Origin of the sequence: Sphingomonas sp. PL-96 (genome assembly GCF_020707215.1) — a bacterium.
Lineage (GTDB): Bacteria > Pseudomonadota > Alphaproteobacteria > Sphingomonadales > Sphingomonadaceae > Sphingomonas.
Genome location: NZ_JAJFET010000012.1, coordinates 1 through 57671, shown reverse-complemented (window position 1 = coordinate 57671; position 57671 = coordinate 1). Strand labels below are relative to the sequence as shown.

At 63.8% G+C, this 57671-nt stretch carries 38 protein-coding genes, 10 pseudogenes and 1 other annotated feature (1 of these 49 running past the window's edge); of the genes and pseudogenes, 25 read left to right on the top strand and 23 right to left on the bottom strand.

Going from position 1 to position 57671, the window contains the following annotated elements:
* The 5 genes from rbbA to phbB all read right to left on the bottom strand — a co-directional run.
* On the bottom strand, positions 1-969 hold the 5' portion of the coding sequence (gene rbbA / locus LK533_RS16575) for a ribosome-associated ATPase/putative transporter RbbA (protein ID WP_229364180.1). It extends 1800 nt beyond the left edge of the window; 969 of the gene's 2769 nt are visible here — the first part of the coding sequence; its start codon is at positions 967-969; its stop codon lies off the left edge, out of view.
* Positions 966-2039: an HlyD family secretion protein gene (locus tag LK533_RS16570; RefSeq protein ID WP_229364179.1), complete on the bottom strand. Its 1074-nt coding sequence runs from the start codon at positions 2037-2039 to the stop codon at positions 966-968. Before LK533_RS16570 ends, rbbA begins: the two co-directional genes overlap by 4 nt.
* Positions 2036-3595, bottom strand: coding sequence for an efflux transporter outer membrane subunit (locus LK533_RS16565; RefSeq protein ID WP_229364178.1), 1560 nt, complete (start codon positions 3593-3595; stop codon positions 2036-2038). The genes LK533_RS16570 and LK533_RS16565 overlap by 4 nt, the downstream gene beginning before the upstream one ends.
* 7 nt (positions 3596-3602) lie before the next feature.
* Complete coding sequence (locus LK533_RS16560; protein WP_229364177.1) at positions 3603-4052, bottom strand: hypothetical protein; 450 nt, start codon at positions 4050-4052, stop codon at positions 3603-3605.
* A gap of 103 nt (positions 4053-4155) precedes the next feature.
* Positions 4156-4884 (bottom strand): acetoacetyl-CoA reductase, encoded by a 729-nt coding sequence (phbB, locus tag LK533_RS16555; RefSeq protein ID WP_229364176.1) that lies wholly within the window; start codon positions 4882-4884, stop codon positions 4156-4158.
* A 131-nt stretch (positions 4885-5015) separates the two neighbouring features.
* Between phbB and LK533_RS16550 the strand changes: the two genes are divergently transcribed.
* The 6 genes from LK533_RS16550 to fabI all read left to right on the top strand — a co-directional run bounded on the left by LK533_RS16550 (position 5016) and on the right by fabI (position 11567).
* A complete protein-coding gene (locus LK533_RS16550) occupies positions 5016-5723 on the top strand; it encodes a TetR/AcrR family transcriptional regulator (protein ID WP_229364175.1) in 708 nt (235 codons plus the stop codon).
* 209 nt (positions 5724-5932) lie between these two features.
* A complete protein-coding gene (locus LK533_RS16545; RefSeq protein WP_229364174.1) occupies positions 5933-6412 on the top strand; it encodes a hypothetical protein in 480 nt (159 codons plus the stop codon).
* 9 nt (positions 6413-6421) lie between these two features.
* The gene (locus tag LK533_RS16540; RefSeq protein WP_229364173.1) at positions 6422-8179 is read left to right on the top strand and encodes a PHA/PHB synthase family protein; all 1758 of its coding nucleotides are present in this window, start codon (positions 6422-6424) and stop codon (positions 8177-8179) included.
* A 3-nt stretch (positions 8180-8182) separates the two neighbouring features.
* Entirely contained in the window at positions 8183-9607 is a 1425-nt protein-coding gene (locus tag LK533_RS16535) for a bifunctional enoyl-CoA hydratase/phosphate acetyltransferase (RefSeq protein ID WP_229364172.1), read from the top strand.
* On the top strand, positions 9604-10797 hold the full coding sequence (locus LK533_RS16530) for an acetate/propionate family kinase (RefSeq protein WP_229364171.1): 1194 nt from the start codon (positions 9604-9606) through the stop codon (positions 10795-10797). Before LK533_RS16535 ends, LK533_RS16530 begins: the two co-directional genes overlap by 4 nt.
* Positions 10794-11567: an enoyl-ACP reductase FabI gene (gene fabI, locus LK533_RS16525; protein WP_229364170.1), complete on the top strand. Its 774-nt coding sequence runs from the start codon at positions 10794-10796 to the stop codon at positions 11565-11567. The genes LK533_RS16530 and fabI overlap by 4 nt, the downstream gene beginning before the upstream one ends.
* 590 nt (positions 11568-12157) lie before the next feature.
* On the opposite strand, the gene LK533_RS16520 is transcribed toward fabI, so the two are convergent.
* Together LK533_RS16520 and LK533_RS16515 are read right to left on the bottom strand one after the other, a co-directional pair.
* Positions 12158-12739, bottom strand: coding sequence for a Bax inhibitor-1/YccA family protein (locus LK533_RS16520; RefSeq protein ID WP_229364198.1), 582 nt, complete (start codon positions 12737-12739; stop codon positions 12158-12160).
* A gap of 96 nt (positions 12740-12835) precedes the next feature.
* Positions 12836-14437 carry an META domain-containing protein gene (locus LK533_RS16515; RefSeq protein ID WP_229364169.1) on the bottom strand — a complete coding sequence of 534 codons (1602 nt, stop codon included), beginning with the start codon at positions 14435-14437 and terminating at the stop codon, positions 12836-12838.
* Between the two features lie 928 nt (positions 14438-15365).
* Here LK533_RS16515 and LK533_RS16510 point away from each other — a divergent pair.
* Positions 15366-16103 (top strand): annotated as a pseudogene (locus tag LK533_RS16510) (IS5 family transposase).
* 103 nt (positions 16104-16206) lie between these two features.
* On the opposite strand, the gene LK533_RS16505 reads toward LK533_RS16510, so the two are convergent.
* From LK533_RS16505 to LK533_RS16495, 3 genes are all read right to left on the bottom strand, one after another.
* The gene (locus LK533_RS16505) at positions 16207-16464 is read right to left on the bottom strand and encodes a transposase (RefSeq protein ID WP_267495487.1); all 258 of its coding nucleotides are present in this window, start codon (positions 16462-16464) and stop codon (positions 16207-16209) included.
* Positions 16465-16503: 39 nt separating this feature from the next.
* Positions 16504-17949: a flavin-containing monooxygenase gene (locus LK533_RS16500; RefSeq protein ID WP_229364167.1), complete on the bottom strand. Its 1446-nt coding sequence runs from the start codon at positions 17947-17949 to the stop codon at positions 16504-16506.
* 248 nt (positions 17950-18197) lie between these two features.
* Positions 18198-19058, bottom strand: a complete 861-nt coding sequence (locus tag LK533_RS16495; RefSeq protein WP_229364166.1) for an SDR family NAD(P)-dependent oxidoreductase — start codon at positions 19056-19058, stop codon at positions 18198-18200.
* 425 nt (positions 19059-19483) lie between these two features.
* Here LK533_RS16495 and LK533_RS16490 point away from each other — a divergent pair, with 425 nt between their 5' ends.
* Positions 19484-19660 carry a hypothetical protein gene (locus LK533_RS16490; protein ID WP_229364165.1) on the top strand — a complete coding sequence of 59 codons (177 nt, stop codon included), beginning with the start codon at positions 19484-19486 and terminating at the stop codon, positions 19658-19660.
* Between the two features lie 1185 nt (positions 19661-20845).
* Here LK533_RS16490 and LK533_RS16485 read toward each other — a convergent pair.
* Complete coding sequence (locus LK533_RS16485) at positions 20846-21178, bottom strand: hypothetical protein (protein WP_229364164.1); 333 nt, start codon at positions 21176-21178, stop codon at positions 20846-20848.
* Positions 21179-21821: 643 nt separating this feature from the next.
* Between LK533_RS16485 and LK533_RS16480 the strand changes: the two genes are divergently transcribed.
* The 4 genes and pseudogenes from LK533_RS16480 to LK533_RS16465 all read left to right on the top strand — a co-directional run bounded on the left by LK533_RS16480 (position 21822) and on the right by LK533_RS16465 (position 27129).
* Positions 21822-22454 carry a TetR/AcrR family transcriptional regulator gene (locus LK533_RS16480; RefSeq protein ID WP_229364163.1) on the top strand — a complete coding sequence of 211 codons (633 nt, stop codon included), beginning with the start codon at positions 21822-21824 and terminating at the stop codon, positions 22452-22454.
* A gap of 129 nt (positions 22455-22583) precedes the next feature.
* Positions 22584-22951 (top strand): annotated as a pseudogene (locus LK533_RS16475) (transposase); the annotation flags it as partial.
* A gap of 187 nt (positions 22952-23138) precedes the next feature.
* Complete coding sequence (locus LK533_RS16470; protein ID WP_229364162.1) at positions 23139-25469, top strand: TonB-dependent receptor; 2331 nt, start codon at positions 23139-23141, stop codon at positions 25467-25469.
* 58 nt (positions 25470-25527) lie between these two features.
* Complete coding sequence (locus tag LK533_RS16465; RefSeq protein ID WP_229364161.1) at positions 25528-27129, top strand: alpha-N-arabinofuranosidase; 1602 nt, start codon at positions 25528-25530, stop codon at positions 27127-27129.
* 8 nt (positions 27130-27137) lie between these two features.
* Here the strand turns inward: LK533_RS16465 and LK533_RS16460 are convergent, their stop codons facing one another.
* Positions 27138-27581, bottom strand: coding sequence for a hypothetical protein (locus LK533_RS16460; protein WP_229364160.1), 444 nt, complete (start codon positions 27579-27581; stop codon positions 27138-27140).
* 556 nt (positions 27582-28137) lie between these two features.
* Positions 28138-31233: a glycosyl hydrolase gene (locus tag LK533_RS16455; protein ID WP_229364159.1), complete on the bottom strand. Its 3096-nt coding sequence runs from the start codon at positions 31231-31233 to the stop codon at positions 28138-28140.
* A gap of 319 nt (positions 31234-31552) precedes the next feature.
* On the opposite strand from LK533_RS16455, the gene LK533_RS16450 reads away from it, so the two are divergent.
* Positions 31553-32137: a TolC family protein gene (locus LK533_RS16450; protein ID WP_229364158.1), complete on the top strand. Its 585-nt coding sequence runs from the start codon at positions 31553-31555 to the stop codon at positions 32135-32137.
* Here the strand turns inward: LK533_RS16450 and LK533_RS16445 are convergent.
* A complete protein-coding gene (locus LK533_RS16445) occupies positions 32116-32739 on the bottom strand; it encodes a TetR/AcrR family transcriptional regulator (RefSeq protein ID WP_229364157.1) in 624 nt (207 codons plus the stop codon). The genes LK533_RS16450 and LK533_RS16445 overlap by 22 nt on opposite strands.
* Positions 32740-33482: 743 nt before the next feature.
* Between LK533_RS16445 and LK533_RS16440 the strand changes: the two genes are divergently transcribed.
* The 6 genes and pseudogenes from LK533_RS16440 to LK533_RS16415 form a co-directional block, all read left to right on the top strand.
* Positions 33483-34514 carry an AraC family transcriptional regulator gene (locus LK533_RS16440; RefSeq protein WP_229364156.1) on the top strand — a complete coding sequence of 344 codons (1032 nt, stop codon included), beginning with the start codon at positions 33483-33485 and terminating at the stop codon, positions 34512-34514.
* 985 nt (positions 34515-35499) lie between these two features.
* A complete protein-coding gene (locus LK533_RS16435) occupies positions 35500-36534 on the top strand; it encodes an alpha/beta hydrolase (RefSeq protein WP_229364155.1) in 1035 nt (344 codons plus the stop codon).
* 143 nt (positions 36535-36677) lie between these two features.
* Positions 36678-39377, top strand: coding sequence for a glycoside hydrolase family 3 C-terminal domain-containing protein (locus LK533_RS16430; RefSeq protein ID WP_229364154.1), 2700 nt, complete (start codon positions 36678-36680; stop codon positions 39375-39377).
* Positions 39378-39502: 125 nt separating this feature from the next.
* Positions 39503-40594, top strand: coding sequence for an alpha/beta hydrolase (locus tag LK533_RS16425; RefSeq protein ID WP_229364153.1), 1092 nt, complete (start codon positions 39503-39505; stop codon positions 40592-40594).
* 166 nt (positions 40595-40760) lie between these two features.
* Positions 40761-44153, top strand: a complete 3393-nt coding sequence (locus tag LK533_RS16420) for a glycosyl hydrolase (RefSeq protein ID WP_229364152.1) — start codon at positions 40761-40763, stop codon at positions 44151-44153.
* Between the two features lie 220 nt (positions 44154-44373).
* Positions 44374-45306, top strand: a pseudogene (locus LK533_RS16415) (IS3 family transposase); the annotation flags it as partial.
* Positions 44658-44774 (top strand) — a sequence feature (AL1L pseudoknot). (Overlaps the previous pseudogene by 117 nt.)
* A gap of 7 nt (positions 45307-45313) precedes the next feature.
* On the opposite strand, the pseudogene LK533_RS16410 reads toward LK533_RS16415, so the two are convergent.
* Positions 45314-46709, bottom strand: a pseudogene (locus LK533_RS16410) (IS30 family transposase).
* A gap of 43 nt (positions 46710-46752) precedes the next feature.
* On the opposite strand from LK533_RS16410, the pseudogene LK533_RS16405 reads away from it, so the two are divergent.
* Positions 46753-47025: pseudogene (locus tag LK533_RS16405) on the top strand (integrase core domain-containing protein); the annotation flags it as partial.
* 373 nt (positions 47026-47398) lie between these two features.
* Here the strand turns inward: LK533_RS16405 and LK533_RS16400 are convergent.
* Complete coding sequence (locus LK533_RS16400) at positions 47399-48415, bottom strand: spore coat protein U domain-containing protein (protein WP_229364151.1); 1017 nt, start codon at positions 48413-48415, stop codon at positions 47399-47401.
* Here LK533_RS16400 and LK533_RS16395 point away from each other — a divergent pair.
* Both LK533_RS16395 and LK533_RS16390 read left to right on the top strand, forming a co-directional pair.
* Positions 48392-48598 (top strand): hypothetical protein, encoded by a 207-nt coding sequence (locus LK533_RS16395; RefSeq protein ID WP_229364200.1) that lies wholly within the window; start codon positions 48392-48394, stop codon positions 48596-48598. The two genes, LK533_RS16400 and LK533_RS16395, sit on opposite strands and share 24 nt — an antisense overlap.
* A 281-nt stretch (positions 48599-48879) precedes the next feature.
* A pseudogene (locus LK533_RS16390) lies at positions 48880-49131 on the top strand (transposase); the annotation flags it as partial.
* Positions 49132-49376: 245 nt separating this feature from the next.
* On the opposite strand, the pseudogene LK533_RS16385 reads toward LK533_RS16390, so the two are convergent.
* Positions 49377-50419: pseudogene (locus tag LK533_RS16385) on the bottom strand (IS110 family transposase).
* A gap of 57 nt (positions 50420-50476) precedes the next feature.
* Between LK533_RS16385 and LK533_RS16380 the strand changes: the two are divergent.
* A pseudogene (locus LK533_RS16380) lies at positions 50477-51136 on the top strand (DDE-type integrase/transposase/recombinase); the annotation flags it as partial.
* An 8-nt stretch (positions 51137-51144) separates the two neighbouring features.
* Here LK533_RS16380 and LK533_RS16375 read toward each other — a convergent pair.
* Positions 51145-52375, bottom strand: a pseudogene (locus LK533_RS16375) (IS110 family transposase).
* 229 nt (positions 52376-52604) lie between these two features.
* Here LK533_RS16375 and LK533_RS16370 point away from each other — a divergent pair.
* A pseudogene (locus LK533_RS16370) lies at positions 52605-52937 on the top strand (integrase core domain-containing protein); the annotation flags it as partial.
* Between the two features lie 467 nt (positions 52938-53404).
* Positions 53405-54022, top strand: a complete 618-nt coding sequence (locus LK533_RS16365; protein ID WP_229364150.1) for a TetR/AcrR family transcriptional regulator — start codon at positions 53405-53407, stop codon at positions 54020-54022.
* 55 nt (positions 54023-54077) lie between these two features.
* On the opposite strand, the gene LK533_RS16360 is transcribed toward LK533_RS16365, so the two are convergent.
* The 5 genes from LK533_RS16360 to LK533_RS16340 all read right to left on the bottom strand — a co-directional run.
* Entirely contained in the window at positions 54078-54539 is a 462-nt protein-coding gene (locus LK533_RS16360) for a hypothetical protein (protein WP_229364149.1), read from the bottom strand.
* A 151-nt stretch (positions 54540-54690) separates the two neighbouring features.
* Entirely contained in the window at positions 54691-55815 is a 1125-nt protein-coding gene (locus LK533_RS16355) for a patatin-like phospholipase family protein (protein WP_229364148.1), read from the bottom strand.
* A 28-nt stretch (positions 55816-55843) separates the two neighbouring features.
* Entirely contained in the window at positions 55844-56500 is a 657-nt protein-coding gene (locus tag LK533_RS16350; RefSeq protein WP_229364147.1) for a DUF3313 family protein, read from the bottom strand.
* A gap of 28 nt (positions 56501-56528) precedes the next feature.
* On the bottom strand, positions 56529-57278 hold the full coding sequence (locus LK533_RS16345; protein ID WP_229364146.1) for a sigma-70 family RNA polymerase sigma factor: 750 nt from the start codon (positions 57276-57278) through the stop codon (positions 56529-56531).
* Positions 57278-57671: efflux RND transporter permease subunit (locus LK533_RS16340; protein ID WP_229364145.1), on the bottom strand; the 394-nt coding region annotated here is incomplete at its 5' end. The genes LK533_RS16345 and LK533_RS16340, both read right to left, overlap by 1 nt.

The following is a 57671-nucleotide window of genomic DNA, read 5'->3' as shown; positions in this document are numbered from 1 at the left end:
AAGGCCGGTCAGCATCTTCATGGTTGTCGACTTGCCGCAGCCGTTCGAGCCAAGGAAGCCGAAGATCTCGCCCCGCTCGATCCGGAAGTCGACGTGATCGACTGCGGTGAAGTCGCCGAAACGCATCGTGAGGCCCTTCGCCTCAATTGCGATCTCTTCCCCGCCGGTATCACGCTCGGGAATCTCGACCCGCTTATGACCCTGCCGCGCCTCTGCCGGCAGAAGTGCGATGAACGCCTGCTCCAAGGAGTTCGTGCCGGTTCGTTCGTAGAAGTCGTCGGTAGTACCGGTGGCGAGAACCCGCCCTGCATCCATCGCGACTAGCCAGTCGAACCGTTCGGCCTCCTCCATATAGGCGGTGGCGACCAGCACGCTCATCTGCGGCCGGTCCTCGCGGATGCGGTCGATCAGATCCCAGAACTGCGCGCGCGACAAGGGATCGACCCCGGTGGTCGGCTCGTCCAGCAACAGGAGGTCGGGATCGTGGATAAGCGCGCAGCACAGCCCGAGCTTCTGCTTCATGCCGCCCGACAGCTTCCCGGCCGGGCGGTTGCGGAACGGGGCGAGGCCGGTGCTCTCCGTCAGCTCGGAGATCCGCCGTTCCCGTTCCGCCGCATCCTGGCCGAAGAGACGGCCGAAGAACTCCAGGTTCTCGTCGATGGAGAGCGTGGGATAGAGGTTCTTGCCGAGGCCCTGCGGCATATAGGCAATCCGCGGGCACACCGATTCACGGTGCTCACGATCCGCGATGTCTCCGTCCAGGACCTCGACGCGGCCCTCCTGAACCGCTCGCGCGCCCGCGATGAGCGAGAACAGGCTGGATTTCCCGACACCATCCGGTCCGATCAGAGCGACCATTCGGCCCGCCGGGATTTCGAGCTCGACACCGTCGAGCGCCAGCGTCTTGCCGTAACGTACGCTGACCCCCGACAAGCGCGCCGCGAGCGGCGGCGGCGAAATCCCGGTCATCGCGTCACAATGACCGCCAGCTTCGCAGGCCACTCCGTCTTGGGATCGACACGCACATAGGCCATGCCGGGAAGGCCCGTCTTCACCTGGGTGATGTTGCGTTCGAGGAGCCTGCGATCGATCCGCGCTTTCACCCGGAACATCAGCTTCTGCCGCTCGCTCTCGGTTTCGACCGTCTTGGGCGTGAACTGAGCGACATCGGCGACGAAGCTGACCTTTGCCGGAATCACATAGTCCGGCGCCGCATCGAGCACGATCCGGACGTCCGATCCCAGCGCCACCTTGCCTGCCACAGTCTCGGGCAGGAAGAAGGTCATGGTGACGTCGCCCAGATTTACGAGGTTGAGGACGCGTCCGCCGCCGGCGACCACCTCGCCCGGCTGTGCGACCCTGTACTGGACACGCCCATCGGTCGGGGCGCGCAGATCACTGTCACGGATGTCCGCTTCGATCCGCTGGATGGTCGCGCTTGCTGCATCGACATTGGAGCGGGCGCCGATCACCTGGCTTCGTGCCGTGCCGATGGCCGCATCGACCGCGGCGAGCTGCGCCTTTGCCGCTTCGACGGCCGCGCTCGCCCCCTCCACCTGAGCCTGGTCGTCGTCGCGCTCCTGGACCGCGGTAGCGCCCTCCCGCGCCAGCGTCTCAGAACGCGTGAGCCGCTTTCGCGCGGCGTTGAGCTCCGCCTGGCGCTGCCGAACGGCGGCGAGAGCCGCCGCACGCTCGCTTTGTCGCTGTGCGACCTGGCTCTCCGCGGTCTGGATGGCGGTCTGCGCTTGTGCGAGCTGCGCTTGTGCTTCCGCCTTCTGCGCATTCAGGACATCGGTGTCCATGCGCGCGAGCACCTGGCCCGCTTTCACGAATGCACCCTCGTCGACGAGGATATCACGAATGCGGCCGGGGGACTTGGCGGAAACATCCAGCTCCACCGCTTCGAGCCGGCCGTTGCCGCTGGCAATTCCTACGGGAAGCTCCGAGGGCTTGAGCACTTGCCACAGCACGAAGGCCACGGCGATAACCACCGCCACGATGCCGCCCCGAACCAGCCATGTCTTCCGGGCTGCCTTCATCGCGCCTGTTCTCCTGAGCTTTGAATAATGGTGGCAGAGCCATCGGAAGCCGCCCGCCCGACAAATCCGCCGCCCAGTGCGGCGTAGAGGGCAACGGCGCTGGCAAGATGGCCGCGACGAAGCTGCACGAGCGCCTGCTCGGTCTCGAACAGGTCGCGCTGGGCGTCGAGGACTTCCAGATAGGCCGAGCGGCCGTTGTTAAAGCGAAGTTGGGCAAGTCTGGCGCGCTCCTGCAGGGCATCGAGCACGGTGCGCGTCGTCTGGATCTGAAGCGCCAGTTGGCGGCGCCGGACCAGAGCGTCCGACACGTCGCGAAATGCAACCTGAACGGTTTTTTCATAATCCGCCACCGCCGCGACCTGCCGGGCCTTCACGACATCGAGGTTGGCCGCGAGGCGGCCGGCGTTGAAAAGGGGTTGCGTGATCGTCGGCGTGAAGCTCCATGAGCGGTTGCCGTCGCCGAAAAGCCCATCGAGGTCCGAACTCGCCGCGCCGAATGCAGCGGTCAAATTGATATTGGGAAAGAAGGCGGCACGGGCTGCGCCGATGTTCGCGTCGGCGGCGCGCAGGCGATATTCGGCCGCTAGGATGTCGGGCCGGTTTGCGAGCAGTTCGGACGGCAGGCCCGCGGGCAGGTTGATCTCGGGCGCAGCCTCGACAAGGCCGAGCGGCCCCGGCGGGATCTCCATCTGCCGCCCCACCAACAGGGCAAGCGCATTGCGATTGACCGCGCGGTCCTGATCCAGGCTCTGCAGCGTCGTCTGCGCCTGCGCGAGCAGCATCTGCGCCTGCGTCATCTCCAGCTTCGAGCCTGAGCCCACCTCGTAGCGGCGCCGCATGATCCGCAGCGCTTCCTCGCGCGTCGTGATCGTCCGCTGCGCGATCGCCACGCGCTCCTCATATTCACGTTCGAGCAGATAGCCGTTCGCAACCTGGGAGACGAGGTCCGTCGCGACCGCCCTCCGTGCTTCCTCCGTTGCGAGATACTGGTCCCGCGCTGCTTCCCTCAGGTTCCGCAACCGTCCCCAGAAGTCGATCTCCCAGCCTGCGCTGAGTTGCGCGCTCACCTGCTTGACGTCGTAGCTCTGGGTGCCAAGTCCTGGGAGGTTGATGATCGAGCGTCCGCGCGTGCCCGTTCCGACTGCGTTGAGCTCGGGGTACAATGCGGCCCCTTCGATCCGCCAGGAAGCGCGAGCCTCGGCGATGCGCGCCGTCGCAATCCGTATGTCGCGATTGTTCTCGAGGGCGGCAGCAATCAGGGCGCGCAGGTGCTCCTCGCGGAAGAAGTCGTACCAGCCGATATGGGCAATCGATGTCCCCGGGATGGCTGCGCCGGGATACTCCTGCGGGACAGGCTGTGCAGGACGTACATGGGCGGGCGCGAATGAGCATCCGGCTAGAAGGATTGGTCCCCCGACAGACAATGCCAAGCTCGCATGCCGCCGCTTTCCTGCTCTGATCGGTCTCGATTCAGCCATGTGCTGGTGCGCTGTCCTCATTCTTTGTGGGGCATTATCGGCCCCGCCTCCGAGACGAGGCAGCCGATACCGAACCAAAGGTGCCTCAGGACGCGGTGGGCGATTTCGCCCGTGCCCCCTGATCGGGCGCCGCCTGCTCCACGGTCGCCGTTTTCCTCGATGGGTCCGTCGACATCTCGGTCAGTGGCTGGAACCACGCCAGCATGCTTTCGCCGAATGCCTGCTGGCTCTCCGTCACTTGCGCGAGCACGTCCTTGCAGCAGGTCTGCCATTCTTCAACGGCAGACCTGACCCTTGCAACCGACGCCTCTCGCGACCCCTTCACTTCACCGAAGAGAGCCGCCAATCGCCCACTGTCGAAGGCAGGTACGCTTCCAGGCTTCCCATCTCCTAACGGGTTAAGAACGACTTCAAACGCCTTGGCGCCGATTCGAGCATGTTCCTCAACCGCTTCGCGGGCGCTCTGGAACAGCGATGTTATCAACTGTCCGTTGGCTTTACCGAGCACTCTGATCTGGTCGTACGGATAGGTCATAGCTTCGAGTCCTTTAACGGAACCGCAGAGAGCAGTTCTCCCCTTAACGCTGCGTTGCAGAAAATGAAATGCCTCCCCGGAACCGGCGCCGGCGCAAGGCCGTTCACCCGTTGGCGACATATTGGCCACCGTTGATCGTGAGGACGGACCCGGTGCAGAACGCCGCCTTGGGCGAGACGAGATAGGAGACGGCTTCGGCGATCTCGTCGGGCTCGCCAAGCCGGCCGACGGGGATGCCGGCGACGATTTCATCCCGAACCTCTCCCCTCAGGGCCGCAACCATGTCGGTGTCGATGTATCCGGGGCAGACCGCGTTAACCGTGATCCCGCGCGAAGCGGTTTCATGGGCAAGCGCCTTGGTAAATCCAATTACCCCGGCCTTGGCCGCGGAATAGTTGACCTGCCCCGCCTGGCCCTTCTGCCCATTGATCGACGAGATATTGACAATCCGTCCGAACCGACGCTCGCGCATTCCCCCGATCACTGCCTGGGTCATGGCGAACATGGAGTCGAGGTTGGTCGCGAGCACCTCGCGCCACTGCACCCAGCTCATGCGGTGAAACATCCCGTCTCGCGTGATCCCGGCATTGTTGACGAGCGCAGCCACAGGGCCAAGTGCGGCCTCCACTAGGGCAACGCCCTCGCGGCAGGCAGCCTCATCCGCGACATCCCACCGGAATACCGATATGCCTGTTTCGCGGCTAAATTGCTCGGCGACCTGATCGTTGCCATGATAGACGCTCGCGACGGGCCAGCCCGCGGACTTCAGCGATCGGGCGATGGCGCCGCCGATCCCGCGCGTGCCTCCGGTAACGAGAGCGATGCTTGTCATGCCCTCCGATCCCCTATTGTTCAGGAGGTGCCTGTCTTCTCGCTCTGAGAAGCTCTCCGGGCGGGCATATGTACACCTGGCAGTGTCGATATGGCCCAGAAAGATGCCCATGATCAAGGGCGCCCTTCAATATGGTCGTCAGCAAGGCTAGTGACGTAGATGTGCCGTCACGGAAATCATCCTCGCCCAAGCAGATGCTTGCTCCCCGCGACCCCAGGGGCGGCAGACCCTCACGGGAAATCGCTGCCCGCCTCGGAGGGCATATTCTTGAGGTCGCGCTCGACCAGCTCGTCGTGCATGGTCCTGACAAGACGAGCATGGATGCCATCGCGTTAGCGGCAAAGGTCTCCAAGCGGACCCTTTATGCCCGGTATGGCTCGAAGGTCGGCCTGCTTATCGCTGCACTGGAACATGCGATCGATGATCGACACGAGCCGATCGTCGCCGCGGCACGCCGGGGGACCCCGCGCCAGCGTTTGATGCGTGCTGCACGGAAAATGCTGGATGTGTCTCTCACCCCTGAAATCCTCGCCGTGGAGAAGCTGGCGCTCTGGGCGCGAGACCAGCTTATCGAAAGTGGCGACGCCGAAGCGAAGATTAACATCCAGCACGGACCGATGCTGATCCAGAAAGTGCTGGAGGAGGCACTGGAGGCGGATGAAGTCAAGTCCCTCGACCTGCCATTCCTCGCGACGATGATCTTCGACAACCTTGTTATGGTGCCGCGGATGCGGATCCTGATCAGGCTAGACTTGCCGAACTCGGCAAGGGCGAAGAAGGCGTATCTGGAACAGACGCTCGATGTTTTCGCCCGGGCCTTTCCACTCCTTCGCGCTTGATACCTCACCCTCGGATAGCATCCCCCGAGATCACGCTCGCGATACTGCAGCGCATCGACAAAGCTGCGGTTCCGCCTGGGCGCCGCGGCGGGATTATCCGCGCGGAACCCGGAATCACCGCGAGCCTCTCCATCACAGTCAGAGCCGACGCACGTTGTTTCGGTTGGTGCCGGTGAGGCCAGTACGTCTCCTTCGTTGATGGATCGTGTTTGCAATTGATCGATCTCGCGAACGCCATGCACTGGAGCAACGCTGCCAGCATCTTACTGTCGAACGTGATCATGCCGCTGGATCATCCGGGGCCTCGTGCCTTGAGCTCCAACGACCAAGGCGAAAGACGGTATTTGCACGATGAAGCGGGGCAGTCGCCCTGGAAGCGGTTTGACAATCGAAATACGAAACTATTAGGTTTAGTTCGTGACAATGCCGTAGCCGGTGTCGAGAGAAGCGCACGGATGATCGGCAAGCAGGATCTGGCGGCGGAAGAGGTTGCAAGAATGGCGCCGGTATCGCCCTCGCCCGGCTTTGCCGTGCGGCTTGGACGGTCTCGCCGCCTCGACCCGGCGACAGCTCAGAGCCGGGAGACGAGCATGTCTAATTTCGGAGGCAAGACTGTGATCGTGACTGACGCTGCGGTGCGACGGGGCGAGGAAGTGGTCCGCGCGGCCCCACATCATCTTCCTGAGTGAGGATCGGTCATGAGCGCTGAAAACTCAACCCCCGCCCCCGACCCGGTTGACGGCATCGCCGAAACGCTGGACAATACCGCGGGCGCGGTGATCGCACAGATGACCGGAGGTCTCTCTCCTGCCACCGTTCTCCAGGCCTTTTCGGACTGGGCCTTGCATCTCGCCGTCTCACCGGGCAAGCAGCTGCAACTGGCAGCAAAAGGCGCACGGAAGCCCTTCCGGCTCCTAGACTATGCACTGCGAAGTGCCAAAGACCATGATGCGGCACCCGCGATCGAGCCCTTACCGCAGGATCGTCGCTTCTCGGATCCGGTCTGGAAGACGCCGCCGTTCAATCTTCTTTCCCAGGCCTTCCTGCTCAACCAACAATGGTGGCATGCCGCAACTACGGGGGTGAGCGGGCTTTCGAAGCACCATGAGGAAATGGTCGCCTTCACCGCCCGGCAGATGCTCGACACGCTCGCCCCTACCAACTTCCTCGCGACGAACCCCATGCTCCAGCAAAGAATCCTGGAGACCGGCGGGCAATGCCTCGTAGACGGCTTTCAGCATCTGCTCGAGGACATGCAGCGTCTGGTGCGCGGCGCCCCCCCCGTGGGCGCCGAAGCATTCCGCGTCGGCGGCAATGTCGCCACCTCCAGAGGCAAGGTCGTTTATCGTAACCGGGTGATGGAGCTGATCCAGTACGAGCCTACCGTCGAGAAGGTTCGCCCCGAACCGATCCTGATCGTGCCGGCCTGGATTATGAAGTACTACATCCTCGACCTGTCGCCCGAGAACTCGCTGGTTCGGTGGCTGACGGTCCAGGGCTTCACGGTCTTCATGATTTCCTGGCACAATCCCGGTCCGCAGGACCGGGATCTCGACATGGAGTCCTATCGCCTGATGGGGCCTATGGCCGCGCTCGACGCAGTAACGGCCATTACGGGCGGCGCTTCCGTCCATGCGGTCGGCTACTGTCTCGGCGGCACCTTGCTCGCGATCGCGGCTGCCACGATGGCGCGGGACGACGACGATCGACTCGCCAGCATCACGCTGCTCGCGGCGCAGACCGAGTTCAGCGAGCCCGGCGAGCTCGGCCTGTTCATCGACGAGGGGCAACTGAACCTGCTCGAGAAGATGATGTGGACCTGGGGCTATCTCGACAGCGGCCAGATGGGCGGCGCCTTTCAGATCCTGAAGTCGAATGACCTCGTCTGGTCACGGATCCTCACCGAATATCTGATGGGCGAACGCGAGCCGATGAACGACCTCATGGCCTGGAACGCCGACGGCACGCGCATGCCGTACGCGATGCACAGCCAATATCTGCGGCGTCTGTTCCTTGAGGACAGTCTGGCCGAAGGCAAATATAAAATCGAAGGCAGGACCATCAGTCTGTCGGCCGTCCGGAAGCCGGTGTTCGCGGTCGGCACCGAGCGCGACCATGTCGCGCCCTGGCGCTCGGTGCACAAGATCCATCTGCTCACCGGCGCCGAGATCACGTTCGTGCTGACGAGCGGCGGGCACAATGCAGGCATCGTATCGGAGCCGGGACACAAGGGCAGGCGCTATCGGGTGCTGACGCGCGCGGTGGACGGCCCCACCTACGATCCCGAGGAATGGGAACTGCGCGCCGAGCAGAAGCAGGGATCATGGTGGATCGAATGGGGTGAATGGCTTGCCCGTCACTCGGGTGAGCCCATCGCGCCGCCGCCGATGGGCGCCGCCGACAAAAGCTACGGCGCGATCGCCGATGCGCCGGGCCACTATGTGCTGGAGCGCTGAGCAGTGACGCAAGAGGCGATGATCGAGAACCGGACATTCGACGAGATCCGGGTCGGCGACACGGCAAGTACGACCCGCACGCTCACCGAACGGGACATCCAGCTCTTCGCGCTCGTTTCGGGCGACATCAATCCGGCCCATCTGGACGCGGACTACGCGGCGACCGACCTGTTCCGCAGGGTGATCGCCCACGGCATGTGGGGCGGTGGCCTGATCTCTGCCGTCCTTGGGACCGAGCTTCCGGGGCCCGGCGCCATCTATCTCAGCCAACTTTTGCGCTTTACCCAGCCCGTGGGCCTTGGCGATACGATCACCGCCTCAGTAACAGTTTCCGAGAAGCGGGCGGAGCGCGGCATCGTCGTGTTGGATTGCCGCTGCGTCAACCAGACGGGCGAGCAGGTCATCATCGGCCAGGCCGAGGTCAAGGCGCCGACCGAAAAGGTCCGTCGTCCGCGCACGATATTGCCCGAGGTTCGGCTCCGCGATCATGATGGCTATCGCCAGCTGATCGAGCTCACCTCCAATGGCGAGCCCGAGCCGACCGCCGTGGCCCACCCGTGCAGCGCCGCCGCGCTCTCAGCAGCGATCGAAGCGGCGGAAGCCGGCTTGATCGCGCCTGTCCTCGTCGGGCCCGAGGCGAAGATCTGGAAGACGGCCGAGGAGGCCGGCAAGGACATTCGACCCTTCCGGCTAGTGCCCGCCGAGCACAGCCATGACGCGGCAACAAAGGCGGTCGCGCTGGTTCGCTCGGGCGAGGCAAGGCTGCTGATGAAAGGCTCGCTGCACACCAACGAACTGATGGGTGCGGTCGTTTCCTCCGCAACCGGCCTCAGGACCGAGCGACGGATCAGCCACGCCTATGTCATGGATGTGCCGGATCACCCGACCCCGCTCATCATCACCGACGCGGCGATCAATATCGCGCCGACGATCGACGAGAAGGCCGACATCATCCGCAACGCTATCGACCTCGCGCATGTGATCGGCATCGAGGAGCCGAGAGTCGCGATCCTCTCCGCCGTCGAGACCATCAATCCGGACATGCAATCCACGCTCGACGCGGCGGCCCTGTGCAAGATGGCTGATCGCGGACAGATCAGCGGGGGACTTCTGGACGGCCCCCTCGCCTTCGACAATGCAATCAGCGAGGCAGCGGCAAAGGAGAAGGGGATCGTCTCGCCCGTGGCAGGCAAGGCCGAGATCCTCGTCGTTCCCAACCTCGAGGCCGGCAACATGCTTGCCAAGCAGCTCACGTTCCTCGGCGGTGCGGATGCTGCTGGCATCGTGCTCGGCGCACGCGTGCCAATCATCCTCACCAGCCGCGCCGACAGTCTGCGCACCCGCCTCGCCTCCTGCGCGGTTGCCGTCCTGCTGGCGCGCGCCGCCCTCAAGGCAGCCCCCGGACTGGCTGAAACTGCGCGACCATGAAGGCGATCGTCAGCCTCAACTCCGGCTCATCAAGCATCAAATTCTCGCTGTTCGCCATCGACGAAACCGGCGGGCTTCAGCTCTCCGCGGGCGGAAAGATCGAGAAGATCGGCATCTCCCCCGCGGTGGAGGCCCGTTCGGTGGACGGCGAGACCCTGCTGGAGCGTGAGTGGGCCAACGGCGCGGCGCTCTCCCATGCGGACCTGCTGGCCGATCTGTTCGCCTGGGCGGCCGAGCATCCGCTCCAGGGTCGCGAGATCGTCGCGGTAGGGCATCGGGTCGTGCATGGCGGCACCCAATTTGCGGCGCCCCGGCTGGTCGATTTCGAGCTAGTGGACACGCTCGAAGCGCTCTGTCCGCTGGCCCCGCTTCACCAGCCGCATAATCTGGCCGCGATACGCGCAATCGCGCAGCTCGCGCCGGAGCTGCCGCAGGTGGCCTGCTTCGATACGGCCTTCCACCATGACAAGCCCGATCTGGCCGCACGCTTTGCCCTGCCGCGCTCGCTGCACGACGAAGGCGTGCGCCGTTACGGCTTCCATGGCCTCTCGTACGAGTATATCGCCTTGCGCCTCGCCGAGATCGATCCCGTCCTTGCATCGGGCCGGGTGATCGCGGCTCATCTCGGAAATGGCGCGAGCCTCTGCGCCATGGCAGCCGGACGGAGCGTCGATACCACGATGGGCTTCACCGCGCTCGATGGCCTCATGATGGGCACGCGCAGCGGCAGCCTCGATCCTGGCGTGGTGCTGCACCTTCAGACCCAAATGGGCATGAGCCCAGCCGATATCGAAGACCTGCTATACAGGAAGTCTGGCTTGCTCGGCGTGTCCGGGATTTCAAGCGACATGCGCACGCTGACCGCGAGCATGGCGCCGGAAGCAGAAGAGGCGCTCGCGCTCTTCGCCTGGCGGGTCGGGCGCGAGGCCGGTGCACTCGCTTCCTCTCTCGGTGGTGTTGACGGCATCGTCTTCACGGCAGGCATTGGCGAGAATGATGCGGACATGCGCAGCCGCATCTGCCGCAGGCTCGAATGGCTGGGTCTCGAGATCAACGAAATTGCCAACGCGTGCGATGGCCCCCTGATCAGCATGCCGGACAGCCGGCCCCGGGTCTATGTCATTCCGACCGATGAGGAACGCATGATCGCTTTGCACACACTAAATATCATCAAAGGACAAGCCGCATGAAGCAGCTTGTCGATCTGGAAGGTAAACGCGGCCTCGTCGTCGGCATTGCTAATGAGCAAAGTATTGCTGCGGGCTGTGCGCAAGCATTCGCCCAATGTGGCGCAAGGCTTGCCGCCACCTATCTCAACGGCAAGGCAAAGCAGTGGGTGCAGCCGGTATGTGACCAGCTCCGGGTGGAATGGACAGCTCCCTGCGACGTGCGGATTCCGGGCCAGCTTGAGGCGCTGTTCGCTCAAGTCGAGCGGCAATGGGGCGGGCTCGATTTTCTCCTCCATTCCATCGCCTTTGCGCCCAAGGAGGATCTGCATGGGCGCGTCGTCGATTCCTCCGCAGAGGGCTTCTCCATTGCCATGGACGTCTCCTGCCACAGCTTCCTGCGCATGGCGAAATTGGCGGAACCACTAATGAAGAAGGGCGGCTGTTTGCTCTGTGTCACCTTCTACGGATCCGAGCGCGTCGTCGAGCACTATAACCTCATGGGACCGGTGAAAGCCGCGCTCGAAAGCGCGACGCGCTATGTCGCGGCGGAACTCGGCCCCAAAGGAATTCGGGCACACGCGATCTCGCCAGGACCGATCGCAACGCGAGCGGCGAGCGGGATCGATCGCTTCGACGAGCTACTCGAGCGCGCCGCGGCTACGGTGCCGCAGGGACAATTGGTGGGTGTCGAGGATGTAGGAGCGCTGTCTGCTTTCCTCGTCAGCGACGCCGCGAAACGGATCACCGGGACAATCATCCCCGTTGATAGCGGTCAGCATCTGCTCGCATGAAGAGGCTAGGAGGGCGATAACCTCGGCGAGGTCAGCGGACGTGGGCCTCAATGCTTAACTCATGGCAGTCCTCCGTCATTCTGTCACGTTCATGTGCTGCTTGCCATCTTTGACCTCTCCTGGAGGCCGGTTCACCTGCTACGTTCGCACCGGCGTTCTCCGTGCGGATTGGACGCAACTTTCGAGGACGCCGCCGGAGATCCGGCAATTCTGAAGAGGGAACGGCGATGCTTCCGAACTGTCACGGAGTTCACGGCGAGCCTGCTAAATCAGAGGCTTGAGCTGCTCTAAGCACCCGGCCGATCTGGATAGCAGCTGTTTGGTACGTGCCCCAGGCGCGGAGTTGGAGTCTAACTCGAGCGTCTCCGGACAAGAGCGTCCGGGCCCTGTTATCACTTGCATATTGTTCGGGGGACCCGCCCAAGCAGCGCGTAAAAAGACGGAGCTCCTTCTTTGTCCGACGGCGCTCGGCCTCAGGCCGGACGAAGCGGTCGCAGCAGCCTAATCCCGTCCTCGACGCGCCGGTGCGGGCGTCGCCGCCGGCGCCGGCCAGGGGAAAGTACCCGATGGGCTTGTCATGGCGCTCTCCCTTATTCCTCGCGCTGGTCGAACAGGCTCAGCAGGAGCTGGAACAGGTCGACCAGGTTCAGGTGCAGCGACAGCGCGCCCATCACCGCGAGCTTTTCGGCCCGCTCGGTGCCGGCATAGGCGAGGTACTTGCTCTCGAGCCGCTGCGTATCCCGCGCGGTGAGGACGGTGAACATTAGCACGCCCGCGATCGAGAAGACCAGCTGCAGCGTCGAGGATCCGACGAACAGGTTGACGAGGCTCGGGATCACGACGCGGATCGGCCCGACCATCAGGAAGGTCGACCAGCGCGACAGATCGATATTGGTGGTGTAGCCCCACAGGCTCATGCCCGCGAAGACCGCTGCCGCGCTCACGAAGGCCAGTGCGATGCTGGTGCCGGCGAAGACTAGGAAGATGCTGGCCATCGACACGCCTATCACCGCGGCGGCGAAGGCGAAGAAGGCGGTGCGGGCCTGCGCGGTGGTTATCCGCCCGACACAGAAAGAGATCAGCAGCACGACCGCCAGCGGGGCGAGGATCGCCACCCACTTGAGCGGAGTGCCGAAGATCGTCTGATAGAGCGCGGGCACGCTCGCGACCAGCGCGGCGCTGCGGCGGTGAGGAGGTCGAGCGCGGTTTTCTGGTCGCTCTCAGGCTAACGGAGCTACAGATGGTGCCGCGAGCGATCATCCGGGCCGTTAGCGCGCTTGATCCAGCTTCCGAGCCGTGAGCCACACGCCTTCTCCGGCAAGCAGCAAGTCGCCCTTGGTGTCGACGATACCTTCGACAGAATCGTTCATGATCCGCATCACCTGATCATGCTGGGCGCGTCTTGCCCCGGTACACGAGCTGCCATCACTGCTGCTGGCATTCGAGATGAGGAACGTGCCTTGGGGATCGCGTCTGATGACCGCGCTCACCATGCCGCATCCTATATCGATCCGGATTTCCTTGCCGGCGATCGTGACCCGGGATTTCGGACCCGAGACGTCGTTTTGCATGGGCTCCCCGTTGAGCGAGATAGCGGTGGCAACAAATCGCGTGGGCAGCGGATGGGCAGAAGGCACCGCATTAGGCGTGCGACTTGTCCGGCGGATCAGCATGCCGCCCGCTTCATCGATCAGTTGAATGTCGTTGCCCGTCCGGCTGATCTGAGGCGACGCGCGCAGCAGCGCCTGGATGCGGCTTTCCTGGGTGGTCAACGTACCGCAACCCCGTTCCGTACTGGCACCGGGATTAGTGTAAAGGCGGCTACCGCGAGTAACATAGTCGCCGCTGATCGAATTGCAGCCGGTAGAACCGGTGTAGCCCATCGCGCCGAAGTCCAGGCGCGCGTGCTGTTCGCCGGGACTATTGGCTTGAAGCGGCTGCCCATCCAGGCGGATGATATCCCAGCTACCTGTCAAGCGCGGCATGTCGCGCGCTGCGGCGCTCGTGTCGCGCTCGGCCGCGATCCAGTGGCCGCCGCCCGCTACGAGGAGTTCGCCATTAGGACCAACCGAGAAGTTCGGTTGCGACGCAAATAGCTCGCGGACCACGCTACCGGTGGTGCTGCCGCTAGCGCCGCATCCTTCCTGCGACACAACAATATCGGTCGCACGCACTGTCCAGCCGTCCTGACGCCACTTGCCCGAGACCGTTCCGCATGCCGGCTTCGCGCGCCAATCCTCGGCAGCGAAGCCCAGCGGACGATCCTCGGTCCCGCCGCGAGGTTCGAGCACCGCGCCATCCACCGACTGGATCTGAAACCGGGTTCCGGCCAGCATCGGCGCGGTATCGGCGGATGGAGTGATGGCTTGCGGGTCACGGCGAAGCGTGAGCCGATGCCCCCCGCCGGACAGCTGAATTTCTCCTTCCGCCACGGTCATGATGGTGGGTGACGTACGCATCACAGTGCCCAGCATGATTTCCCGCTCGGCCAATCCGCCCAGGCACCCCATTGCGGTCTGCGGTCCCGGCATCGTATAATATCGCGCACCATGCAGCGTGCCGATGCCGCCCAGCGCGTTGCACCCTGCGGTTGCGGCGTACCCGGTCCGGGTGAAGGTGAAGGACGGTGCCCGGGAGGACGCGCCAGCATGATCCGCCGCTGCTGGCGGCCGCCCGTCGAACGCGGTGATTGGCCATCGACCCTCGAGTGCAACTCTGTCGATCGACGCCGATTGAGCCGGGTTCGGAGCTCTGGCGAGCACGGGCTTAGGCATCGGAGTGGGATCCTTCACGCCGCCGCAAGCTCCGAGCAGGCTGAGTGCGAGGATGGCTACCGGCCGCTGAGCCTTACGCAGGGTGGGAATGATCATATGCCTTCATAGCTCTCCGAACATGAACGTGAGTCCCCCGACGTGTGCCCCTTTGTTCTTTATACCATTGTGAGAGCCCAGCGTTTTGGTAGCCGTCCGGCTTCGCTGGCGGGAGCGACCGTGCGGCGGAGCTGATCAAGTCGCACAGCCGCGGAGTTGGGGCGCACCCCTCCAAGGCCAGTCTCCGGTGCGCCGAGCGCCTGACGTGATTATAGTTCAAATGCAGAGTTACTATAGCTGGAGTCAGGCCAGCCTGTAGGTGTTGCAAGCAAACTGATCGCGCATTTGCGTAGGCTTGGCGGGCTCGTCTGTTTAGTCTTGGCCCGAATGGTGGTTCTGCTTGTAGTCGCTGGCGCGCTCCCGCTCGAGCAGTCTGGGCACCGACATCACCGCGCTAGCGAGCGTGGCACCGACGCTCTTCGCCAGTTTTGGATGACCGTCGGCGATCTTCCCGGCGCTGAGGCGAGCCGGCGCCGCAGGAGCAGGTCATACCGCGAGGCGTGTGAGCGCCGCGCTTTTCGTCGATCGAGCGACTCACAGGTTATCTGCGTCACCAGTTCAGGGGTCTTGCCGGCTACAGCAAAGGCTTCCGTAACGAGAGTTCGTCGGTGATGCGTGCGGTTCCTCGAGCTATAACGTGGTCCTACGATCCCGTGACGAGAAGCGCCGCGGCGACGCGGGGTGGTCAATGATGTTCCGTCAAATGTCGATGCGCCTGTTGTCCGGCCGATCATCAAATCCGAGCAGTATTGTCCAACCTCACCAATTGCTCCGCAAGGTCGCCCATTGTGCTCAGGTCGGCATGCCCTTCGCGATCCGACGTTGCGAAAGCTAGGGTTCAGGACGCATTGATGTGACGGCTGCGATCTGATTCAGGCTCCGAGAGGACACTGAAACGAGCCATCTGTTTTGGCTGACGAACGAGCAGATGGAGCGCCTGCGGCCGTTCTTCCCCAGAAGCCACGGCAGGCCCCGGCTCAACGACCGCAGGGTGTTAAGCGGCATCGTGTTCGTCAACCGCAACGGGCTCCCGCTGACGGAACGCACCGAAGGACTATGGCCCGCACAAGACGCTCAGACGCTCTACAACCGGTGAAAGCGAGGGGCGAGCGAGGCGTGTTCGCGCGGATGATGGAGGAGCTGGCTGCGCCGGACGCCGAGCCGAAGACGGTCATGATCGACACGACATCTCTGAAGGCGCACTGCACGGCATCGAGCCTGCGGGTAAAAAGGGAATCTCAGACGTCTGATCGGACGCACTAAGGGCGGCATGAACACGAAGTTGCACGCGCTTGCCGACGTCCACGGCCTCCCGTTGAGCTTCTTCATGACCGCCGGCTAGGTCAGCGACTATAGCGCGCGGTCGCGCTGCTCGACGATCTGCCCAAGGCGCAGTGGCTGCTCGGTGATCGCGGCTATGACGTCGACTGGTTCAGGGATGCTCTCCAAGCCAAGGGCATTCATCCCGGCATCCCGGGTCACAGATCGCAGCGAGCCGGTCAGATATGACCAGCGCCGCTACCAACGCCGCAGCAAATCGAGCATGTTCGGCCGCCTGAAGGACTGGCGGCGCGCCGCTACCCGCTACGACCGCTGCCCTACCGCCTTCTTCTCCGCCGTCGCCCTCGCAGCCACCGTCATCTTGGCTATGACCAATGAGTCCTGACCCCTGGCTTCGTGGACAAAGGGTAGTCAGAGCAACACTGAGGCGAGGCTAACGAAGCGGCTGTAGCATTCGGCGGCCTTGTTGTAATGGGTGGCGACAGTTCTCAGGTTTGTAGAACAGGGGCTCGACCTCGTCGCGCCAGAGGTGCGGAGTGGTGACGCTTGTTCTTGGCCGAGATCACCGCCTCGATGTCCGCACTGGCCAACTCGTCGCAGACCGCATCGGCGTCGTAGCCCATGTCGGCGAGCACGGCGTCGAGCCGGTCGGGGATCATGCGGATCAACGGCGCAAACCCTTGCGTGTCGTGCGTCTGCCCTAACGTCAAAACAAAGGCGAGCCGGCGACCTCGATCCCGCGTCAAACAGTTCGTTAAGATCGTCTAGCAAGACCGAACCGGTAATCAACTGAACTGCAGGATGCCATCATCTACCGGCTGGCGGAGCAGCAGCGGCTTGTCGATATTAAGGTCGTTGGTGACTTGCCATGGCCCTCCACGCCCTTGCCGGGGCAACTCAGATTCCCCACGCTTCACGTAGCCAGACTGCATGCTATCCATGATGCTTGCTGTCTCCACGACCTCGGCAGGAGCGTAGGCGACCGCTTGAGTCAAGGAATTTGATCGCATGTGTGTCAGAAGCCTGACGATCCATAGCGCTGACAGATCAGCACGCACGGTCCATGGTATGTTCGTGTAACCGAACACAAATGCCAAGTTAGGTATTCCTGCTGCCATCACTCCCTTGTAAGTGACGCCTTCGTTCAACATCTGCGCCGCTCCATCAACCCGGATGCTGATGCCGCCGAGCATCTTCAGGCGTAGTCCCGTCGCCGAAACCACGATGTCAGCGTCAAGGTGCCTACCCGACTTGAGCAGGATACCTTCGGCGGTGAAGTGCTCGATGGCGTCGGTCACAATCGAGGCGTCCCCTGATCGGAGAGTCTTGAACAAGTCACCATCGGGTACCGCGCACAGTCGCTCGTCCCAGGGATTGTAGGTTGGCTGGAAATGAGATTGATCAACGCCGGGACCCACCTGCTTACGGACCGCGGAAAGCAAGAGGCGCCGCATCTGCTTAGGAAACCTTTGGGACGCCTTGTAGATCGTGCGTTGCAGCAGAAGGTTACGTGAGCGGGCCATTCTCGAGACCCAATTCTTTGGGAGTACGCGGCCGAGCGCACGGGCCATCTTATCTTCCGCCGGAATGCTGAAGATGTAGCTGGGCGAGCGCTGCAGCATCGTTACATGCCTCGCGGTCTTGGCGAGGGCAGGCACCAGCGTCACAGCAGTCGCGCCACTGCCAATCACAACCACCGCTTTACCAGCGCAGTCGAGTCCTTCTGGCCAATGCTGCGGGTGGATCAAAATACCTTGGAACTGCTCGCGTCCTGGCAGATCAGGCAGGTAGCCTTGATCGTAGTCGTAATATCCCGTGCACATAACCAGGAACCGCGCGGTCAGACCGACCTCAGCGCCATCTACCTCACGTCGCGCTGTGACCGTCCAGCTATTATCGGCCGTCGAAAAATTGGCCGATTCGACCTTTATGCCAAATTCGATGTTGCGGGTGACGTCGTATGCTTGTGCCGTCTCCTCGATATAATCGCGGATAGCTGGCCCTTCCGCGAGTACCTTGGAGTTAAGCCACGGCCGGAAGGGATAGCTCAACGTGTACATATCGGAGTCGGAGCGAATTCCAGGATAGCGGAAAAAGTCCCAGGTTCCGCCTATTCGGTCACGCCGCTCCAAGATTGCGTAGCGCAGGTTCGCCCCGGCCTCCTCTAAGCGGCAGGCCATCCCGACTCCCGCCAGGCCAGCGCCGATGATCAGCACATCAAAATCAGGCATATCCATTCTCCTGACCGGAGAGTAGTCCGAAGGACGGGGGCTGACTTGCCATTTCACGACAGCGTTGCCGGATCGATGTAGCAGAAAGAGGCAGCTCCACACGCGAGCCCACCTGCATCACGGAAAAGGGACCAAGAGGCTTGCGAATTGCCATTCAGTTCAAGGTTCAGCGCGGTCTGGTTTGCATCAAAGCCGAAGCGGCTTAGGAGGGGTTCGACGCCGCTACCTTGTTGCGGGCGGCAGGACTATCAATGTGCCTTCTTCGAGTCGCACGCCCTGGGTGACCCTGCCTCTACTGCGCGACGTAAGTGTCGGGCGACAATCGCGCGGACTGATGCGAAATGCAATGCAGGAAGGTAACGGTAAATACCAGCTGCGACCTTCGCCTTTCCACCCGGTACAATCATGAAACGACCTGCATCGAGAGCGCGCAAGATCTCGTTGACTGCGGTATCGATGTCGAGGGACCCGGCGAATAGCTTCAATGAGCGTGAGACGCGTTCGGTAAGTGGCGGGTCCACTCGGTTGATTTCGTCCGCTACCATTGGAGTACGGACCTCCGGTGGGCAGATGCAGCTGACGCCTATGCCGAGCGGCTCCCACTCGTACCGCAATGTCACGGCCAGTCCGACGACCCCGAACTTGGAGGAGCCGTATGCGGCGTAGCCGTAGTTGCTGGTGATGCCTGCCATAGAGGCGACCAATGCCAACCGACTCCCGCGTTTCATGTGCGGCAGGGCGGCCGACGCGATGTTGAAGCTGCCGTTCAGATTGACGTCAACCATGCGCCGGAAGTCGTCTGGGGAGGTGTCGAGGGCCGACCGGATCATCGATATGCCGGCACAGTTTACCACTAGGTCGGGCGAGCCGTGCACCGCAACAGCGGCTTCTATTGCCTCGGCCACACCCGCGGCATCGGTTATGTCGACGTTGAGTGGTGTAAGTGCCGCGCCAGTGGAAGAGGCCACGGAGGTGAACTCGTGCATCACGTCGGATGGGATGGTTCGATCAAGCACAGCAACATGAGTCCCGCGATGAAGGAGGCGCGACACAAGCGCGCGACCGATGCCGCTGGCGCCGCCAGTAATGATCGCGTGCTTGTATGTCATATCTGCCTCCACCGCCCCTTGATAGATCGGCGGCTCGTACACGGCTTGTCATTTCGCGACAGGTGTGAAGATGGCTGGCAATACAGCAGTGCAGTTGATTGATCAGAACGTCCGATCGAGGTTTCAACCGACCCGACCTGTTCAGGGCTTATGGTGGGGTGGCTCTGGCAGAAGCCGGCCGGCAAGCCAGACAAGCTGAAGGATCCCGTCGTCGGATTTGGCAGGACTGAGCTTTGATCCGAGGAGGCACATTCGTCGTCAGCGCGGTCCAATAAGTCGGTTCTTCATTAGCGCTGACGGATCTGGGCGTGCCAGGCAACTGGGCGCATGATCAACAGACGCGTTCAGGTTTTCGATGAAGAGCGCAGCTTGCCGGCCGCAGAGCCCGGTGCCGACTTGCGCGATCATCCGTTCGTCGTCTTGTCTTGCTCCGGGAATCGGGGATCGGGCAGTCGACCGTGTTTGAAGCCGAAGCCGCGATCGACGGCACCACGGCCTTGAAGGTCCGCGAACTCACCAACGAGACCGGGGCCGCGCCGCCGCCACGCACGCTCTATCTCAACGTCCTCGACGAGTACGGATGGGCGCGACCGATGTCGTAACGTCGACGAGCTGGTGAAGGATATCCAGCGCACCTCTCTGGCGGCTGACCTGCCGCGCCAAGATTGGAACTAAAGCCGCCGACGTCGCCGCGATGGCGCGCAGCACCGGCGGTCCGCCGATCACCGTTGCGCAGCTGCTCCCGCCCGACATCACCGAGACTCTCGCGATTTTCACGGCGTTCGGCGAGCCCAATCCCGACGCGTTCGTTTCGCGCGCCTACGCCATGGGCGCCGCCGGTTCTCTGGAGAGCCCGCTCAGCCTGAAGCTGCTGCAACGCTCGATAATCGGCATTCAGTCGTGGCCGACTCCGCGGCTCCCCTTTTCGACCAGGCTACGACGGCGCTCGCGCACGAGGACAGTATCGTTCATCGCCCCGGCCGCACGCGCGCCAAGATCTGGCCGACTCCGCACTGCTGTGGCTCGGCCACCACGCTGGCCTGCGCGTCAGCGAACTGGCAGCGTCGAAGTCAAGGATCTGCGGCCGCAAGCGGACGACACCGGCCTCTTTTATCTGCCCGCTCGAAAACCGACCAGGAGAGTCTCGGCGCCTGGGCGTTTATCGGCAAAAACGATGCCGCGGGTGGCAATGAGGTACGCGGAGAGGCGGATTGCGGAAGGGGTGCTATTCCGCCGCGTTGGAGCGGACCGGGAGCGGCAACGTGTTGAACAAATGATAGATGCGCCCCGGGGCGAATAGGATGCGGACGGCGTGGCGCCGCTGGTGAGCTGTGCAGCGGGCAAAACTCCCCTCACCCGCCAGAGTTGCCGGCATCTACCGGCGCATCGCGCTTGCTGTCGGCAACGTGCCAGGAGCGGTTGCGGCGCTATCAACCCACGGCTTGCGCGTTGCGCTGACCAGAACCTGTTCGCCGCCGAAGAGAACGCAAATGGGATCACGGTCATGTTCCGCTAGTCGTCGCCATCGACGGCGCGGCGCTACGGACAGGTGCAGAGTCGTATGGCTGCTCGGGTGCTAAGCGGATCGCGCGCGTGACCTCGTGGCGGTCGAATGTGATGAGAACAGCGTCGGTCGGACATGGCCGGCTTGGTGGCACGGGCAAAGACGTGCGCTATGTCCTCATGTCAAACGGGGGGGCTGTCCCGCAGAAGCTTATTCTCTTCACGTCGCAGTGAAGCGCCGCCGCCCCGAACGCCTAGAGGGTTGGAGCGGCGCGCTGTTTGCGTTAGCGCTTGAGCTTCTTGAGGTCCGCGTCGACTTGCACGAGCGCCTCGTCGGTGATCATGCCGTTGGAAAGCGGCTGCACCTGCTTAAGCGTCATGGTCTTGATGGCCTCGTACATGGGATGCTCGGTGAGCCCCGGCAAATCCTTGTCTAGAACAGCCTTACCAGCAGGCGTCGATGCGATAGCATCGATCGTGGAGTCGGTGGTGAGCGGCTCAACCGGCGCCGCGGGTGTACTCGTCGACGCAGATGCGGTCTGGGGCGCAGTGGGAGCGCCTGGGACGACTAGGGCGCTCGGAACTGCGACCAGAAGAGACAGGTAGATCATACTCATGGTGACTTCCTTCCAGACCGGATCCTCAACAGCCGGAAACCGTGCGGCGTTTGGCCGCAGTAAGGCCCCGACTCGGCGTTGCAGCATCCGCAATGAGACTAGTCCGACATGCGAGCTTGCCCTGCTCCACCGTTTTATTCACATCCCGTTGGAACTAACCAAAAGGAGCGGACGAACGAAACCCGGAGCTGAGAACATGCCCGGACAGATGCCAGATCCATCCCCAGCGCTGCTATACAGCCTGGCTCTGCATTCTGGCACCGGCCACTTCCTGTCAAGTCCGAAAGTATGTTTTCGGTGGTGATCACTATGCCAGCTTTGGCCGAAGAGCGGACCGTCCGCATGCCTCCAGTTTTTGGTTCCGTCAGGTCACAGTGCGACGCACAGCGTGGAGCGGGTTCTTCCCAGCCGGACACTCCATGCTCGTTCGTGCGGTTGTCAGCGAGGTGGACTGTCACACGGTCGGATCCTGAAGGGGTCGACGTATACAGTGAGGTCGACGCGAGAGGCTATTTCGTGTCCGTTCGGTGGATTGCCGACGAGGCCCTTTGATGCGAGTTGAGGTCAAACGGTCGGCCTGAGCAAGGGCGTCGTTTCCGGATCGAAGCCAAGAAGTTCGAGTAAAGAATTGGAGTCAAGTACTTTGAAAAAAGGTGACGGCGCAACCCGGGATCGTCGAACCCAGGCGGAGCGAACGGCGACCACACGGCGAGCTCTGATTGGCGCGGCGATCACCGTACTGCATCGGAGTGGCTATGGAGCCGCTACAAGCGCGAATATTGCCGACGAAGCCGGCGTTAGCCGTGGCTCGATCATCCATCACTTCGGGTCTCGAGCGAACTTGCTCAGAGAGGTTGTTGACAGCGTCTTCAAGGCGGAACGTGATGTCCTTCTTGATATCCATACGTCGACTGGTCGCGGCAGCAAGGTCGAAGATTGGCCGGATTTGTTCTGGGAGCTCTACAGTAGCCCGGCAGGCTTGGCCGTACTGGAAATCGTCATCGCTGCCCGCAGTGATCAAGAGCTTTGGAGCCTCGTAGGGTCGGCTGCCGCCGAGGCTGAGGAGCAGAGTATTTCGCGGTCTCAAGAGCTCTTTGGTGGCCCTCGCGAGCATACGATCGACGCAGTCAGGCTGCTTGCCTGGAGTATCCGCGGGCTCTCCACTTCTACCGTCCTTGTGGACGATCCGGGAAAGGTGAAGCGTTCCCTAGACTTGTTTCGAGCTATCATCCAGAACGCAGCCGAGAACGGCGTCCTACAAGTCGAAAAGAAGTAGGCGACGGCTAAAGTATCCCGTCACCTCGTGCAAAAGGCCACTCCCGCCCGTTGTTCGTCGTTGGCGGGGTCACCAGCTCGCCTTGCGTCGCTTGCATGCTGCTGCTCATCGCCGCTAGGGCCAGGACCTCTTGTCGAAGCAAACGGACGGCCGTTTAGCTTCCTTATGACCGTCGGCTAGGTCAGCGACTAGACCGGCGCAGCCGCTCTGCTGGACGATCTGCCGAAAGCGCAGTGGCTGCTCGGGGACGGCGGCTACGATGTCGATTGGTTCAGGGACGCTCTTCAGGCGGAGGGTATCCAGCCTTGCATTCCAGGTCGCAGATCGCGCAAAGAGCCCGTCAGGTACGAAATGCGCCGTTATCGTCGACGCAGCCGAATCGAGATCATGCTCGGTCGCCTCAAGGACTGGCGCGCGTCGCAACCCGCTACGACCGGTACCCAACGGCCTTCTTCTCCGCCGTCGCTCCCGCTGCCACCGTGATCTTCTGGCTGTGATCAACGAGTCGTGCCCCTAGGCATCTGGCTCCGCCCATCGCTGCGCGCGCCGCCGGGAGTCGACCGCACCTTGCAGAGTATGCCCAACACACCCGCTTAATACTTTCGTGCTTGACAGTTAATTAGGGGCAAGGGATCAAGATGCCGATAGACGTCGGGCAATGACCCGATGCGGGGAGGATTGATCATGAAGGCGTTTAGCATTCTCGTAAGCTGCAGCGTGCTGGGGATCGCGACGCACGCTCAAGCCCAGACATCTCCTCAGACGCCGTCACCCTCCGCGCCCGCTGGCACTTCCGACACGGGCCAGCAGGTACCCGGAGACGAACCGTCGCCGGAGAACACCGCCGACCGCGACAGCGTGACCAACATCGTGGTCACCGCGAACCGTCGCGAGGAACGCCTGCAAGAGGTTCCAGTTACGGTCACGCTGGTAGACGGCGCGCAACTGACTAGGCAGAACATCAATGCGGTCGAAGATCTGACCCGCACCGCTCCGGCCCTCAACGTGGTTGGCCCGCCCGGCGGAGGCGCGGTCAGCATCCGCGGGATCGGCGGGGTATCGTTCTCGCAATCTGCCGAAGGCAGTGTTGGCGTGGTTGTGGACGGCGTGTCCCTCGCGAACACGTCGATAAACCCACCGCTCCTTTTCGACGTGTCGCGCGTCGAGGTGCTTGAAGGCCCGCAGGGGACGCTTTTCGGCCGCAACTCCTCAGCTGGCGTCGTCAACGTCGTCACAAATGCTCCTGATCCGTCACGGGTCGAAGTGATTGGGCACGCCGACATCGGCACCAACAACAACTACATCACTCGTGCGGCTTTAAACCTTCCTGTTAGCTCGAACGCAGCCCTTCGCGTCGCCGGCTCATTCAGTCAGGAACCGCAGACGCAGCGGAACCTCTTCGACGGAACCTATCTCAAGCGGCAGGCGAAGGCCGGTCGTGCTCGCTTCCTATGGGAGCCAACCGATCGGCTGACGGTTAACCTGGGTGCCGACTATACCGACACCGATACCAACGGCGGCGTACCATGGGTGGTCTATAGCTCATCCCCCACCAGCCCGCTTACCGCCCGTCTCAACGCCTGCGGTGTTGATGTCCGCGCACGCAACGACGAGGGCTGTGTCAACGCAGGAAACAAAGGGTCGATCACGACTTACGGCTTCTCGGGCCAAGTCGATCTCGATCTTGGCGGTCCGACCCTCACCTCCATCACGGCGCTTCGCCGCGTGCGGTCGAACACGTCCGCGCAGGATGCGGACGCCACGTCCGCGGACCGTCTGTTCCAGACCATTCGCACCGGGTCAAACAACTTCAGCCAAGAACTTCGGGTCTCCTCGTCGAGTTCCGAGGCAGTTGAATACGTGGGCGGGCTGTTCTACTTTCGAAGCACCCAGGACTACTTCCAATCGCAAATCGGCCAAGTACTCGCCGACCTGCCACTCATAGGCGCCTGCCCGCTGCCGGCCGCTACGCTGTGCAGTCTGAGCTTCGGGCAGACACGGCCGATTGCCACGCGGGTGGAGAGCTACGCGGCCTTCGGACAGGCGACGATCCACGCCACGAACCGCCTGCGCGTCATCCTCGGTGCGCGCGTCGGACGAGAGGACCTGAGGGCTGTATCCGGAGCTGGCGCCACGGCACCCGGAGCGTTCGCGCCTTTCATAACCTTCGAGGCTTTGAGCGCAAATCCCAAGGACACCTACTTCTCCTACCGAGTTGGTGCGCAATACGACGTGACGCGCGATCTAATGGTCTTCGCTACCTACACGCGGGGCTACAAGGGCGCCGCGGTGAACGACGGCGCGACCACGGCGGCTGTTCCGCTGGTCGTCCGGCCGGAGATCCCAAAGTCGGGTGAGATCGGGTTCAAGGCGACGCTCGCAGGAGGACGGGCGGCGCTGAACGCGACGGCCTTCTACACGAAGGTGGAGGACTTCCAGGCACAATTCTTCGATCCCTCGGCCGGCGGTGCCTTCCTCTTCGGCAACGCGCCCAAGCTCACGTCGAAGGGCGTGAGCGCCAACCTGTTCGGGACGCTCTCGCGCGCGCTCGTCGCGAACGTCGGCGTCGTCTACAACGACACCAGCTACGGTGCCGGATATGCGATCCCCAACTTCCAGAACGTGCCGACGAGCGCCGAAGGTCGTCAACTCGTCGGTGCGCCGAAGTGGAAGGTGACCGCGAGCGCCGAATATGGCACGCCCCTCACCGGCTCCGTTGACGCCTTCGCCCAGGCTGACGTGGTCTACACCTCTCGCCGATACAGCGATGCGACCAATGATCCGGTCGCCGCGATCGATGCTGCGGCGATCTTCGGCGGGCGGATCGGCGTGCGGACCAGCGACCGGCGATTCGGCGTGTCGGTCTTCGCGCGCAACCTGTTCGACACCTTCCGGCCCGCCGCACGCTTCGCGACGCCGGTGGCGCAGCAGCAGCTTGACCCCCTGTCGTTATCGCAGTTCGTCGGAGCAGAGGCCAAGCGCACGGTAGGATTGTCGTTGGACGCGAGGTTCTGATCGACATCAAGAGGTGTCAGCGTGATTCTACATCAACGTACCGTCGTCTGGGTGAAGCATGAAGACTGTCGTTTTGCGTGTATTGCTAAGCCTGTCCACGGCGACGATTGCTTCACAAGCGCCGGCGCAGTCGCGCGAACCTGAAATCCATTTGGACGCGGATACGCCGGGCGCTACCATAAATCCCAACATCTTCGGGCAATTCGCAGAAATGCTGGGCGAAGGGGTCTACGGCGGCATCTGGGTGGGTCCCGAATCGAAGATACCGAACGTCCGTGGCATCCGAACGGATGTCGTCCAGGCGCTTCGGGCACTTAAGGTGCCCAACGTCCGCTGGCCAGGTGGTTGCTACGCCGACCAGTACCACTGGCGCGACGGCGTCGGCCCCACCTCGCAGCGCAAGGTGCGAGTGAATGCCAGCTGGGGTGACAGCATCGAGCCGAACACGTTTGGCACGCACGAGTTCATGGACTTCGTCGACCAGATCGGCAGCCAAGCTTATCTGTCGGTGAACGTCGGCTCCGGAACGGTGCAGGAAGCGGCCGCCTGGCTCGAATACATGACGGGCGACGCGCGTACGTCACTTGGTGCCGAACGGAGCCGCAATGGTCGCAAGGAGCCCTGGCGGATCAAGTATCTGGGCTTAGGCAATGAGAGTTGGGGCTGCGGCGGCAGCTTCGCGCCCGAGAGCTACGTCGAGAAGATGAAGCCCTTCAGCGCATTCGTGCAGAACTACAATCCTGCACAGCGCACCGATCTTATCAAAACTGGCACCGATCCGATGCAGCGGATCGCCGTGGCTCAGGATCTTGGTCACCCAGGCTATGCCGAAGCGGTGATGAGCGCCTGGAAGGCACGCACCGTTCCCTACTGGAACATCGAGGGGCTTTCCCTCCACCTTTATACCATGATTGCCCCGCTCCCGATGGTCGACGACTCCGTCAACTTCGGGGAGAAGGAGTATGCACAGCTCCTCAAGAAGACTTATCTCATGGACGACATGATCGTCGAACACGGCGCGATCATGGACAAGTACGACCCGCGGAAAAGGGTCGCAATGGTGATCGACGAGTGGGGCGCATGGCTCAAACCGACGGGCAAAAACTTCCTCTTTTTGCGTCAGCAGAATACCCTACGCGACGCGGTACTGGCTGCGGTCAACCTGAACATATTCATGCGTCACGCCGATCGCGTACGCATGACCAACATCGCGCAGATGGTGAACGTCATTCAGTCCATGATCCTGACGGAAGGCGCGAAGATGATCCTGACGCCGACCTATCACGTGTTTCGCATGTACGTGCCCTTCCAGGGCGCGCAGGCGGTGCCGCTGAGCGTCAGCGCGGGCGATTACACGTTCGGCGGCGTCACGCTGCCGCGGGTGGATGCGACGGCGGCGCGCGGCAAGGATGGTGCCGTCTGGCTGGCGGTCACCAACATCGATCCCAGCCGCGAAGCCCGCGTCTCGGTTACCCTGAACGGCGTTACGGCAAGGGGAGCCGTCGGTGAGACGCTGACCGCGGGCAAGGTCAATGCCTCGAACAGCTTCGACGCCCCGGACGCCGTGGCGCCGCGCCCGATCAAGGCGGCTGCCGCTGGCTCAGTCCTGACGTTGCAGCTGCCCGCCGCATCAGTGAGCGTTTTAAAGCTGGTTCAGTAGGTTCACGATCATCTTTTTACATGCGGACCTGTAGCGTCGAACGGTACTGGCAGCGCCAGTCGGTCGGCTACGCTAACCGGGGGCCGGCCCATCAACATGAAACTCATTCGATCGTCGACGAACGCGAGGCTTTCCTGTAACTGTTCCTCACTATCACTCAACATTTCTGTGATAGCGGACTTCGAAAGGCGGCGGCACCGACGAGCATGCGACCTGCAATTGCGGCCTGTACCGATATGGCTGCGCTTTGCAGAGTCTGCTCCACGACTGTCGACATCATCGTCGATCGCCTCTTCTGACCCAAGCAGTTTGCCAGCGAGATCGGCGTCACTATGAAGGGCACAAAGGATTTCGTTGTCTGCATCGCAGGTTTCCTGCGCAACAACATAGGAGGTGGCGGGGAAGATGCTCAGAATGTTCCCGAGAGATAAGCGTTGCGCCTGTCTGGTCAAACTTGCCGTTCGTTCTGATAGTCGGTGTCTCTCGCGGCCTTCATCAGGTCGGCCTTGGTGGTGAAATCATAGGAACGGTGCCGCGGCTTACACCGGCTCGCGCCGTGACGAGCGAAATGGTGGTTGCGGTACGTCGCAGGTCGTAGAGGCATTCCGCGGCCGCCTTGATGAGCCTTCGGCAGGGGCCGGCGGTTCTGCCCTCCTGCCGTCAACGTCACGTGCGCTTGGTTTACTGAGGTTCGCTCTTTGGCGGGTGTATGCCCCACTCTTACCCCTTTGCAAGCGCCAACGAAGGCAGCAGCCCCGCGCTGCCAGCCGAGCCCATTGGACAGTCCCGTCTCACGACGAGGTCGTCCAGCATACCATGTAGGCAATCGGCGTGGCAGCGGACGCGTGCGGAGGGCAAAGCATGAGGGACAGTGCGCGCGCCACGAGCCGCCATGTTCTTCAGGCTCCGCCGTCTTCCGATCTGAAGGACCTTAGCCGCGACAAGGGTGATGGACGCAATGATAGCGTAGCCCCGGATCTGCCGAGATGGTTCCGAAGGTTGCAACCGTTACGGCGTCAGCTCTACGATTGAGATATCGCCACGCAGTCCGGCAGGTACGAGTGCATCTTCGCGACCCTTGAACTGCGCGGCCCGCTTGTCGCCATTCTTCCACGCGCCGATCATCGCGTTGCGGATCGGTGCGCGATACCGCACCTCAATTATGTTGACGCCAGAACGCAGCAGTCGAGTGACGTCGATGTCGGCACCTGGAACGCTTATCGAGCCCACCGCGCGTCCATTGATGGAGAGGGTCGCCGACCCTGCCTGCGCAGGCGCCACCAGCGCGTACCGTCGCCCAGGGTCTACTGGCATCGTGAGCTTAGCCCGGTATGTCGCTGGCCCGGCGAGGAAGCGCAGCTCAGGATCGGCGCGCCAATCCGGGAGACCGCTGCGGCGCAAGCTGCCAACCTGCATCGTCCACCCACCGGCGTTCCAACGACGACCGTAGTTCATCGCAAATACCGGTAGTTCGCGCGGTGCGCCCGGCTTGACGATACCTTGAACAAGCAGTCGGGATCCGTAAGGCGGCAGGCGGAGCTCGACGCTGCCGTCTCTCGACACAGCCGTTGGGGCGATTCCGCCCGAGGCGGCGTCGAACCACCAGTCGCTTTGCCCCACGCCGGCGAGCCGGACCCGCTGCGGCGCACCTGTCGGGTTTGCCAGGAAGTGCAGGCGACCGGTTGGAAGGGTCCGCTCGTAGCGCCGGATCACGGGAGAAGTATAGCGCAACGATGGGGCAACCAGCGCGGCGATGCGATTGGCCCCACTACTGGGCGAATGGTCGAGCGGCGAACGAGCCGCGAGGAAAGCCGCGTCGACGCGAACCCGGCGATCACCCGCATTCGCATCGCCCAGTCCGGGCTGCCGCGATGGCGGTCGCCCGTAGATCATAACGGGCGTGCCTGCGATTGCGAGTGCCTTGGCGGCTGCCAGATCTGCGGGATGCACGGCATCGGCATCGGCGAACAACAGTCCCCCGTAGCGCGCGCCCCCGCGCGTCCTGCCACCGGGCAACAGCCGATTGCGGATGCCGTCGCCGCTGACCCAGGACCAGGTGATGCCACGCTGCGCTAGCCCGTCGAGCAGGGGTTGCACCTTGCGTAGCCAGACCACGCGCTCGTCGGTGGAGGCCTTGTCGCGCGTCACTCGTCCGGATCCACCTCCAGCAGGGTCCGCGAGCGGGAACTCGCCGAGCATCAGCGGCTCGCGTGTGTCGTCCGGACCGTAGCCGCTTACCGGCAGTCCCAGAAAGGGGTAGAAGATCAAGACGTCCGCCTGCTGCTGACCCTGGCGCAGCGCGTTCTGCACCCGGGCGATGTAGCGGTTGAGGCGAGTCAGGTCGGGCCAGAGCGGTGAGCGGTCGGAGTAATTGCCCGAGAACATGTATTCGGATCGCTCGGGTGAGGACCACGGGTCCCATCCAGTTGGCAGGAACCAGCGCGCCCGATCCTCGCGCCGCCAATCGTACGGGTATCCGTGGTAGACGATCTGGTTGACGCCGGCCAGGAACATTCGATCCGCGGACAGCTTCAGCTTGGCGGCGTTATCGACGTAGTCCTGGTTACCCCAAACCATCGACTCCGCGCCGACCTGCGGGCGGTCGTAAAGCATCCCGCCGGACGAGGCGAAGCGCAGGAAGGCATCCGACCCGCCGGCGTACAGTTGCTCCGTTTCGGGAATGTCGTTAGCGCCCAATGCGCGGACCATGTCCAGATCCATGCCGTAGGACTGCCCGCGCGAGAGCAACCCGCGCGCAGCGGCCCAGCGCCGCGACCGATCGACGAACCGCTCGATTATGAGGTCCGACAGGGTCAACTGATAGTCGTAACGCACCCGCTCGTCTTGCGCCGAGATCCGGAAGTCTACGGCAGGATGGGGAAGGACTTCGCCGATCGTGAAGTTGTCGGCGAAGGCCCGGTAGACGATCGGCAGCCAAGGGCGCAGGTCATACCCTCTGCGCTTCCGGAACTCGGCGAGGAAGTCGCGCGCGCTCATCCGGTCGGCCTTAAATTCCAAGCTGTCGTTGAAGATCGCGCGAAACGGCTTGCCGTAAAAGTGCGAAAGTCCGGTCCTCTGTCCGTAGACATAGTTGTACTCGGCATCGACAGCACGGGCATTGAGCGGGTCGACGATGTAGACAGGCGCCTTCATCGCCGCGAGCGAGGCCTGTTCGCCGGTCGGCATGATCCATGACGCGACCAGCACCCAGTCGCCGGGCGGAGCATCCCAGCTGAACCGGCCGTTGCGGATCATGCCATCGACCACGCGTACGCTCTTTGGGTCGAGGGTCAGGGTGTCCCTGATCGAGAACAAACTGTGTCCGCCGCCTGTCGGCCGAGCCACTACCGCACTCATCAGCTGGGCGGCGCCTGCGTCAAAGTCGTTGAAGTCACCCAGCCCTGAATAGATGCTGGCGAAGACATTGGCCCAGGCGTTCAAGCCCGGCCTGGGCCGCGGCACGGCGATCTCCACGCGCCGCCCTCCTTTGAAGCTTGCTTCGCTCCAGGCCAGCGACTGGCTACCAAAGAACGGCGTAACCGCGGGGCTGCCCCCTGGCCATCCGCTATAGTGGGTTAGGTCCACCTTCAGGCCAAGCCGATCGGCATCGGTCATGACACCGCGCACCAGGTCGAAGTAGCGTGGACTGTCCACCCCCAAAATCCGCGCCTTGGCCGCGGGGTCGGCATCCTGTACCGCGAATGTCCCCATCAGAAACGGTTGGATTTCCACTCCGCCGAAGCCGCCCTTTCGGATCACCTGCAACTCGCGCCGCAGTTCGCCCGCCTCGACATCGGCGCCCGGCCACCACCAACGGAGGTATGGTCCGGCATCGACCGGCGGATCGGCAAGGTGCGTCCAGTCGATCGACTTCTGGCTCTGGGTGGGCACTCCTTCGATGGGCTGCTCGCCCGCGTAAGCTTCGAGGCTCTGGGGGACCGTGATCGGAGTGGGCTTAAAGAGTTGATTCGCCCGCCAGTAGAACCAGCCGGCACCCGACGCCGCGGCAAGCAGCAACAGAAGGAGCAGGAGCAGGAGAGCACGTGCCACATGCGAACGCCACGACCGCCGCTTGGCGGCCTGCTGAACCGTAACTGTGCTCAAGCCACGTCCTCGTGTGGTCGCATCATCCTCATCCCGCGCCCTCTCTGCTTATAACGACCCAGCCATGCGAGGCCGGCGCCAGACACCACTCGACATTTAAACTAGTTACTTACTGAACGGACCGCAAGTAAATAGCTTATCATGGGCATCTCCTCGTCAGCCATTACCGGGGACTTTTCGCAAGCATGCCCAAGTGAACGGCGGCATATGCTTTTTGCTTGGGAAAGCGCCTCCCTGATCAAGCCCCAATTAATGGGCTAGATAGACATTCAGCCCTTTTGGCTTTGTGGGCTGCGGGGGTAAGGACTGGAAACCCGCTTTGGTCGTTGCACGCTCCCGTGCAGTTGACGCCGCTCGCGCCAAGGCCGACCAGTATCGCTGGGGGGCACAGGTCAAGGTCGATGCCGTTGGTTCGGCTTCCCGCGTGCAGCGCACGGGTGGCGACAACCGCTTGCCTTTCCCGGAGGCTTTCAACAGCCTCTCGGCGGGCGTCCGGCTCACGATACCCTTCTACACCGGAGGCGGACTGTCATCGCAGCAGCGCCAAGCGGCCGCCCAGTCTCGCAGCGCCGAACAGATGCTCGAGGCGGCCCGAAGGGACGTGCGGCTTAACGTGCAGCAGGCATGGATTGGCCAGTCGAGCAGTGTCGCCGGCATCTCGGCACTACGGACGGCACTTGCGTCGGCTGAACTTCAGGAGAGAGCCGCGGCCACCGGGCGGGAGATCGGCATCCGGACACAAAGCGACGTCTTGGCGGCGCAGGCTCAGGTGTTTGACACCAAGCGGCGCCTCAACGACGCCCTTCGGGACTACGAACGCAGCCGCGTCGCGCTATCGGCGGCCACGGGCTCGCTCGATGAAACTGTTCTCGCGGAGATCGATCAGGACCTCGGCGATCGCTGAACCTCGGCCGGGCACTGAGCGCCAAGTAGAAACAGCCGTATACCTTCGTCCACGCGCGCATCGATCGCTTCGGGTTGCAGAGCGTCCGTAATTCCCAGAGCCGCGGCCTGCAAAGGTTCGGAGACAATCATCGCGATCAACATGCCGACCGCGATATCGGGGTTTGGGACGTTGAGCACGCCTGCTGCAACTTGCCTTGCCATCCATGCCGCAAGTGGCGCCGCCACGGCTGCATGCACATTGTCCGCGTTGTGCTTCGCCAACTCGGGGAACTGCACCGCTTCGGTGAGAACGAGCCGATGCGCTCGAATGCCACGATACGAAAGGGCAAGTTGGGCGAAGGGGCGCACGAAGGCGCGCAGGGTGGCTTGCGGGTCCTCCGTTTCGGGGCCATCGAGCGAAGACGGGTGCACCGTAGCGGTGACGACCTTCTCGACCACGGCGGCGAAAAGCGCGGCCTTGGATTCGACGAGACGATAGATCGTTTTCTTCGAGATACCTGCCGCCGACGCGACTTCGCTCAATCGGGTCGCGCCATAGCCGCAACTCAGGAAAGCTTCTTCGGCGCAGGTCAGAAGGCGAGATCGCGGGTCTTCATACATCACTTCTGATTAATGGCGGAAAGCGTCGAATTGAACTATCGTCTAACCGTTGACCGGAACCCAATGTACCGCTGCCTTCAGCCGATCATTTCGGACGAGCGGTTTGCTTCTTCCACCTGGAAGTATGCGTGGGACGCAGCGGGCTCGTCGAAGCCCCGATGTCACCGTCTCGAGACGGCTGCGGCAAGGCTACCTGAAAGCGGCCCTACCCGCTCCAGAGCATTGATGAATCCAACCTGATGCATCGCCCGGGCACGACTGAACCGGCGGCCCCCCCGCCCGTGGTATGCGCCGTTCCCGCTTGGCCCAACCACGCCAAATGGTAGATCGTCCTGCGCGATGTGGAGCAGCGTGCCCTTCACGGTCACGCCGCTTCTCCAACCGCCTGCCAAGCGGCCCTCAGCCGGTTCTTCTGAGAAGCATGCCATGTCAGAGCGACCCAGCAAGCGTGCGAGAGCCGACGCGAATACGCTTGAGGACAGCCGTCTCTGCATCGGTGAAGGCGCATTCTGTCGCTTTGATGGGACCTTCTGACCCGCGCGTCAGTGATGCTGCTCATGGGGTCACCTCGCTTGAACACGGCCTATCGCGGGTCGGCCAGCCAACGGGACTGCTACTCGACCGAAGGCGGCCTTTCGTCCAACCCTCGCCCCGTTTCCACTCCGCCGACCTTCTAATCCGAGCTTTTCCCGCTAACTTGTCAGCCGACGACATTGCCAGTAATGCTGCCTTGGGAGCTTGGCATGCCGGTCTTTTCGCTAGTTGGGGCAGGATCTCTGCGCGGCTTCGACACCGAGGTAGCCGCATTGGGCGGTGATGCGACCGCCATGTTGCAAGAAGTAGGGCTGGACGCCAGCGTCCTGGACGGAGCCACTCCTCTGGTCGATTTGGAACGCGTGGTGTGGTTGCTGCACGAGGCGTCCGTGCGGTTCAGCTGTCCTGACTTCGGCATGAGGGTTTCGGCTTCGCAAGGCTTGCCCATCATCGGATCGCTGGGCAAGCTGCTCGCGGCTCAGCCCGACTTGCTGGCAGCGTCGGAAATTTTGAATAAACATATCGCCTTGCATCACACCGCCGAGCATTGGCGGATGCAGCGTCACGGGGGGCTACTCTATGTACGTCGCATTGGACACTGTGAGCGACCCTCGCGCCAACAGTATCATGAGATGGCCATCTGCACCTTCAACCGAATAAACCGACAACTGGGCGGCTCAGCTGTAAAACCCTTTCGTGTAGAGTTCAGTCATTCGAGGGTGGCTGATCCGATCCAGTATTGGAGACATTTTGGCTGCACCGCTTTGTTCGATCAGGAGCACGATTGCCTCGTCTATGACGAGGACCTTCTACGTCTCCCGGTTAGCTCAAAGGCGGCGGCGATGGTCGGCAGCGCGACCGAAACGCGGATCTCTGCGCAGGCCGAGGCGGAACGCCTTGAGCTGGAGGTGCGAAGCCTCATTGCACAGGGATTGGGTGAGCATCGACACGGCATTGAACCGGTTGCGGCAGCGCTCGGCATGGGCGTTCGCACGCTACAGCGGCGCCTCGCGCAGCGGCATCTAAGCTTTCTGGCATTGACCAGCGATGTGCGGCACGACCTTGCTTGCTGGCATCTTGAGGCATCGTCGATGCCGCTGACGAAGCTCGCCAACCTGTTGGGCTATGAAGATCTTCCGACCTTTTCGAAGGCGTTTCGGCGTCAGACTGGCGTGCCTCCCTCGATATGGCGACGAGATGCAAAGGGAGCCGCGCATATGGGATTAGTCCCGCCCCCGTGATCCGGTCAGGGTTCGAATGTAATTCCTTCTCCACAGTCGCTGATGACACCGGAGCTGCAGCGGAACGCCCCTGTCCTGCCTTTCGCTGAGGCAAGGCGGCAGGACCCATCAATAACCCACCACCTCCTCCGGAAGGCATTGCTCTGCAACACGGGGGGCGGCGCGGCGCTAATCCTTGTGCAGTCGCTCGCCTGCAATCCAACGGACCAGCCAAGGCAGCTGCTGAATGCGCGCTCCCGACGCGGCCGCCAAGACATAGGCATGGGCACACTTTTGGAAAAACTCGGCATTGAGGCTAAGCCGCGCGGCGGTCATGCCCGAGATCAGGATGACCTCCCCGGCTTCCCAAACAGCGAGCGCAATAGCTGGTTCTCAACGCCGCGGCGGCCCGCATCCCCCGCTCGACCAGGGAAATGGCCTTCGACAATATCGCTCCCTTCTCCGTCAGCGTCGATCTGCTCAAGCCTAAGCCTCTCCGCCAGCTTGAACCTTAAGTGCCCGATAAACGTCGGCCCTCAACATCGGACCCACGTAAACTTCCGATCTTGACGGAAAGTTCAAGGCGAGGCATCTTTTTATCGTGCGGCGAAAAGTACGCGCGATTGAGGAGAGAGATGCGGAGGGCTGTCACTGGCGGCGCGTTCTGGGCGCCACTGTCTCTGCAGCTTGCCACAGCGAAGCCGCAGCTTCGCCGTCCGCCGCGCGGTCTGCCCGAACCCTCATCCCTGCAAACGTGGAGAGCGACTCGTCATGAGGCCGTCCGAACTCCGTCGCGTGGGGCCGCGGAACGCTACAGCGGGCGCGGGAAAAAGGTACGCAGCCTCTCGCCAATCGGAAAGGTCCTTTTCCCCCTTGCAACTGCAAACGAGCCAAGTGCTCTAGTTATTACCCCTGCGCTACGACTTGTCTGCGGGTGGGAGACAATAGCTCATTGGATGCTTCGACACGAACCAACACGATCTGCTCTCTTGAAAAGGCACCAGCAATGAATATCCTCGGAAGGCTTGCCGCAGTAACTGCGCTGAGCATCACCGCAACGAGTGCCACGGCGCAGACGACCGCCGCTGTGTCTGCGACGGAGGTGCCAAATACGGTATCACCTGAGACTGCGGCGCAGCTCAAGTTCGTCTACGGGTTCATGGCAAAGAAACCTGGCCCGCGGCCGACATCACCAGCAGAATGGGACCGGCAGGCCAAGCAGAACGAAGCGGCAATTCTGCCCCTCGTCGACGGCGTGGTGAAGCCGCTCAATATTAGCTACAAGACTGAGACAATCGGCCGCGTTCCCGTGCTGCGCATACGCCCGACCAATTACCGCCCTGGACAGGTTTTGATTTATGTCCACGGCGGCGGCTACGTCAGCTTTTCGGCACGATCCTCACTCGTTCAGGCGGCGCTGATCGCCAACGCGACCGGCGACGAAGTCATTTCGATCGACTACACGTTGGCGCCGCACGGTAAATTCCAGATCGTCACCGATCAGGTCCTCAGCGTTTGGCGAGAGCTTTTGGCCAACGGCGTGACGCCGAGCAACACGGGCATGTTCGGTGACTCCGCCGGCGGCGGCCTCGCAGCGGGATCGGTGCTGAAGATGCGCGACAAAGGACTGCCTCTGCCGGGAGCTTTGTGGCTGCTCTCCCCGTGGTCGGACATCACGCAGACCGGCGATACCTACACGACGCTCGCCGCGGCTGACCCGACCCTCGACGCGGAATCTCTCTCGTGGGCTGCAGACGCCTATGCGGCGCCAGAGGACCAGAAGAACCCGTATGCGTCTCCCGTTTACGGTGACTACTCGAAGGCCTTCCCGCCGACGCTGATCCAGGTGGGATTGCGCGAAATCTTCCTCAGTACCGCGGTGCGGCACTATCAGGCGATCCGGAGCGGTGGGCACGAGGCGGTCCTCGACGCATACGAAGGCATGCCGCACGTCTTTCAGGCGATTGTGTCCAATACCGTCGAGTCAAAGACGGCCGTTGCACGGGCCGCAGCCTTCTTCCGCGAGCACCTCAAGCCGTGATTGGCGAGCGCACCTAAAGCCGGGCGTGAGACTAGCCCCATTGATGAGGCTGATCCGGACTCGAGCAGCAGTAACTCGCCGGTGCGGAAGCGGGGTCGAACCTGATCGAACAGTCACAAACCGGACGGGAGATTGCGCACATGATGGAAAGTGAAATGGCCTCGCGCGGCTTTTACCGGCTCGTGCTGCGGAACAGCGTCGCGCTGCTGGCGCTCGGCGCGGGAGTTGGCACCCCAGCGGCCAGTGCTCAGGATGGTGGGACGCCGGAGCGCCGTGCTGCCGAAATCGTTCGAAAGATGACATTAGAGGAAAAGGCGAGCCAGATGCTCAACACCTCTTCGGCCATCCCGCGGCTCCATGTCGCCGCCTACCAATGGTGGAGCGAGGCGCTGCACGGGGTGATCGCCGAGGCCGAGTCGACCAATTTTCCCCAGCCGATCGGCCTCGCCGCCACCTTCGACACGCCCCTGCTCCACGACGTGGCCAAGGTCATCACCGCCGAGGCGCGGGTGGCGAGCGACCGCCGGGTCGCCGGGGGCGACCGCGTCGGCATGATGTCGGGCCGCGACCTGTGGTCGCCCAACATCAACATCTTTCGCGATCCCAGGTGGGGGCGCGGCCAGGAGACCTATGGCGAGGACCCGTTCCTGACCGGCAGGATGGGTGTAGCCTATATCACCGGGATCCAGGGCCCCGATCCCGACCATCCGATCAACGTCGCGACGCCCAAGCATTTCGCGGTGCACAGCGGTCCCGAGCCGACCCGGCACAGGACCGACAATTTCGCATCGCTGCACGACCTGCGCGATACCTACCTCCCCGCCTTCCGCGAGGCGGTGGTGACGGCGAAGGCGGGTTCCGTCATGTGCGCCTATACCGGCCTGAACGGGAAGCCCGCCTGCGCGAACCCGTTCCTTCTGCAGGATACGCTCCGGCGCGACTGGGGCTTCAAGGGCTATGTGGTGTCCGATTGCGAGGCGGTGGCCGACATCTACCAGGGCCACAAGTTCCTGCCGACCGCCTCGGCCGCTGCGGGCGCCGCGGTGCGGGCGGGCATGGACAATGAGTGTTCGAACGAGGGCTTCTTCGATCCCGACACGTTCGGACGCCCGGGCCATTATGCCGCCGCCGTGAAGGAGGGAAAGCTGACCGTCGCCGAGCTGGACCGGGCGGTCACGCGCCTGGTCGCGGCCCGCATCCGGATGGGCACGCTGGCCGACGACGGTCCGACGCCGACACCCCCGTCCATGTCCTTCGCGACCCGGGAGAACGCCGCCCTCGCGCTCGCCGCCGCCGAAAAGTCGATGGTCCTGCTCAAGAACGACGGCATCCTCCCGCTGGCGGCCGCCAAGCCGCTGCGGATCGCCGTCGTCGGCCCGCTCGCCGACGCGCGCCGCGTCTTGCGCGGCAATTACACGTCGCGCGACACGTCGCGGCTGCCGACGGTCCTGGACGGCCTGCGTGCGGCGCTTCCCAACGCGCGCATCACTTCGGCACTCGCCGGAGAGTCGCTGACCGATGGCGACGTGGTGCCGCAGGACGTCCTCCAGACGGACGACGGGCGCCCGGGGCTCACCATGCGCACCTTCGACACCGCGAACCCGCCCGGCCCGGCCCCTCGCTCGTTGCTCGAGAAGGCGATCGGCATCGCCGGAGGCAAATTCGCCGCCACCCCCACGAGCACGGTGACGATCCCCAATCTGAAAGCCGAGGGCTTCTCCAGCCCCATCCTGCCGCGAGGCGGCAAGATCGTCACTACCGGCTTCCTGGTGCCGGAAGTTTCGGGCACCTACCGTCTCGGTCTCCGCGGCTCGGCCAGTACGCTCAAGCTGGACGGCATCGAGCACGTCAGTATTGGCCTGTCACCAGCCATTTCTACCACTGCCACGCTGAAGACGGTGCGGCTCGAGGCGGGCAAGCGTTACTCGATCGAGGTGACCACGATCTCGGCCGGCCTCATGTTCGCGGAGCTGGACTGGCAGCTCGTCTCCCCCGATCCGATCGCCGACCTGCGTATGGCCGCGAGCAACGCCGACGTGCTGGTCGCGGTTGTCGGAATCGATTCAAGCCTGGAGAGCGAGGAGGCGACGCAGAAGCTGGAGGGCTTCGCCGGGGGCGACCGCACATCGCTCGACCTCCCGGCGGACCAGCGGCGCCTGCTCGAAGCCGCGAAGGCCACGGGCAAGCCCCTGGTCGTCGTCAACATGAGCGGCAGCGCGATCAATCTCGACTGGGCGAAGGCCAATGCCAATGCGATCCTCCAGGCCTGGTACCCGGGCCAGGAGGGCGGGATCGCGGTGGGCAGGACGATCGCGGGATTGGCCAATCCGGCGGGACGGCTCCCCGTCACCTTCTACCGCGACGTGGGTCAGCTGCCGGTCTTCGACGACTATCGCATGGCCAACCGGACCTATCGCTACTTCACCGGCGCACCGGTCTATCCCTTCGGATATGGCCTGAGCTACACGCGCTTCGCCTACGGGCCGGTGTCGGCCAGGCCCAGTGGACGGGACGGCGGCTATGTCGTCGAGGCGGACCTGACCAACACAGGCAAGCGCGCCGGCGACGAAGTCGCGCAGCTCTACCTCAGGTTTCCGAAGGTCCCGGGTGCCCCCAACATCGCGTTGCGCGGCTTCCAGCGGGTCGCGCTGCGACCTGGCGAAAGGCGCAGGCTCCGCTTCGAGCTGAGCCCCCGGGATCTGAGTTCCGTGTCGCCGGACGGGCTGATCGCCGTCGCACCCGGCCGCTACACGGTCGTGGTGGGGGGGGGACAGCCCGACCAGGGATTGCCGTTCTCGACGGCGAGCCTCGTGTTGAAACGGCGGACGACGCTGCCGAACTGAGCTATGGCGGGATCGGCCGGAGCCATGCGGCAGCGGCGCGTACGATCCGGGCGATAGACGGCAATCCGAACCGGGATGCCCTTGCCGAGGGCGGATCGGATCGGGGCTTTGAAGGAGGTTCAGTGATGAGCGAGCGGGCGCGGCCGGCGGGCCGGATGGGGAGGTGGCTGCTTCGGGGACTGCTGATCCTCGTCGCCGCCATCGTCCTCGCGATCGTGGCGCTCAAGCTCGTCAGCATGGCGGCCGGCGAAAGCCTGCGCTCCTACGCCCTGCGCGAGATTTTTCTCCCGGCGATGAACGCGAAACAGGGCATGATCGACGAGCGCAGCTTCACCCGCTCGTTCGCCGAACAGCAGAAGGCGGGCAGCGCTCCCCCATCTGATGAGCTGCGCGCGCATTATGCGGTCTCCAAGAGCGTGGTCGATGGCAGAACCGTCTACACCGTCGTTCCGCGGCAGGGCGGCAACCGTCGACGGATCGTGTACCTGCATGGCGGGGCGTACATCGGGCCGATGAGCTCGCTCCAGTGGAGCATCGTCTCCGGCCTGGCGGAGCGCACCGGCGCGACGGTGATCGTGCCGGACTATGGCCTCGCGCCGCGCCATTCCTGGCGGGACGGATATGCATTGATGGACCGGGTGTACGGTGGGCTGCTCTCCCGCTCGCGTCCGCAGGACGTGATCCTCTCGGGCGATTCCGCCGGCGGCGGCTTCGCCCTGGGGTTCGCGCTGTGGCTCAAGGATCAGCGCAAGCCGCTCCCGGCCGGGCTGGTGCTGTTCTCGCCCTGGCTGAACCTGACGCTCCACAACCCGGCGCAGGAGGCTCTGGACGACCGCGATCCCATCCTGGCGCGTCCCGCCCTGAACTACGGCGCCCGGCTGTGGGCAGCAGGCCTTCCGCTGGAGGATCCGCGGATCAGCCCGGTCCTCGGCTCCCTGTCCGGGCTACCGCCGATCTTCGTCGCCAGCGGAACGGCCGATCTGCTTCACGCCGACGCCCTCCAGCTGCTTCAGCGAGGGAGGGCGGCGGGTGTCGGGCTCGATTACGACGAGGGGCGCAATCAGACGCACGCGTGGTCGATCGTGCCGATGCCCGAAGCCGAGCGCCTGTACGATCGAGCGGCCGGCTTCATCAACACCGCCGTCCCGCTGCGCGCACGATTGTTGTGCAAGGATCAACCGGGCGGCAGTCCCGACGCGGGGGAACATGGACGATGAGGAGCATCTCCGTTCTCCTCTTTCCCGGGCGCATCGGGTTCGACACTCCCGCTTGCAGGGAGGCGCCGCGCCGATCCGGGGCACTGGGAAGCGGGTGACGGCGATCGCCGTTTCAAACAGTGTCGAGTCGTTGCCGGGGCTCATGCTCCCAGTTGAAAGGCCTTTCATGTCGCCCCTTCGGTCCCGCAAGCTGCTCTCCATTTCCCTTTTATACGGGTCGATGCTGGGGGGGTGTGCGGTCGCACCGCGTCCGCAATCCGCCGGCGCGACGCCGGCCATGCCGGAGGACGCGCTCGCGCAGAGCTTCGTCGCGCCGCCGAACAGCGCCCGCCCCCGCGTCTGGTGGCATTGGATGAACGGCAACGTCACCAAGGACGGCATCCGCAAGGATATCGAATGGATGCAGCGGGCCGGCATCGGCGGCCTGCAGAACTTCGACGCGAACCTTCCGACGCCCAAGGTCGTCGAGAAGCGCCTCGCCTTCATGACCCCCGAGTGGCAGGACGCGTTCCGGTACGCGGCCGGGCAGGCGCAGGCGAACGGGCTCGAACTGACGATTGCCTCGTCGGCGGGCTGGTCGGAGACGGGCGGTCCGTGGGTCGAGCCCAAGGACGCCATGAAGAAGGTGGTGTGGAGCGAAACCACCCTGACCGGCGGTCGCCCGTTCTCGGGCAAGCTCGCGGTGCCGCCGAGCACCACCGGCTCGTTCCTGGACCTGCCGCTGGTCGAGGGAATCGCGATCACCAAACCGAAGGTCCTGCCCACCTTCTACGCGGACATTGCCGTCCTCGCCTACAGGATCCCCGCAGACAAGCCCCTGGCCGCTCCCGCCACGATCACGAGCCGCGGCGCGAAACTGGACGCACGCCCGGTCTTCGACGGCAGCCTTGCCACCGGAATCGATCTGCCCGTCAGCACGCCGGACAACGTGGCCGACCTGACCGTCAGCTATGATGCCCCCCAGACCGTCCGTTCGCTCACCCTCTTCATTCCCGACATGGTCGGTGCGGCGTCGCCTCCGAAGATATTTCCCTCCCTCGAATCTAGCACCGACGGGCAGGGCTGGCGAAAGGTCGGCGACATCGCCGTCAGTGCGGTGCCCACCACGATCAGCTTCGCGCCGGTGACGGCCCGCTACTTCCGCGTGGTGATGCCGGTGAACCCCGGAGCCGACGAGTTCGTCTGGAAACCGGCGCCCGGCGTCGACGACACGTTCTTCAAGCTGTTGTCCGGCCCGCGGAAGACCATGAAACTGGCCGAGATGAAGCTCTCGGCGGAGCCGCGAGTCAATCAGTTCGAGACCAAGGCGGGCTTCTCGCTCACCGACAATTATTACACGCTCGGGGTCGGCACCGATCCGGCGCAGGGCGTTCCTCCCGCCGAGGTGGTCGACCTCACCGGCCGGATGCGCCCCGACGGCTCGCTCCACTGGACGCCGCCGGCCGGCAGGTGGCGCGTCGTCCGGATGGGCTACTCGCTGATCGGCAAGGTCAACCATCCCGCCACCGACGAGGCGACGGGGCTTGAGGTCGACAAGTACGACGGCCGGGCCGTCCGCGCCTATGCGGAGCACTACCTCGGCCTGTATCGCAAGGCGGTCGGCGACGACCTCATCGGCGCCAGGGGCATCCGGGGCTTTCTGACCGACAGCATCGAGGTGGGCGCCGCGAACTGGACGCCGGACATGGTGGCGCAGTTCCGCAAGCTGCGCGGCTACGATCCGATCCCCTTCCTGCCGGTGCTGACCGGCGCGATCATCGGATCGCCCCGGGAAAGCAACGCCTTCCTCTACGACTACCGTCGCACCCTCGCGGACCTGATCGCGTCCCAGCACTACGGCACCCTCGCCGAGGTCGCACACCGGAACGGCCTGACCGTCTACGGCGAGGCGCTGGAGCTCGGACGCCTCTCGTTCGGCGACGACATCGACATGCGCAGCCACGCGGACATCCCGATGGGCGCGCTCTGGACTTACCGGCGCGACAAGGGCCCCCGGACCCCCTTCCTCGCGGACATGAAGGGAGCGGCGTCCACCGCACACCTTTTCGGTCGCAACCTGGTCGCGGCCGAGTCGATGACATCGGCCTTCAACCCGTGGGGCGATGCCCCTGCCGACCTCCGCCGGATCGTCGATCTCGAATTCGCGTCCGGGATCAACCGGCCCGTCATCCACACGTCGGTCCACCAGCCCCTCGACGACAAGGTGCCGGGGCTGTCGCTCCTGTTCTTCGGCCAGTCCTTCAACCGGCACGAGACCTGGGCCGAGATGGCGCGTCCGTGGATCGACTATATCGCGCGCAGCAGCCTCATGCTCCAGCAGGGCCGCTTCCACGCGGATGTCGCCTATTTCTACGGGGAGGAGGCCCCCACGGTCCCGCTCACGTTCGACCGCTATCTTCCCGACGTTCCGACGCACTACGGCTACGACTTCGTCAATTCGACCGCGCTGCGCGATCTGCTCACGGTCGACGGCAGCGACGTCGTCGCGCCGAGCGGCGCGCGCTACCGGATGATCTACCTGTCGGGCACCAGCGACAGGATGACGCTGCCTATGCTCCGCCGCGTGGCGGCGCTCGCCGAAGCGGGCGCGACGATCGTCGGCAACGCACCGACCGCGTCACCGCAGCTTGAGGACGACGCCGCGGAGTACAGACGCATCGTCTCGCAGCTGTGGTCCGGGCAGCCCAAGACGCGCGTCGGACGCGGCCTCGTGATCGCGGGCAAGGACATCGAGGGCGCCCTGGGCAAAGCGGGGGTGACGCCCGACTTCGCGTATCGGGGATCGTCGCAGGCGAGCAGCGTCCTATTCGTCCATCGCAAGCTCGACGACGGCGACATCTATTATGTGAACAATCGCCGCAATGAGGCCGATCAGGGCGAGGCCCGCTTTCGCGTGACCGGGAAGGCGCCGGAAATCTGGCGTGCCGACACGGGCACCTGGCAGCCGGTGTCGTACCGGACCGAGGGCGATACGACGGTCGTTTCACTCGACATGGTGGCGGAGGATTCGTTCTTCGTGGTCTTCCGGAAGCCGACGACCTCGCCATCGGCCGAGGTCCGCATGCCACGGCTGACTCAGGCCGCCACGCTGAACGGCAGCTGGAATGTCGCCTTCCAGCCGGACCGCGGCGCACCGGCTTCGATGGTGCTTCCACAATTGGCGTCGCTCAGCACCCAGGCCGAGCAGGGTGTCCGCTACTTCTCAGGTGTCTCGACCTACACGAAGACATTCGAGGCGCCGGCCGGGTGGAAGCGGGGGCAGCCGATGATGCTCGATCTCGGCACGGTCGGTGACCTCGCGGAGGTGCGAGTCAACGGAGTACTGGTGGGCACCGCGTGGCATGCGCCCTACCGGCTCGACATCGCGCGGGCTGCGCGGGCCGGCCGCAACACGCTCGAGATCAAGGTGGCGAACCTCTGGGTCAATCGGCTGATCGGTGACGCTCAACCGGCTGCCAAGAAGATCACCTATACGGCGCTGGGCACCTACAAGGCGGACGCGCCTCTGCGGCCCTCGGGCTTGATCGGCCCCGTTTCTCTCCTAGTCGATAGGCCCTGACTTAGTCCCTCCCGACTTGCACGGCTCGGGGTTTGGAGGAGGATAGATTGCCGAAGGAATGAGCGCGACCAACGGGCCGAGCCAGGAAATGGCTGCTTCGGGCGCTGCTGATCCTTGTCGCCGTGGTCGTTCTCTCATCCGTAGTTCTTGAAGTCGTCAGCATGGCGGCTTGAACCGCGCCGGGTTTGTCGGAGGCTCCGACTCCTGAGAGGAAGGGGCTATGACGAGCAAGACTACGAACAAGTTTTCGCCTGAGGTGCGGGCTCGGGCGGTACGGATGGTGCTGGACCACGAGAAGGATCACCCATCGCGCTGGGCAGCGGTCGTGTCCATCGCGGCGAAGATCGGGTGCGCGGGCCAGACGCTGCACGAGTGGGTCAAGAAGGCCGAGGTCGACAACGGTACGCGCGCCGGGGTGCCGAGCGACGTCGCCCACCGAATGAAGGCTCTGGAGCGGGGGAACCGCGAGCTGCGCTAGGCCAACGAGATCCTGCGCAAGGCGTCGGCGTATTTTGCGATGGCTGAGCTCGACCGCCGAGCGAGGTGATGGTGTCGTTCATCGACGCACATCGCAAGTTGTACGGGGTCGAGCCGATCTACCGGGTTCTGCCGATCGCCCCGTCGACCTATCATGCTCACACAGCCAGAAGGATTGAGCCGACCAGGAGGTCGGCTCGGGGTCGGCGTAACGGTGCGCTTGGGCCGGAGGTGCGCCGCGTGTTCGAGGAGAACTTCCGCATCTACGGCGTGCGCAAGGTCTGGCGGCAGCTGCGGCGCGAAGGGTTCGACGTCGCCCGCTGCACCGTTGCGCGCCTGATACGGCCGATGGGCCTGGCCGGCGTGATCCGCGGCAAGCCGGTGCGCACCACTGTCAGCGACAGGACGGCGCCATGCCCGCTCGACCGGGTCACCGGCAGTTCCGTGCGCCGGCACCGAACATGCTGTGGGTGTCGGACTTCACCTATGTCGCGACCTGGGCGGGGTTCGTCTACGTCGCCTTCGTCATCGACACCTATGCCCGCCGGATCGTTGGCTGGCGCGTCAGCAGGACGGCGCATACCAGCTTCGTCCTCGATGCGCTCGAGCAAGCGCCCACGACCGCCGACCGGTTCATCGCGGCGGCCTGGTTCATCATAGTGACCGCGGGTCGCAAGGCGGACTCAACCGGTCGTCGCAACACGGTGTGTGTTGATCTGCGCGAGGCATTGGTCAAGCGCCTCGGCCGGTGTTTTCCAGCCCAGCGTCTTGCGCGGTCGGGCGTTGAGGGTGGCCGCCACCGCAGCGAGCGCGTCTGGGGCGTGGGCGCTCAGATCCGTCCCTTTGGGGAAGTACTGGCGCAGCAACCCATTGGTGTTCTCGTTGGTGCCCCGCTGCCACGGGCTCTGCGGGTCGCAGAAGTAGACCTGGACGCCGGCATCCACCTTGAGGCGCGCATGCTGCGCCATCTCGGCGCCTTGGTCCCAAGTGAGCGTGCGTCGCAGTTCTTCGGGCAAGGTGATGATGGTCCGCGCGATCGCGTCCCGCACCGCCTCGGCGCCGTGTCCCGCCAGCGTTGGCCCGTTCTTGATGCTTGACCCGGCACCATGACCTTCCATGCGCGGCACGTGCAGCAGCATCGTGAAGCACGTCGTGCGCTCGACCAGCGTGCCGATCGCCGAGCTGCCGAGCCCCAGGATGAGGTCGCCTTCCCAGTGACCCGGCACCGCCGGGTCATCGACTTCCGCAGGACGCTCGCTGATCATGACATCGCTCGAGACGAAGGTCTTGCCGCGTAAGCCGACCCGCGCACGCGGCGTTCGCAAGGTCCGCCCGGTTCGCAGGCAGGCGGTCAGTTCGCGGCGCAAGGCGCCACGGCCCTGGACGTTAGAGTGCCTGGTAGATGGTTTCGTGGCTGATGCGCATCGTCTCGTCGTCCGGGAAGTCGACGGCCAGACGCCTGGCGATCTGTTCCGGGCTCCATGCCCGCGCCCAGCGCCGATCCTGTCGGGGGCCGTGCCGACGCCCCTTCCATGATATCGTGGGCCCAGGGACCGGACTTCCCCCGCTGCTACGCACGACGCCAGCGAGCCTCTCCTCCACATAGGAGCGTAAGGCGGGGTTGCTGGCGAGCTTCGCCGCCTTGGGACGACGGGCGGACCGCTGAGCGACGGTCGCGCGATAGTCCAGACCGCCGCTGCGGGTGGTCGCGTTGCGTCGGACTTCCCGCGATATCGTCGAGGCGAAACGACCGAACCGACGTCCGATCTCCTGCAGGCTATAACCCTGGGCGAGCAGCAGCGCGATCTCCTCGCGCTCCGCCGGGGACAGATACCTTCCCGACAGCGGCTTCGCCGCGGGCCTGAACATCGCTGGTGGCATGCCGCCCGACTCCCGGAACCATCTGGTCCCCACAGGTTGCGATATGCCAGCTTGGCGAGCAGCAGCTTCGCTGCTCATCCCGGTCGCAATGAACCTCCAGAACAGCTGCCGCTCGCTCCGCGTGGATGCCGGCGGTCGCCCAAGTGACCGTAATGGCGGTCGCCCACATCGATCCGACCGCCGCTTCCGAATGCCCATCGCAGCCTCCTCCGCCGAAGTGTTGCGACGACCGGTTGAGTCCGCCCAATACGTGTCGATCAAGTACACCGAGCGCCTCGCTGAGGCCGGGATCGAGCCCTAAGTCGGCAGCATTGGGGACAGCTACGACAACGCTTTGGCCGAGACAATCAACGGCCTCTACAAGGCCGAGGTGATCCACCGCCGCGGAGCGTGGCGCAGCTTCGAAGCCGTCGAGTACGCCACGCTGGAATGGGTGCACTGGTTCAACCATCGCCGGCTGCTCGAACCCATCGGCAACATCCCGCCTGCCGAAGCCGAGGAGCAATACTATGCTGCCGCGAACAATCGATATGGCAGCGTGACTCACATCCAACGGCCTCCGGTAAACCCGGCGCGGTTCACTGGCTGGCGTCGGACCATCACCGAGGAGACCAAGGACGAGCCGCCGTCAGTCTTTGCGTACTATCACCTGCGACCGGCTTCATGCCGCAGAATGAGGATCGATTACTTAGGTAACCGGATCAAGCGCTTTGCGGATTTGAAACCCCCGCGAGATGGTCGAGGCTCGCCCGCTGGGATCGAGTTTCGGGACGCCCGCGGGAACGTGTGCTGACCGTAGGTTCCTCGCCTCACCAGCACCTGCCTCTTCAAATCACGGACGGCAGGCTGTCACGGAGCAAGCAATGCACGACGAAGTAGCAGCAAGCTTATCGGGTTGTAACTGGGAAGGACACTGCGAAGTTGCCGCCAGCTGCCAAGCCGCCTCGTGGGCGAAAGCGTATCGCGGTCACACCCCTCTGCGAAGTCGGATCGCCCGGCGTAGGCACGTAGGTCCACGTGCTTCCGCCATCGGAGGAAAATTCCACATCGTCGCTCGCGCTCGCGGGGCCGGTGTAGGTCAAGCTTGTGCTTTTTCCAATTGTGGCGGTTACCACATTCGATGCCTCGGCTGTTCCATCACCATCTAATGCGATCGGCTGTCGCCCGCTGATCGGGACAACCACAATCATGCCGTTATCGATCGGCACGATGTCGGGATTGATCATCGATACGCTAAGGCGCTGCTTGCTGCCGGGTATCGCCTTGGGTGAAGAAACTCCGTTGACCGGGTCCCACGTAGTTCTAATGCTGGTACTGACCACCATGTCTTTCGGCGTGACCATCAAGGTAACATCTACAACGGTCTCTGCTGATCCCTTGTCCTCGCCCACAAGGCAGAGACCGAGAAGGCCAATACCCTGACAAAAGTACCAGTTCCACCTGATCGTTATCCTGTCGGTGTAGGTTCCGACCGCCGGTGGCGTGCTTCTACTAGGCCTTACAAAGAACGGCAAGTCTGCTGAGCTTCCTCCAAGCAAGCCGAGGAGGTTGAGTAGATTGTTCTGCATATAGTCGATCGTGCCATTCTGGCCCGCAACGATCGTTCCTGCAGGATCAGCAGACAAGATATAGGGAATTGCTGATGTGGTGCCACTGGCCGGGTTCAGCTTTAGCCCGTTCCCGCTCCGATAGGTTGCTCTGATGTAGTTGCCGCTGAGCAGCATCAATACACCAGATGAACATGTAAGACCCGCCCTGCTTTGCAGGGCGGGCACCGCTCCGGCTTTAACCGCTGCCGGCGAGAACGAACCCAAACTGGTTGTGATGCTAGGGCTGACAGTGCCCCCAAGGCCGGGCTGGCGCACAATGCGCCAAAGCCGATGATTGGCGCTGGGAACCGCCATCTGCCCCTGCCGCCACGCAAGCTGCTATCGAACGTTGCCCGCACCAATCAGGGCCTGCTTATCGGGCGTTCGCCCGCGCCAGTGTTTGGCGGCGATTGCTCGATCCGGATTGGTTTGCCGTACACGGTGATGGTGCGTGTCTCGCCGGGCAAGCGGTACATCAATGTTGCGGACGAAGCCTGAGGAGGGCAGCACAACGCTGGTAGTGACTGCGTGGCAGCCCTGCCGGTTTCCGGTTTCTGACAATCACGCTCAAAGCTGCAATCTGCCACACGTCTGCCTCTTCAACTACGCCCGTAGACCTGCGGTATCACCAGAACGTCAAAAAAACGTGCACATAGCCAGCTGTTTTCGGCAACGAACGGTGATCGGGAACGCCGGCAGCTTGACGTCCCCCATGTTTTTTAGCCCATTCTGAGCGAGAGTTTTCGGCCCTTTGAAGCCTGCGGGCAAGGAGCCGGGACATGAAGAAGGCAAGGTACACGGAAGAGCAGATCGTCTTTGCGTGAAGAAGGCGGAGACGGGTACGCCGGTGGCCGAAGTCATCTGTCGCATGGGCGTTTCGGAGCAGACCTTCTACCGCTGGAAGAAGGTGCCCGTCGGGCTCGGTGTTGGTGAGCTGCGGCGTGCAGCTCGAGGAGGAGAACCGTAAGCTGAAACAGCTGGTCGCGGATCTGAGTCTCGACGAGCATATTTTGCAGGACGTTTTGGCAAAAAATGTATGGTCCGCCCCCGTCTGGCAAGCGCTGATCGTTCCGGCTGCACAGTCTGCGTAAATGTATCCGGCCTCTTTGCGGGACATCTCGATCCCGGGCCATGATGGGATCCGCGCACGGTCGTCCTTTCAAGCTGGTCCAGCCGATGACGGCTGCATTTTTGCTCAGGCTATGACCGTGTCACCATCGACTGCTTGCCATCACTCCTTGTGCTTGCAGACTTGCTTGTCGGTGCTCGTTGTCGGTCAGGCGGCGATCGGCACGGGCGGCCGGTACGTCTCCCCTCGGGCAAGCACCGCCCAACTGATGCGTACGATCTTGTTGGCGAGCGCCACAACGCGACGTTGCGGTGCACGCGCGTCTCGAGCTGATCCAGCCGCGGCCCCAGCCCCTGTTCGCGCTTCATGTGCAGGCATGCGGATCGAGCGCCGTGGATGAACAGTCGCCTCAGGTTGCTGTTGCCGCGCTTCGACATGCCCAGCAGCGTCGGCTTGCCGCCGGTCGAATGCTGCCGCGGTACGAGGCCGAGCCAGGCGGCAAGATCGCGTCCGCGCTTGAACCCGGTCCCGTCGGCGACCGCTGCGACGAGCGCAGTCGCAACCAGCGACCCGACGCCGGGGATAGCCAGCAGACGCCGACAGGCCGGGTCGGCAGCGGCGATAGCTTCGATCTCCTTCGTGATCGTCGCTACATCCTGCTCGAGTTGCTGCCATTCCGCCCACAGTTGTTGCAGGATCGCCTTCATGCGCGGCGACAACGGCGAGCGGTCGTCGGCGAACAACAGCGGCACTTCGCGCGCAAGGTGAACGCGCCCGACCCGGAACACGATACCGCGCTCGAGCAGGAACGCGCGGAGCTGGTTAAGGACGGCGGTGCGTCGCCCAACGAGCCGCTCGCGCACGCGGTGCAACGCCTGCAGGTCGAGTTGCTCAACCGACTTGACCGGCACGAGACGCATCGTCGGTCGCTGCACGGCTTCCGCGATCGCCTCAGCGTCGAGGTAATCGTTCTTGTTCGACTTCACGAACGACTTGACGAACTGCGGCGGCATCAGGCGCGCATCGTGGCCGAGCGCGATTAGCGCACGTCCCAAGTGATGCACGCCGCAGCAGGACTCCATGCCGACGAGCGTCGGCTCCTGCGCCTCCATGAAGCGCATCAGCTGCGCGCGGCTGAACTTCTTCTTCCAAAGGATCGCACCCTTGGGGTCGAGCCCGACGAGGTGGAAGCTGCTCTTGCCGATATCGATGCCAATTACCGCTACCCCTGTCATGACGGTCCTCCTCAGTGAAGGCAGCCAGGATGCTCCTGGCCGCGTCGCTCCGTAAGGGGGCGGACCATCCCACAAGCTCTGACGCCTGCACGACGGCGCGAGATCGTCGCGCACGTCCAGGCGTTCCACGGTGTCAGCGAGCGGCGCAGCTGCTCGGCGCTGGGCGTCGAGCGGTCGTCGGTGCGCTACATTGCGCACCGGCCGGACCAGACGTCGCTGGTGATGCGCTTCCGCGACTTGGCGGCGACGCGAACCAGATACGGCTATGTGAGGATCTACATCCTGCTGCGCAGAAAGGGATGGTTCGTGAACCACAAGCGGGTTTACCGGCTGTACCGGGAAGATAGGCTGAGCCTTCGGCTCAAGAAGCTTCGCCGCAACGTCAGCGCTGCTAACCGCGAACGGCAGCCTGCGGCGGTCGCCGCCAACGAGATGTGGTCGATGGACTTCCTCTTGGACGCATTGTTCGACGGACGGCGGTTGCCGGCGTTGACCGTAGCCGACGCGTTCACCCGCGAGGTGTTGGCGATCGACGTCGACTAGGGCATCAAGGGTGAGCAGGTCGCCGCGACGATGATGCGCATCGCTTCGGTGCGCGGTGCGCCGAAGACCATACGGGTGGACAATGGGCCGGAGTTCATCTTGAAGGCGCTCGACCGCTGGGCGTACGAGAACGGCGTAACGCTCGAGTTCTCAAGGCCAGGCAAGCCGACCGACACGGATGTTGTAGAAAAGCCCTTTCATGCAGGTGCTGGCATTTTCTTCGCCGAACGGGGTTCGGCACGAGGCTTGGCTCGCCATCGCGAGGTGAAACCATCGTATGCCTTTTCGGCCTCCTCAACACGCACCCTCTCTGCGGCTCGCTTCTCCGGGATGTTGTAATCGTAGGCTGCACCGCGCTTGGCGTGCTCGGTCGCCAAGCCTGCCTTAAGCTCGATACTGCGAAATTTGCGGGCCAGCAGAGCCGGCCGCACCCAGATGTAATCCTCGCCTTTCGTCAGCATGTGCCAGATGATCATGGCAAGCTTTCGTGCGGTCGCCACCGCGGCGATGGGCTTGCCCCGCTTGGCCGTTATCCGCTGGAAGAAGGCACGCAAAGGACCTGGCGAGCGAGCTGCTGCCCATGCCGCTTCGACGAGCATTCCGCGGGCTTGGCCTCGGCCCTGCTTTGTTATCCTCCCATGATAGGCGGGTCCCTCGCCGGACTGACGGGTGCTCGGGTTGAGGCCGAGATAGCCGACCAGCTTTGTCGGATCGCTAAAGCGCCGTACGTCGCCGATGGCAGCCGCAACGCCTGCTGCAACAGCCATGTCGACACCGGGCAGGGTCATTAGCCGCCGAATGACCGGATCGGACATGGTGGCCCTCGCTATGTCGGCTTCCACGTCCTTGAGCGATCCCTCAATGAGATCGATCTGGGCCAGATGGCGGTGGACGGCAGCGCGCTCATCGTCGGGCAGCCGCTGAGCGGCAATCCACTTTCGTCCGCTGATGCCGGTCAGATTCCCGTGCGGACACGGTGGGATGAGATGCGCGTGCAAGATCGACTGGATGAGGTTCTTCAGGCGCACCCGCTGGCGTACGAGTTGGGTGCGGCGCGCCACCTGTCGCCGGAGGGCAAGAGTCGCCTCGTCAGGAACCCATACTTCCGGAAGAAAGCCAGTCGCGTAGAGCTTGGCCAGCACTGCCGCGTCGATCGCATCGGTCTTGATCTTAGCATGCGATCAGCCTCACCTGCTTTGGATTGGCGATGATGACGCGATCGACATGAGGCGCGAGCACCTCGACAACAGCTGCCGCGTTGCCGGTCGCCTCAACGACGACGTGGTCATCTTGCGTAAGCTCCTTCTTGGCGAACTCCTCCAAGCTCTCGCGCAGCATCGGGATACGGCCGAGCTTCACCAAATTGCCGTCGAGCAGCGCCACGGCCTCGGCCGCTACCCGGTGGATGTCCATGCCGACAATCCGCATAACCTCCTCCTTGGTCCAACAAGGTTGAGGGAGCTGGCGGGCAACACGACAATTACGGATCCGCGCTCGCAGCGCATCCGGGCTAGTCGCAGGGGCGGCCAGATAACGACCTCGAGCTCGCAGCTCATGTCAGTACGACGGCCTGCCCGCACTCTCCGTGCTCCCGGTGCCCCATGGCCCGGATCAGCAGAAGCTAGCGGCTCCAACCAACATCGGGAACGGGGTACCGCCAAGCATCATGCCGGATAACGCCTTCGTCGAGAGCTTCAATGGCCGCCTGCGTGACGAGTGCCTCAACAGCCACTGGTTCCTGTCGCTGGCGGACGCGCGGGCCAAGATCGAGGCATGGCGACGGGACTATAACGAGAGCCGCCCTCACACGGCTCTTGGCTGGCTGACGCCGGCCGAATATGCTTGCATCATGCCCGGAGGAGAAACCGGGGGACCGTCACTTGTTGGCACTCATAACTTCTCACGGGGCTATTGGGTGCCAGAACCCGGAGGCGCTGAGGGACGACATCCTGAAGCTCTGACTTCTCCTGTCCCGATGAGCTGGTCGTAATAGGGCAGCCGGTCGCCTCAACAGGGTTGGAGGACGCCCGGGACCAGGCGTCCTCCGCCAGGCCAAACAACATGACCTGTCGACGGTCGCTCCTGGTCGCGTTGCGATCGCACCGCCTGCCGTTGCGCTGGCCCCGCTCGCTCACGGATCGCCGCCAGGCAGCAGCAGCGCTCCGCCTGATAGACTGACGCCTGCCCCGATGATGGTGTTGCAAGTCTTGTCGCATCCGACCGGTCCTGGCTTACGCGGCAGTGTTGCCAATGTCCGGACGCAAACTGCGGCACCTTGGTAAGGCGTCGGTCACCGGTGCGGGGGCAAAGAAGCGCGCCTGGCTATCTCATGCTCGGATAGATCGCGTGCACCGGCACTTGCGCCACCAATGGACTGCTGTGGTATAAGATGATTTATATTTATACGGCGTATAGAAGGCGACGATCTTCACGCCTCTCCGCCGATGGGGTCACCTGATGACGCGTGCACAGAAGAGAGAAACTTACCATCACGGATCGTTGCGGGAGACCCTGATCAACGCGGCGGACGCCATCATCCGCGAGCGGGGGCTGGAGGGTTTCTCTCTACGCGAGGCGACGCGGCGTGCCGGCGTTTCCCCGGGGGCGCCGAAACATCATTTTGGCAGCACGGCGGGCCTTCTGACGGAGGTCGCGATCAAGGCGTATGACGAGCAGGCGACCTACATGGATGCGGTCGCCCTTACCGGAGAGGTCGCGAGAGACCTGCGCGCGCACGTGTCGGCATTTGTGCGCTTCGCCTTCGATCATCCGGGACGGTTCCGGCTGATGTTCCGGACCAGGACGCTGCAAAAGGATGAGCGCCTCGATGCTGCCGCGGCACGATCGCTTGAGCGCACGGCCCGACTCATGGCCGCTTACAGCGGCGTCGAGTTGACGGACGACACGACAACCGTGGTCAGCCCCCAGGTAACAGCCTCCATCGCCACCGCCTACGGGCTGGCATTGATGGCGCTGGAGGAGTTGCCCCAGCCCGATGGATTTCCACTGGAGCAGGCCATGCTGCTCGGCACGACCATCACTTCGATCGTCGAGGCACAATGGCCGGATCGGTGACGGAGTCGGACGCGCATTGCCGCCCGCCCCCGTCAACGTCCGCCCGCGCCTCGGGTCAGTAGTCCCAGCGTTCCGCCTGATCATAATAGCCGCGGGGCGGAGGCGGCGCATCGTTGTAGTAACCATCGCCGTATGTCACGCGCGGCGGGGCATCATAGGCATAGCCGCGCGGGCCGTCGTGGCGGTCGCGCGCGCTCGAGGCGATCGCGGCGCCAATACCCAAGCCGAACAGACCGCCGAGAACCGCACCCGCCGCCGCGTTGTCCCGGTTCCGATTGCCGCGTCCCCGGTCCCAGCCACGGTTGCCATGGCCCCGGTCCCAGCCACGATTGCCGCGTCCCAGGTCCCAGCCACGATTGCCGCGCCCCCGGTTCCAGCCACGATTGCCGTTCCACGACCGATCGCCACCCCGGTTCCATCCGTGCTCGCGCTGCGCCTGTGCCTGCGCGGGCATTACGGTCGCAACCGTCATGCTCCCAAGCGCCATCGCAATACCCAGTTTTCCGAAAATGGTCATGATGAATTCCTCTACACGCCCGAGCCGATCGATCGGCTCAAGACCTCTATATCGGCTGCTATCTGAACACCGTATATATGGGATGGTTCCGCGTAAATTCAATGGCTCAAGACCGCGCGAGCCCGCCATCTTTCCGAATGGGGATCGGCGGTCAACGCGTCAGGCAGCTCGGCTTGGCTGCCGCCTCGCTTGTACCCAGCGCGTAGAGCTCTCGCATGTAGGCGGTGTCGAACAGCGGTGCATCGTCCCGCAGCGTGTCCCGCTCGATGGAGCACAGCCGGAACGCGGACGCATGGTCGCGCGTGAAGCGGCGCACCTCTTCGACGCCGCCGCGATCAAGGTACCTCAGCGCCGTCGCCAGGCCGCGCGACAGGATGCCAAACGTCTCGGGCTTCACGACCTTGAACGCCGGGGAGTAACGGCCGTTGTAGAACAGATAGATCGCACCGCGTCCCGTCTCGTCACGCGGAGCTTGTGCGAGCAAACGGCTCGGCAGGACGAAGAAACCGGCCACCGCCCCTCCGTCGACATGCATCTCGGCGAAGTGCCGGCCGTTCGCACCGGCGTCGATCAGAACCGGCGGAAACACGCCCGGTATGCTGGCGGACGCCAGCAACACCCGCTGGAACAGCGCGACGCGATCGGGCGAGGTGCCCGCTGCGATCGCGCCCATGTCCCAGATCACGCCGCGCTGGGCATCCAGGTTGGTCGTCATCACCAGCAGCCTGCGCCCCTTGCGGTGTTCCGCGGCGACCCGCTCGACCAGCGCGGCGTCGGCATGGCGTGCGATCAGCTTCGCGAGAGGGCGGCTGTCGAGCAGGCTGGATCCGCCGAACAGGCCCCGCAGCACGCGCTGGCGATACACGTCGCGCGCGCCGATGCCGGTGTAGATGGCGGTCAGCGCCGCGTCTTCCTGCGAACCCAGGAAGGCGAACGGGGCGATCAGCGCGCCCGTGCTCACGCCCGTCACCATGTCGAAGCTCGGCCGGTCGCCGCGCCGGCTCCATCCGTCGAGCAGTCCGGCGCTGAACGCGCCCTTGTCCGCCCCCCCGGACAGCGCCAGCAGTGTACGCGGCATCGCCAGCCCGGCCTTCCGGCGCTGGTCGAGCAGCGACGCACTCCAGCGGTCATAGGCCGCATCGTCGCCCTCCGACCAGAAGCGGACCTGCTGCGGCCCGCCCAGCGGGGCAGCGGACGACAGATCGGCCGCCGTGTAGGGCGTGCGCGCCGGTATCGCCGCACATCCGGAAACCGCCAGCGCGACCGCCGGGATCATATGCAGCCGGAGACTTCTCACCCGGTTCTTAGCGTTCGACCGGCCGGTCGGCGACGATCGATCCTGCCAGCACCTCGTCGAGTCGCCGGGCAGCCTCGGCGAACGCCATGCGCGCATGGTCGTAGGCGACGTAGGATCCCTTGACGTTCCAGGGCTTGCCGTTGCGATAGGCGGCGAGTTGCGCCAGCACGGCCCCGGTGCGGGCATCCTCCACCTGTATCTCCTCGCTCGCGCCGCCCTGCAGCGGCGCGAACAGGCTGACGGTGCCGAAGGTCAGGCTCGACGCGACCTGGGCGGGTGCGTTGATGTACCAGCGGGTGCGGCGCACATTGGTGATGGCGGCGCGGACCCGCAACGTCGACGCGTCGGCCTCCCGTGCCTCGACGATCCGGTAGCGGCCCGCGAGGCGCTCCGTCAGCGCATCGCGAAACTGCCGCTTCAGCCGCTCCTGGACGGCGGCATCCCTAGGCGGCGCATGCCATTCGACCGGCGCCACGACGACGCGCCGATACGTCGCACCATCATAGGTCGGCGCGACCCAGAAGGCCGCGTTCTTGTGCTTGCCCGCGCGTTGCAGTGGCTGCTGTTCGCCGATGAAGCCCGACCGCGTCAGCTTCTGCCCACCGGTGGAACATCCCGCAAGTGCACAGGCGACAAGAGCGATGGCCGCCAGATTTCTATTCATGATCTCGGATCTCGATGAAGGTATAGCGTCATCCGATGAGGAGCGGCCGGCCTTCGGCCTTGGCGTCCGCCCAGGCGCGCCGCAGCTTGCCGGACTTGCGGATCGGCTCACTGATCCTCTCCACCACCGCTTGCACCGGTTCCACGGACGTGCTGACGGTGCTGCTCTGCACGCCGTCAAGCGTCGCCTTCAACGCGACGCGTGCGCGGGACACGCGACTTTTCATCGTGCCGAGCGAAATGCCGGACCGTTCCGCGGCTTGTTCGTAGGACAGGCCCTCGACCGCGACGAGTCGCAGCGCTTCCCGCTGTGGAATGGGAAGCGCGTCGATCAGGTCAGCCACTTCGCTCAACTCCGCGATGGCGGTCTGGCTGGCCGGTTGCGCCAGCCGGTGTTCGGCGTCGATCTCGTCATAGTCTGCAACGAACCGACCTCGACGGCACTGACTGAGGAAAGTGTTGCGGAGGATCGTGAAGGTCCACGCCCGCAGGCTGGTGCCCGGCTGAAACCGCATGCGCGCCGCCCAGGCCCGCAGCATCGTCTCCTGCACCAAATCGTCGGCCAACTCGTCCTCGCGGCTCAGCGACCGGGCATAGGACTGCAGGCGCGGGCGCAGGCCGGCCAGGTCGTGGCCGAAGGCACGATCCGCGGCCCCGGCATCGGGGGGGCCAAGCCGGTCGATCACTGCCTGCAACTCGCGCGGCAGAGACCAGACGACCTCGAAGCTCGCGCGCAAGCTGTCGGTCATCGTGCCCAGGATGGGCGCTTCATACCCCATCAGCCGTGCTCCGGCCGCACGGCATCGGCGCGTCCGGGACCGACCAGCCTGGCGAGGCGCGGGCGCAACCGGTTCTCGAAATCGTCGATCACCTCGTAGACCACGGGCACCAGCACTAGCGACAGCGCGGTGGACGAGACCAGGCCGCCGATCACGGCCAGCGCCATCGGCACGCGGAACTCGGACCCCTCGCCAAGACCCATCGCCGTCGGCACCATGCCCGCCGCCATCGCCACCGTGGTCATCACGATCGGACGGGCGCGTTCGCGGCATGCCTCGATCAGTGCGTCGTGCTGCGACACGCCGCTGCGCTCCGACTCGATGGCATGTTCGACCAGCAGGATCGAATTCTTGGCGGCCAGCCCCATCAGCATGAGCAGGCCGATCAGGGCC

Coding starts and splice junctions, on each gene's coding strand:
- LK533_RS16445 (WP_229364157.1), bottom strand. CDS start 32,739: ATGTATGAAGACCCGCGATCTCGCCTTCTGACCTGCGCCGAAGAAGCT.
- LK533_RS16350 (WP_229364147.1), bottom strand. CDS start 56,500: ATGAATAGAAATCTGGCGGCCATCGCTCTTGTCGCCTGTGCACTTGCG.
- LK533_RS16560 (WP_229364177.1), bottom strand. CDS start 4,052: ATGACCTATCCGTACGACCAGATCAGAGTGCTCGGTAAAGCCAACGGA.
- fabI (WP_229364170.1), top strand. CDS start 10,794: ATGAAGCAGCTTGTCGATCTGGAAGGTAAACGCGGCCTCGTCGTCGGC.
- LK533_RS16395 (WP_229364200.1), top strand. CDS start 48,392: ATGATTGGCGCTGGGAACCGCCATCTGCCCCTGCCGCCACGCAAGCTG.
- LK533_RS16550 (WP_229364175.1), top strand. CDS start 5,016: ATGGTCGTCAGCAAGGCTAGTGACGTAGATGTGCCGTCACGGAAATCA.
- LK533_RS16430 (WP_229364154.1), top strand. CDS start 36,678: ATGGAAAGTGAAATGGCCTCGCGCGGCTTTTACCGGCTCGTGCTGCGG.
- LK533_RS16425 (WP_229364153.1), top strand. CDS start 39,503: ATGAGCGAGCGGGCGCGGCCGGCGGGCCGGATGGGGAGGTGGCTGCTT.
- LK533_RS16530 (WP_229364171.1), top strand. CDS start 9,604: ATGAAGGCGATCGTCAGCCTCAACTCCGGCTCATCAAGCATCAAATTC.
- LK533_RS16360 (WP_229364149.1), bottom strand. CDS start 54,539: ATGACCATTTTCGGAAAACTGGGTATTGCGATGGCGCTTGGGAGCATG.
- LK533_RS16570 (WP_229364179.1), bottom strand. CDS start 2,039: ATGAAGGCAGCCCGGAAGACATGGCTGGTTCGGGGCGGCATCGTGGCG.
- LK533_RS16435 (WP_229364155.1), top strand. CDS start 35,500: ATGAATATCCTCGGAAGGCTTGCCGCAGTAACTGCGCTGAGCATCACC.
- LK533_RS16345 (WP_229364146.1), bottom strand. CDS start 57,278: ATGGGGTATGAAGCGCCCATCCTGGGCACGATGACCGACAGCTTGCGC.
- LK533_RS16500 (WP_229364167.1), bottom strand. CDS start 17,949: ATGCCTGATTTTGATGTGCTGATCATCGGCGCTGGCCTGGCGGGAGTC.
- LK533_RS16400 (WP_229364151.1), bottom strand. CDS start 48,415: ATGGCGGTTCCCAGCGCCAATCATCGGCTTTGGCGCATTGTGCGCCAG.
- phbB (WP_229364176.1), bottom strand. CDS start 4,884: ATGACAAGCATCGCTCTCGTTACCGGAGGCACGCGCGGGATCGGCGGC.
- LK533_RS16470 (WP_229364162.1), top strand. CDS start 23,139: ATGAAGGCGTTTAGCATTCTCGTAAGCTGCAGCGTGCTGGGGATCGCG.
- LK533_RS16485 (WP_229364164.1), bottom strand. CDS start 21,178: ATGAGTATGATCTACCTGTCTCTTCTGGTCGCAGTTCCGAGCGCCCTA.
- LK533_RS16465 (WP_229364161.1), top strand. CDS start 25,528: ATGAAGACTGTCGTTTTGCGTGTATTGCTAAGCCTGTCCACGGCGACG.
- LK533_RS16365 (WP_229364150.1), top strand. CDS start 53,405: ATGACGCGTGCACAGAAGAGAGAAACTTACCATCACGGATCGTTGCGG.
- LK533_RS16355 (WP_229364148.1), bottom strand. CDS start 55,815: ATGATCCCGGCGGTCGCGCTGGCGGTTTCCGGATGTGCGGCGATACCG.
- LK533_RS16440 (WP_229364156.1), top strand. CDS start 33,483: ATGCCGGTCTTTTCGCTAGTTGGGGCAGGATCTCTGCGCGGCTTCGAC.
- LK533_RS16420 (WP_229364152.1), top strand. CDS start 40,761: ATGTCGCCCCTTCGGTCCCGCAAGCTGCTCTCCATTTCCCTTTTATAC.
- LK533_RS16515 (WP_229364169.1), bottom strand. CDS start 14,437: ATGATCATTCCCACCCTGCGTAAGGCTCAGCGGCCGGTAGCCATCCTC.
- LK533_RS16495 (WP_229364166.1), bottom strand. CDS start 19,058: ATGACATACAAGCACGCGATCATTACTGGCGGCGCCAGCGGCATCGGT.
- LK533_RS16540 (WP_229364173.1), top strand. CDS start 6,422: ATGAGCGCTGAAAACTCAACCCCCGCCCCCGACCCGGTTGACGGCATC.